This is a genomic window from Nocardia sp. NPDC056100, assembly GCF_042266325.1.
Taxonomy (GTDB): Bacteria; Actinomycetota; Actinomycetes; order Mycobacteriales; family Mycobacteriaceae; genus Nocardia.
Window position 1 is genome coordinate 1,666,136 of record NZ_JBHJVY010000003.1, and the last position, 57,671, is coordinate 1,723,806.

Sequence of the window (57,671 nt, forward strand, 5' to 3'; positions counted from 1 at the left end):
GTCGCACCCGCTTTCGCCGCTGCGCTGACCAGCGTCGGCGCGCTGCACGCGGCCGGGGTTCCGATCCTCGCGGGTACTGACGCCAACCGCACGCCGGGCGTGCCTTTCCATCCGGAACCCGGGCAGAGCCTGCATCACGAGCTGGAATTGCTTGTGCGCGCCGGTCTTTCGACCATCGACGCGCTAAACGCGGCTACTACCCTGCCCGCCCGGCACTTCGGGCTTACCGATCGCGGCATCATCGCCCCGGGTATGCGCGCCGACCTGGTGCTGCTCGACGGCGACCCGATCGCCGACATCCGCGCGACCCGCGCGATCCGCGGAATCTGGTGCGGCGGTGTCGAACACCCGGTTGCCGATGCTCGCTGACCGATCGAGTGCCGTGCGTGCACCGCGCCCGCGCTCACACGGATTGAACGGCCAGGTGCATGGCCGCTCGCCCAGCCGCGACGATGGGGTGATCCGCCGCGCCGCGCCGGTAGGCCAGGCGGGTGCGGCGGTGCGTCGGCAGGGGCGTGAGGACGATGCCGGGCGGGACGAATGACAAGCCCAGATCCGGTACCAGCGCCACGCCCTGACCGGCGGCGACCAGCGCCAGCACCGCGCCGAAATCATCGGCGTGATGACGGATGCGCGGGGTGAATCCGGCCGCGCGGCAGGCCCGAACCGTCATGGCGTGGCAGAGCGTGCCCGGAGTGCTGGCAATCCACGAGGAATCACGCTGCGCGACAAGAGCTTCGGAGTCGACTGGCGATTCGGCCGTGGCAAGGGGCTCGGACGCGACAGGTTTCTCGGACACCGCAACGACTTCGGATGCGGCAAGAGGTTCGGGCGTGGCGGGTTCCGGACTCGTCGGGGGTCTGGGTACGGCCAGGTGGACGGTTTCGGTGAGCAGCGGTTCGGTGTCGAGGCCGGGTTCGGGATCCATCGGGACGTAGTCGTATTCCTGGACCAGGGCGATATCCAGGGTTTCGGCGCGCAGGGCGGCGGGGGCGGCGGCCGGATCCAGTTCTGTGACAAGCAGTTCCAGGTGTGGGTGGGCGCGGCTGAGGGTCACCAGGGCGGGGGACAGGATGGTGCGGACGGCGGTGGGGAAGGCGCCGATGCGCAGGGTTCCGGTGAGTTCGGTTCGGGCCGTAGCCAATTCGGCCGTCGCCTGGGTGACCGTGGCCAGAATGGTTTCGGTGTGCTCGACCAGGCGCAGGGCGGCGGGGGTGAGGGTGACGCTGCGGCCGGTGCGTTCCAGCAGTGGCACCCCGGTTTCCCGCTCCAGCGCCGTGAGCTGTTGCGAGACCGCGGAGGGGGTGTAGGACAGCGCCTCCGCGACGGCCGCGATGGTTTTGCGGTGCGCGAGTTCGCGCAGCAGGCGCAGGCGACGTAGATCCAGCATCAGTACAGCTTATGCTCGGCGGCAGAAACATGAAATGGACGTGACGGTCCAGCGCGACCAGGCTGATGGCATGACACTCACCGGGTTGTTCGTGCCGCTTGTCACCCCGTTCACCGCCACCGGAGCCGTGGCCGCGACCGCGCTGGAGGGGCTCGCGCACGAGGTCCTCGACGCGGGGGCGACCGGAATCGTCGCACTCGGCACCACCGGGGAACCCGATCTGCTCACCGAGGACGAGCGCCGCCGCGTCCTGGACATCTGCGCGAATGTCTGCGCCGAACGCCAGGTTCCGCTCATCGCCGCCGCCGGATCGAATGTCACCGCGACCTCGACGCGCGCGCTCGCCGAACTCGACCTGCGGGTCACCGCCGCCCTCACCGTGGTGCCGTACTACCTGCGCCCCTCCGAAGCCGGTGTGCTGGAACACTTCCGGCAGCTCGCCGCCGCCAGTCCGGTCCCGCTGGTGATCTACCACATCCCGTACCGCACCGGCCGCACCCTGAGCGCCGAAACCCTGTGCCGCCTGGCCGAATTGCCGAATGTCGCGGGCTTCAAATACACCGCGGGCGGTATCGACGACGAGACCATCGCCTTCATGAGCCGGGCCGCCGATGACACCGCGGTGCTGGCCGGTGACGACCTGTACGCCGCGCCCCTGCTCGCCCTCGGCGCCACCGGAGCCATTCTGGCCTGCGCGAATATCGCCCCCGCCGCCTACGCCGAACTGGTCTCGGCCTGGCGCACCGGCCCCCTCGACCGCGCCCGTCGCATCGGCAACACCCTGGCCCCGCTCGCCTCCGCCCTCTTCGCCGAACCCAATCCCACTGTCCTCAAAGGAGTGCTGGCCGCCCAGGGCCGCATCCCCACCCCCGCCGTCCGCCTCCCGCTGCTCCCCGCAGGCGATACCGCCGTCGCCGCCGCCCTCACCGCACTCGAGTCCACCTACGCCCCGCACGCGATCTGAGCGCCGCGCCCCGCTCACGATGCCGGGTGTGACGGGTGTCGCGCCGCCCGGGATGGCAGGATCGGGGGCGTGAACAAGCCCGATCCGCAGGTGGAGACCGTCGTCGACCTAGCCGCCATCGCCCACAACGTGCGCATCGTGGCCGAGCACGCCGGGGACGCGGCGGTCATGGTGGTGGTGAAGGCGGACGGGTACAACCACGGCGCGATCGAGGTCGCCGCGGCCGCGCTCGCCGCGGGTGCGCGCGAAATCGGCGTCACCACCATCGAAGAGGCGCTGAAACTGCGCGCCGCCGGGATCACCGCGCCGATCCTGTGCTGGCTCAACACCTTCGACTCCGATTACGCGAGCGCCATCGCCGCCGATATCGAGATCGCGGTCTCGGATACGGCGCAATTGGAGGCCGTCGCCGCGGCCGCCCGCGCACTGGACCGCACGGCGATCCTCTCGCTCAAGGTCGATACCGGACTGAACCGCAATGGCATCGCCCCGGCCGAATATCCGCGGGTGCTGACCCTGCTCCGCGAACTGGTCGACGATCGGACGGTCCGATTCCGTGCCATCTTCTCCCATCTCGCGCACGCCGACACCCCCGATCACCCGGGCATCGATATGCAGCGCGCCCGCTTCCTCGAAGCCATCGCGACCGCGAAAGAGCACGGGCTGCAACCGGAATTGGTGCATCTGGCCAATTCCGCCGCCGCCCTCACCCGCCCGGACCTGGCCTTCGATATGGTCCGCCCCGGCATCGCCGTCTACGGACTGTCCCCGATCCCGGAGATCTCCGATTTCGGCCTGCGCCCGGCCATGACCCTGCGCGCCCGGGTCGCCCTGGTGAAACAGGTCGCCGCCGGTGAAGGCGTCTCGTACGGCCATCAGTGGATCGCCCCGCACGACACCACCGTCGCCCTCATCCCCGCCGGATACGCCGACGGCGTGCCGCGCCCGCTGAGCGGCCGCTTCGACGTCTGGCTAGGAGGGGAACGCAGACCCAATATCGGCCGCATCTGCATGGATCAGTTCGTCGTCGACCTCGGCGACAACGCGGCCGGAATCAGCGAAGGCGATCCCGCCATCCTCTTCGGCGGCGACGCGGGCGTCCCACACGCCCAGGAATGGGCCGACCTGCTCGGCACCATCAACTACGAAATCGTCTGCGCCCCACGCGGCCGCGTCGTCCGCACCTACATCGGCGGCGTCCGATGACCGCACCCGGTATGCGCACCCTGCCCACCGTCGAGGACACCGAAGCCCTCGGCCGCGAACTCGCCGCGCAATTGCAGCCCGGCGATCTGGTCATCCTCGATGGACCGCTCGGCGCGGGCAAGACCGCACTCACCCGGGGCATCGCCGCCGGGCTCGGCGTCCAGGGCCGGGTCAGCTCACCGACTTTCATCATCGCCCGCCAGCATCGCGCCGGCGACGACCCCACCTCCATCGCCCTGGTGCACGTGGACGCCTACCGCCTCGGCGGTGACCTCGACGAACTCGACGCCCTCGACCTGGACACCGACCTGCACGATGCCGTGGTCGTCGTCGAATGGGGCCTCGGCGTGGTCGAGCACCTGGCCGACCGCCACCTCCGCGTCCTGCTCCGCCGCGAATTCGACTCCGACATCCGCACCGCCGAATGGGAGTGGGTGTCCGCCAACTAGCGCGCGGGCCGCACACCGGGTCGAGTGGCCTCGACCACCCGGTATCGTTAGGCCAATCATGCTTGTACTGGCTGTTGACACCTCGACCCCTGCCGTCACGGCGGGACTGGTGGAACTCGAACCGGCGGACGAGGGCAACAACGCACCTCGCATCACCACGATCACCTCCCAGGTGACCGTGGACGCACGCGCGCACAACGAGGTGCTGACCCCGCAGATCCTGGCCTGCCTCGCCGAATCCGGCCGCACCAGAGCCGAGATCGACGCCGTCGTCGCCGGTATCGGACCCGGACCGTTCACCGGTCTGCGCGTCGGCATGGCCACCGCCGCCGCCTTCGCCGACGCGCTCGGCATACCCGTCTACGGCGTGTGCAGCCTCGACGCCATCGCCGCCGACACCGAGAGCTACCTGCGGGATCCGGCCGAACCGGTGGAACTGCTCGTCGTCACCGACGCCCGCCGCCGCGAGGTGTACTGGGCGCGCTACCGCGCCGAGGGCCGCGTCGAAGGTCCGGAAGTGAGCAAGCCCGCCGATCTCGATCCGGGCACCGCGACCGTCATCGCCGGATCCGCCTCGCACGTCGACTACTTCGATCTGCCCGTGCTGCCGGTGGAAACCCCGTCACCGTCCGGGCTGGTGCGCATCGCCGCCCGCGACATCCTCGCCGGAGTCACCCCCGAACCACTGGTGCCGCTGTACCTGCGCCGCCCCGACGCGGTCGAGAAGAGCTATGCGCAGGTGGGCCGATGACCATCCGCATCGAACCGATGCGGCCGGCCGATGCCGTGCGCTGCGCCGAACTCGAACAGCTGCTCTTCCCGGAAGACGATCCGTGGCATGAGGTCTCGTTCCTGTCGGAACTGGCCGCCTCACACAATCGGTACATCACCGCGCGCGACGCCGACGGCCGCATGATCGGCTACGCCGGAATCGCATTGCTGGGCACCGACGATCAGCCCGAAGCCGAAATCCACACCATCGGCGTCGACCCGGAACTGCATCGCGGCGGCGTCGGCACCCAACTGCTGCACGCCATGCTCGCCGAAGCCGGACGCCGCGGCGGACCGGTTTTCCTCGAGGTGCGCACCGACAACACCGCCGCCATCGCCCTGTACGAGAAGTACGGCTTCCACATCATCGGGCTGCGGAAGAACTACTACCAGCCCAGCGGCGCCGACGCGTACACCATGCGCAAGCCCGCCATGGCCGGGTACACCCAGGACGCCGGGTTCCCGGAGGACACAGAGGTCTTGTCATGATCGTCATGGGTATCGAGAGCTCCTGCGACGAAACGGGAGTCGGCATCGTGCGGCGACTGCCCGACGGCAGCTGCGAACTGCTCGCCGACGAGGTCGCCTCCAGCGTCGATCAGCACGCGCGCTTCGGCGGCGTGGTGCCCGAAATCGCCTCGCGCGCCCACCTCGAGGCCATCGTGCCCGCCATGCGCCGCGCGCTCGCCGCCGCCGATATCGAGAAGCCGGACGCGCTCGCCGTCACCATCGGACCCGGACTCGCCGGTGCGCTGCTGGTCGGCGTCGCGGCCGCGAAAGCCTATGCGGCGGCGTGGGATATCCCGTTCTACGCGCTGAACCATCTGGGCGGGCATGTCGCCGTCGACACCCTGGAGCACGGGCCGATGCCGCCCGCCGTGGCACTGTTGGTCTCCGGCGGGCACACCCATCTGCTGAAGATCGACGATCTGGCCCAGCCCATCGTGGAACTCGGCAGCACCGTCGACGACGCCGCCGGGGAAGCCTTCGACAAGGTGGCGCGGCTGCTCGGCCTCGGCTATCCGGGCGGACCGGTGCTCGATGCCATTGCCGCCGAAGGCGATCCGCACGCCATCGCCTTCCCGCGCGGTATGACCGGACCCCGCGATCCGCGCTACGACTTCTCGTTCTCCGGACTGAAGACCGCGGTGGCGCGCTACGTCGAGGCCGCCCAGCGCGACGGCCGCGAACTCCCCATCCCGGATATCGCCGCCTCCTTCCAGGAAGCCGTCGCCGACGTCCTGACCATGAAAGCCGTTCGCGCCGTACAGGACAACGGCCTCGACACCCTCGTCCTCGGCGGTGGCGCGACGGCCAACTCCCGCATCCGCTCGCTGGCCGAGGAACGCTGCACCGCGGCGGGCATCACCCTGCGCGTCCCCAAACCCCGCCTGTGCACCGATAACGGCGTCATGATCGCCACCCTCGGCGCCCACGTGATCGCGGGCGGCGCAACCCCTTCCGCACTCACCGTCGCCACCGACCCGGGCCTGCCCGTCTCCACCAGCCAACTCTGAGCGGGAAATCCCGCGGGGAGGGCGAACGCTCACCAGGGCCACGGCGCGGTCGACAGCACCGACAGCGCGAGGCTGGCCGCCGCCATCAGCCCGAGCATCACATTCTTGACCCGCGTGTTCCTGACCCGCATCACCACTCCCATCCCCGGGGACCTGTTCCCCGCAGCGACGCTAGTGGCGCGCGAATTCGCCCTCCAGCCAGAGCTTTCCGCGCCCCGAGAAACCGGGGCGAGATTCACCCCGGTGGCAGGGACGGCGATTCGCCACGCCGATAGCCGTCAGGAATTGCAACGGGTCGGGTGATCGGGGCGATGAGAGGGTTATGGGTCGCACCGAATTCGCTCGCATCGCGAATTGCGGGCCGCGTGAATTGCGAGCCACCCAAATTGGGTGGGTGGCGCGGCGGCTAATCGGTGGGGCGAATCAGGGTGGTGGTGCCGGAGGAGCCGGAATTATTGCGGGGCAGACCCGGAGTGGTGGAACCGGGAGTGCTTGTCGGATTGGTCGGCTCGACCAGATCCGAGGGCGGCAGGCTGGTGCCCAGCAGCGGTCCCAGCAGGCGGGGGAGATCCGAGGGGAAGGGAATCTGGGGTAGGCCCGGATCGGGACGCAGCGGCGGCTGGGCGATGCTGGTCGCGGGGGTGGGGACCGTACTCGGGGTGGCACCGGACTGGCCCGGAGTGGGGGTCGTCGCGGGCGTGCTGCGATGCGAGGGGCTCTGATTGGCGGGCGCGGGCGCGCCGGAAGTGGGGCCGCTCGGCGGCGTGGTGGAGAGCACCGGCTGCTGCACGCCGGTGGTGCTGGGCGAGTAATTGGTGCCCTGCGGTTCGGGGACGAGCTCTTTGACGCCGTAGCCGATGATCAGCCCGACCACGACGATCGCGCCGGCGAGGGTGCCCGCCAGCTTGGTGAAGGTGCCCAGCGGCGCGTCCGAACCGCGGCTGATCACCGGGAAGGTGCTCGGCGTCGCCGAATCCGCCACCAGCGCCGCGCCTTTGGCGATCGCGGCCTCGGGTTCGGGCACGGTGAGCACCGGAACGTCCAGCTGATGCTGCAGATTCGCCAGTACCGCGGGGGTATTCGCGCCGCCGCCGATGACGGCCACCACCTCGGGGAATTTCGGGGCCCGCGCGAAGACGGCGCGTGCGAACACGGCCAGCTCGCGCATGAGATCCGAGACCAGCTCGTCGAAATCCACCCTGGTCAGCTTGAGCGGTTGCCCGGCCACATGGTCGATGGTCACCGCGGGCGCGATGGACAGATGCTCCTTGGCCGCGCGCGACCGATTGAGCAGCATGCCCCGATTCGGGCGGGTGCCGCGCCGGGCCAGGTGGCAGTCCAGCAGATGCTGCAGGATCAGCTCGTCCACGGCATTGCCGCTGACCGTTCCGGTGCGCTCGGAGCGCAATACGGTGTCGTCGGCGTGATCGGCAACGGTGACCGTGGTTCCGGTGGCGCCCAGATCGAGGACGGCGACCGTTTGGTAGCGGTCCAGCAGACCGGTATGCCGCAGAAAGGCCAGTGCCGCTGTGCTTTCGGGGATGAGACGCACATCCCGGCGCTGCCGGCCGATGGCCGAACGGATGATCTGAGCCTGTTCCCGGTCCCGGTAGGCGACCGCGATATCACCGGGCGCGCCCGGCGCCGCGTAATTGTGCGCCGCAGCCAGCGCGGCCGGGTGGGTGCCTACGGGATGCACTGTCTCGCGGGGGATCTGGGTGGTCATCAACTCGATGGAGGAGGCCACCAGATCGCCGAGATCGCTGTGGGCCGTATCCGCGGTGACGACTCGATAGTCGAAGTTCTGCAGACCGTTCGGGGTGGTGGCGACCGTCGCCGAGCACACCACCTCGCTCCCGGCGGAGATGCCGAGGGATGTTCGCATTTTCACCTCCCTTCGAGCGGATGGTCCTGGTGTAGACGACCATCTCGAACGGACTCCGACACCGTCACGTTGATGACGGACGATCCGGAGCTACGGATCCGGCGGGGCCCTTGTCCGATGGGGCGTCGGGACCAGCCAGCGATCACTTGCGGTAAGGCTCTCGTCTCAGCTCTGCGCGGTTTCGCGCGCAGTGGGGTGAAGCAAAGCAACTGTGTAACTGTGTTCGACCGGTGTCGTGACGGACTTGATGCGGCCCTGCCACGCGGCCGTCGTCAATGGTGTCACAATCCGTTATCCGAACGTTACAGATTTTCGTATTTCTTTGGAAGCCCTCAGATTCCCCGGCCGTTCCACTCGGCGTGTCGTATTGCCTGCGAGGATGGCGATGCGTCGGCCACGGCCGATAGCAGAGCCTGGCCTTGAGCGCTGGCACTCCCGTGTATAGAGTGCTAGGTGGCACTGGGTCATGGTCCCGGCACCCGCGACGACGGGGCTTATGCGCAGCGTCAGCAAACGTGACCGAAACCGTGAGCCCGGGGAACCGCCCCGGGCGCGAAGACCCTGAAAAGTGGAGGGCTCAACGTGGCGAGCGTGAACATCAAGCCGCTCGAGGACAAGATCCTCGTCCAGGCCAACGAGGCCGAGACGACGACCGCCTCCGGCCTGGTCATCCCCGACACGGCGAAGGAGAAGCCCCAGGAGGGCACCGTCATCGCCGTCGGCCCCGGCCGCTGGGACGAAGATGGCGAGAAGCGGATCCCGCTGGACGTCAAGGAAGGCGACGTCGTCATCTACAGCAAGTACGGCGGCACCGAGATCAAGTACAACGGTGGCGAGTACCTGATCCTGTCGGCGCGCGACCTGCTGGCCGTCGTCACCAAGTAACGCCAAAACCGGGGCCTCACAGGGGCTTCGCCCCCGAAACCCCCGGCTACACCGCCCCGGCGTCGCGCTTAACAGCTACCGACCCGGGGCGGAGTGCGTTCTCCCCCAACCACTTCAGGAGTAGGTACACACATGCCAAAGCAGATCGAGTTCGACGAGAAGGCTCGTCGCGCCATGGAGCGTGGCGTCGACAAGCTCGCCGACGCCGTGAAGGTCACCCTGGGCCCGCGCGGCCGGCACGTGGTGCTGGCCAAGTCCTTCGGCGGACCGACCGTCACCAACGACGGTGTGACCATCGCCCGCGACATCGATCTCGAGGACCCGTTCGAGAACCTGGGCGCGCAGCTGGTCAAGAGCGTCGCCACCAAGACCAACGATGTCGCCGGCGACGGCACTACCACCGCCACCGTGCTGGCGCAGGCGCTCATCAAGGGCGGCCTGAAGAACATCGCCGCGGGCGCCAACCCGATGACCCTGGGCAAGGGCATGAGCAAGGCCGCCGACGCGGTCACCGCCGCCCTGCAGGCCGCCGCCACCCCGGTCGACGGCGAGAAGGCCATCGCCCAGGTCGCCACCGTGTCCTCGCGTGACGAGGAGATCGGCGCGCTGGTCGGCAAGGCGCTCACCACCGTCGGCAAGGACGGCGTGGTCACCATCGAGGAGTCCTCCTCGACCCAGACCGAGCTGGCCATCACCGAGGGCGTGCAGTTCGACAAGGGCTACCAGTCCCCGTACTTCGTCACCGATCCCGAGACCCAGCAGGCCGTCCTGGAGGATGCCTGGATCCTGCTGAACCGCGAGAAGATCAGCTCGCTGCCGGATCTGCTGCCGCTGCTGGAGAAGATCGCCGAATCCGGTAAGCCGGTCGTGCTGATCGCCGAGGACATCGAGGGCGAGGCGCTGTCCACCCTGGTGGTCAACGCGATTCGCAAGACCCTCAAGGCCGTTGCCGTGAAGGCTCCGTTCTTCGGTGACCGCCGCAAGGCGTTCCTGGACGATCTGGCCATCGTCACCGGCGGCACCGTGATCAACCCGGATCTGGGCATCACGCTGCGCGAGGCGGGCCTCGAGGTGCTGGGCAAGGCCCGTCGCGTCGTGGTCACCAAGGACGAGACCACCATCGTCGAGGGCGCCGGCACCGCCGACGCCATCCAGGCCCGGGTCGCGCAGCTGCGCAAGGAGATCGAGAACACCGACTCCGACTGGGATCGCGAGAAGCTGGAAGAGCGCCTGGCCAAGCTGGCCGGCGGCGTCGCCGTCATCAAGGTCGGCGCGGCCACCGAGACCGAGCTCAAGGAGCGCAAGTACCGCGTCGAGGACGCGGTCTCCTCCGCCAAGGCCGCGGTCGCCGAGGGCATCGTCCCCGGCGGTGGCACCGCCCTGGTGCAGGCCGCCGCGCAGCTGGCCGACCTGAAGGCGTCGCTGACCGGTGACGAGGCGGTCGGCGTCGAGGTCGTGCGCGCCGCGCTGCTGGCCCCGCTGTTCTGGATCGCCAGCAACGCGGGCGTCGACGGCGCGGTCGTGGTCTCCAAGGTCACCGATGGCAAGGACGGCTTCAACGCCGCCACCCTGACCTACGGCGACCTGGTCGCCGAGGGTGTCATCGATCCGGTCAAGGTGACCCGCTCCGCGGTCGAGAACGCCATCTCGGTCGCCCGCATGGTCCTGACCACCGAGTCCGCCATCGTGGAGAAGCCGGCCGAGGAGCCGGCCGACGCCCACCACGGCCACTCGCACTGAAAGTGACCGCCGCACTTCGCGGTTGAGCACGGACCGAGGCCCCCGGACACGAAATGTGTCCGGGGGCCTTGTCATTGGCTGATGCCCCGGCTCGCTGCCGGACGCTCGATGCTGTGCTGGGCAACGATGCCCCGCGTAGCGGGGTTCGTCGTCGTATAACGCGACGAGGCCCCCGGACGGGTGTCCGGGGGCCTCGCGGGAGCATGGAGATTTCACGCGGGAAGGGCGGAGCGGTCCGGGGTGGGAACGGACTGGGCGGATGCCCTGGATTGCGGAGCGAACGGGCTAGTCGCGAATCGCGCGGCTGCGGCCGTTGGCGGGGTGGATCGCGGGGCGATTGTGGTGGATTGCGGTCGGTGGCGCCTGGTCTGCTGCTACGGCTGCGAGAAGGCGTTCGCGGAGTGCGGGCGGGGGCGGTGTGGCCGCCGTGTCCGCCAGCTGGGCGAGGGCCTCTCGGGTGTGCTGCACTTCCTGGGTGAAGGCCGCGCGCAGTACCGGATCGTCGGTATCCAGTAATTCCCGCACCGCGCGCTGATCTTCGTCGCCGATCGATCCCAGCGCGACAGTGTGCGCGAGATCGATCTGGCTTTCGTTCATCTCACGTCACTCCCAAACTTTTCTTGAGTCGTGTCAGTCCATCCCGAATACGGGACTTAACGGTAGGTAACCCTACGCCGAGATAGGCTGCCACCTCGGCATATGTGCGTCCGCCGAAGTAGGCGAGCGAAATGGCTTCCCGCTGGGTCTCGGTCAGAGTGGCCAGCCCCTGCAGCACCGCCTGCTGTTCGAGCCGTCGACCCACCTCTTCGGTGACCTCGTCGAATTCGTTACCCAAAGTACTGGTGCCGTAAGCGACTTCGCGTTGCGCGTGCGCCTGTTCGGCCCGCACGCGGTCGACCGCGCGGCGATGCGCCAGCGTCATGAGCCAGGTCACCGCGGAACCCTTGGCCGGATCGAAATTGGCCGCGGTGCGCCAGATCTGGAGGTACACCTCCTGAGTGGTCTCCTCCGCATACCCCGGATCGTGTAGCACCCGTAGGACCAGCCCGAACACCCGAGCGCAGGTGCGGTCGTAGAGCTCGGCGAATGCCGGCTCGTCGGACTGCCCGCAGCGCTGTAGAAGTGCGGCTAGTTCGAGGCTTTCGGCTGCGCGCGCCGTCATCGCAGAGTCGGCTGACGCCGTCCGCCCGTCCCTGGAACTCTGGAACGAGTCGCCCTCTGCGGCCGGCGGCCGCGCTGTCACAACGCTCCGTTCTGTGTCATCGGCCACGAGGGTAGCCTGCCGCTATAACCTCCTTTCGCGTGGGGGTATCGGCTAAAACGGTTGGCGCGCAGCGGTTTTCCGTTTTGTCCCGACTCGCCCAAACCTGCTTGATCGCAGGACACGCGAAGACACGCCGGAGCATTTGAGAATCGCCGAAGCTTTGCCAGTCACAACCGCCTCCGGCTGTACCAGTGGCCGGTTGTTTGCTAGGCATTCGGCACGCCGCGCCGCGCGGATGGGAAAATTTCTGAACTCACACCCGGCGTGTGCAGCGGTAACGAGGTCGCACGCCTCGTGCGCATCGCTGGTGCACAGCCGTCACAGGAGTGCTCGCGGCACTCGGCCGCGGGGTCTAGGCGACCGCCCGGCGGCGATTGCGGCGCGCGTGCATCTCACGCTCGGTCTCGGACATTCCGCCCCAGATTCCGTAGGGCTCACTGACCTTCAGGGCGTGCGAACGGCACTGCAACAGGACGGGGCAGGACCGGCAGACTTCCTTGGCGCGCATTTCGCGCTGGGCGCGCGCCCGGCCACGTTCGCCGTCAGGATGGAAGAACACCGACGAATCCTGTCCGCGGCAGGACCCGCGCATCTGCCAGTCCCAGACATCGGCGTTCGGACCAGGGAGGTGGGTTGGCATGGGCATGGTGAACTCCTCTTGGTGCGAGCTCGTCGGCATTGTCGAGCGGTGCTGGTGGCAAACAGTGGGCCGCATCACCGGGTCCCGGCGATCGCACTCCGCAGGGGCCGTAATTTCACACGGCGCCAACGGCGGCGATGTCGTACGTTAGGTCGGAGAATGAATTCGCGTCAATAGTCCGATCCATCCGGATTCAAATACCAGTGCATTAGAGAATTAACATCGTAGCTATTTACAAAGTAGGGCCACTGTGGTGATACTGATCGGTTGCCCAGTAGCCCGGCCATGCTCCGATAGCCGATGTGACTCGTCAAAATGCCTGATAGGGCGTGCTTTTCCTACGGTAATCCACTCGGCCCCGGCTATGCCCGCATCGGGATCAGCGTGATCTCAGCCATTGCGTCACGCGCATCGACTGCGACCGAGATGGCCACTTCGCGGCGCTCAGGTTAATAACGCGAAACGCCATACGAATTCCTTACGGGCGTGCTAGGCGATAGCGAGCACAGATTTACGGAGTGGAAACACAAAGGCATTGATGAATGCTGAGAGGTAGCTGCACTTCTGTGCTATGTCAGCCCAACGCAACTCCGGCGGCACTGGTTACAGTGCGGCAGTGCCTGTGCTCGAAGTGAACTCACTACTGGCCGATACCGCGTTCGGCGGTACGCCCGCCCGCGCTGCTATCGGATTGCCCGCTCCCGCCGACGCCACCGAGAGTTGGCTGCGCGCGGTCGCGCTCGGCGGTGCGGGGCATTACGCCGCCGCGCGCGCCGAACTCCGCCGCGCCCGCGTGTCGGCCACCGATCCGGTGTTGCGCTCACTCACGCACAGCCTCGAGGGTTCACTGCTGCGCCAGCTCGGCTGGCATGCCCGCGCCGCCGTCGCCGACGGCCGCGCCGCCGCCCTGGTGCTGTCCGCGCCCCCCGCCGCCGGGCGCGCCGAAAACCGCGACACGCCCGCGCGGATCATCCTCGAGTCGGATATCGCCCGCGCCGAAGCGGTTTGCGATGCGTTGACCGGTCTGGCCGCGGACGCCCTCGGCACCGCGCGTCCCGAGCTCGCCGCCCGGCTGCTGCGGCGTTGCCGAGACCGCCTCGAAAGCCTTTCGGGTGAACTCGAAACGCTGTCGCGGAATCCGGAAACCCTGTGGCGACAGCGCATTCGCCTGCACTGGGTGTCCGCCGAGACCGCGCTGTCTGCTCCCGGCGCCGGTTTGATCTCCGCACCCGAAAGCATCGAAGACGGTCCCGGCATCGCGAACCCTCGATCCGATGCCTCGGATCCGGCTCTCGCACATGCCGAGACCGCGCTCGCCCTGGCTGAACAGGCACCCTCGCAACGGCATCGGGTGAAATCCCGGTTATTGCTGGCCGCCGCCAGTGCCGCCGCCGGCGACCTCGATCGATCCCGCGCCCTCGCGGCCCAGGTCGATACGCAGACGCGGGAATTCGAACTGCTGCCGCTGCGCTGGGCCTGCGCCATGCTGCGCGCGGGTATCGATCCCGAATCCGGCGGCGCCGCAGCGGCTTCCGAGTGCGAGCGATTGCTGATATTTCGCGGAGGTCGATTCCGTTCGGCGAGCGACACTCTCGCCCGTCCCTGAGCGGTCCCCGAGAGCTCCCTGAGTCGTCCCCGAGACTGACCCCGTAACGGCTGGCTCGAATACGTCAGCCGCTATTGTTGGACCGTTCCGCCCCTCCGCGGAAGCACCGGTCTTCCAGCCACGGTGCCACTCGTAACGCCAGGAACAGCTCTGACGATGAACAACGCGGGTGAGGAGTTGGACCCAGCTGTCGTCGCTGCCGCAGCGCAGGGCGACCGGTCCGCTCTAGCCCAGGTACTGGAGAGCATCCGCCCCTTGGTGGTGCGGTATTGCCGTGCGCGCATCGGGTCGGCCGAACGAGGTCAGCTCTCCGCCGACGATGTGGCGCAGGAGGTTTGTCTGGCCGTCATGACAGCCCTGCCGCGTTATCAGGACCAGGGCAGACCGTTCATGGCTTTCGTGTATGGAATCGCCTCCCACAAAGTCGCCGACGCTCATCGCAATGCCGCCCGTAACAAAGCGGATGCCATGGCCGAAGTACCGGATGTCATATCCACCGACCAGGGGCCGGAACAGCGGGCTCTCGAATCGGAGACGAGCCGGCAGATGAACTCTCTGCTGGCGACGCTTCCGGAGAAGCATCGAGAGATCCTCATCCTGCGCTTGGTCATGGGTTTGTCAGCCGAAGAAACCGCAGTTGCCGTGGGCAGTACGGCAGGTGCTATACGAGTGGCCCAGCATCGGGCGCTCGCGAAACTCAAGTCTCAAGTGGCGAGGGCAGGTGAAATGTATGGCTAGGGATGGCGAGCGCGGTCGGGGCGACTGGAAGCGGCTTGGATCGCAAGACAGCGGTCCCTACGCCGAGGCGTCCGGTGACACCGGGCCGGTGGATATCGCGGCTGTACGCCGTGACGACGCGCTGATCGATGCCATCTCCGGCGACGGTCCCGTGCAGACGGGCACCACGGAGGAGTATCAACTCGCGGCGTTGCTCGCGAATTGGCGCGCGGAGATTCTGGACGAGCCGATGCCGGCCGGACCGGATCTGGACACCATCGTTGCCGCGGTCAATCAGGAGATCGGCGCCCGGGACGCGCGCATCGGCGCACAGTCGGGCGGGCGACTACGGCTACTGCGACCCATTCTGGGGTCGGCCGCCGCTCTCGCGCTGATCATCGGCGGGCTGTCGGCCTTCTCGTACAACGCGAATCCGGGTGATCCGCTGTGGCGGGTCAAGGAGGTTGTGTTCAGCGAGCAGGCGCAGAGCACGGTGGTCTCGCGTGCCGACAGCGATTTGGCGCAGGCTCAGGATCTGATCAATCAGAACAAGCCGGAGCAGGCCAAGGCGTTGCTGGAGCGGGCGTCGGCGAATGTCAGCCAGGTCAACGACAACGGCAAGAAGGACGATCTGCAGGATCGCTGGCAGCAGGTGGTTGCCTCGCTGTCCAAGATCAACCCGGATCTCGCCACCTCGTTGATGCCGACGCCGACGGGTAAACCGCCGGTCACCAGTCAACCCGCGGTGACGCTTCCGGGCGCGACCGTGGCGCCGACGACGGTGCCGGGCAGCACCGGCGGTGGCAGCACCGAGCCGACGATCGATCCGCGCATCAGCGGCACCGAGCCGGGCACCGGGGGACCGTCCACGGGCGGTCCGACCACCCTGCCGGCCACGCCGCCGGTGACGCTGCCGTCCCAACCGGCGACCGAGCCCACCGATCCGGCCACCCCGCCGGGCGGCGGCGCGCCGACCACCACCGCGGGATTGCCGACGGGGGCCCCTCCGGCCACCACGGCGCCCGCGGGCGGTCAGCAGCCGGTCACCCAGCCTCCGGTGGAGAAGCCCGTGTCACAGGTGCCCGTGCCGCCGACGCAGGTGCCCACGCAGGCTCCGGTCATTCCGCCGCTGTCGGGCGGTCCGCGGTGAGTACGGTGTGCTGCCGAGTGAGCCGGGAAGAGCTACAGGCATAAATGAATGGCCGACCCAGATGGAGTCGGCTTTCTCGTACCGGAAAGGGCCTGCGTTCCATTGGAACGCAGGCCCTTTCGCCGTACTAGATGTCGAAGCCGTCGAAGCCGTCGCCGTGCAGCGCCTCGTTCATCGAGGCATCGGCGTAGCCGCGGCAGTAATCCCAGGTGACGTACGCCTCGGGAGTGGGGTCGTAGGCGGGTTCATGGGGGCGCACCGTGCCGTCCACCAGTAGCTGGAGGAGGTTGGCGCGCAACATATCCCAATCGTGGTAATGGTCCTGCCGGCAGTCCTCGCAGCTGACCACGAGTCCGCGGATTCCGCGGTGGGCCAGCAATGCCTCATATACCGCGAGGTCGGCGAGATCCTCTTCGACCGCTAGGCGCTCGTGAGGATCCAGCGGCTCCCCCGGCTCGATGGCATCGAGCGCGGCCGACGGGTCGGAGGGATCTCCGGCGAATGGATCCGGCGGCAAGCCAGGTGGTAGATGGTCACGCACAGTCCCACGGTACGCAGAAAGAGGGGGTCTGCGCCAGCGCTGTTAAGTATTTGCCCTCAGTTGTCTGGTGTCGAAACACACACCGGGCATTCTGGGACATCACTCTGCCCGGTTCCGGGACATCGCAGCGGCCGGGCGTGGCTGCCGATTGGAATTGTGCGCCGGATACCATGGTTGACCAAAGGCCGGGTGGCAAACACCGGCATTGTCATTCATCCAGTCGTCCGCCGGGATCCGGCGGGGGGACTGTGCCGAGCTCCAGGAGGGGTCGATCCGATGAGCAGTCCCGTTACGGGCGAACGAAACGCCGGCCGCCCTCATACGGGCGGAGACGATCCGAACAAGGTCGCGATGCTCGGCCTCACCTTCGATGATGTGCTGCTGCTGCCCGCCGCCTCGGATCTGATTCCGAGCGCGGTGGACACCTCGAGCCGTCTCACGCGGGAAATCTCACTGCGCACGCCGCTGGTGAGCTCCGCCATGGATACCGTCACCGAGGCGCGGATGGCCATCGCCATGGCGCGTGCGGGCGGAATGGGTGTGCTGCACCGCAATCTGTCGGTGCAGGCGCAGGCGGCGCAGGCCGAGACCGTGAAGCGGTCCGAGGCGGGCATGGTGACCGATCCGGTCACCTGTCGTCCCACCGATACGCTCGGCGAGGTCGACGCCATGTGCGCGCGCTACCGCATCTCCGGTCTGCCGGTGGTGGATGACGCGGGCCAGCTGGTCGGCATCATCACCAATCGCGATATGCGCTTCGAGGTGGATCAGAACCGGCCGGTCGCCGAGATCATGACCAAGGCCCCTTTGATCACCGCCCAGGAGGGTGTCACCGCCGAGGCCGCGCTGGGCCTGCTGCGCCGCCACAAGGTGGAGAAGCTGCCCATCGTGGACGGCAATGGCAAGCTGCGCGGGCTGATCACCGTCAAGGACTTCGTCAAGACCGAGCAGTACCCGAACGCCACCAAGGACCGCGACGGCCGCCTGCTGGTCGGTGCCGCGGTCGGTGTCGGCGAGGACGCCTGGACGCGCGCCATGACCCTGGCCGATGTCGGTGTCGACGTGCTGGTGGTCGATACCGCGCACGGGCATCAGGCGGGCGTGCTGCAGATGGTCGCCAAGGTCAAGGCCGAGGTCGGTGACCGGGTGCAGATCATCGGCGGCAATGTCGCCACGCGCGCAGGCGCTTTGGCGCTGGTCGAGGCCGGGGTGGACGCGGTGAAGGTGGGTGTGGGCCCCGGCTCCATCTGCACCACGCGTGTCGTCGCCGGTGTCGGCGCGCCGCAGATCACCGCGATTCTCGAGGCCACCGCCGCGTGCGCGCCGCACGGCGTGCCGGTCATCGCCGACGGCGGTGTGCAGTACTCCGGTGATATCGCCAAGGCGATCGCCGCGGGCGCGGGCACGGTCATGCTGGGTTCGCTGCTGGCGGGTACCGCCGAATCCCCGGGTGAGCTGATCCTGGTGGGCGGCAAGCAGTTCAAGAGCTACCGCGGTATGGGTTCGCTCGGCGCCATGCAGGGTCGCGGCGAGGCCAAGTCGTACTCCAAGGACCGCTACTTCCAGGACGATGTGCTGTCCGAGAAGAAGCTGGTGCCCGAGGGCATCGAGGGCCGGGTGCCGTTCCGCGGACCGCTGGACCAGGTGATCCACCAGCTGGTGGGTGGCCTGCGCGCCGCCATGGGTTATACGGGCGCGCAGACGATTCCGGATCTGCAGGCGGCGCAGTTCGTTCAGATCACGGCGGCGGGCCTGAAGGAATCGCACCCGCACGACATCACCATGACCGTCGAGGCCCCCAACTACACCACCCGAGCGTGATTGCCGCGCTCTCTTCGCACGTCGCCCCGGTTTCCCGCCGGGGCTTTCGTGCGGAGAGGGCGGTGTGCGGCGCCGTTCGGCGTGACCTTCGCCGAAGTGCTTCGGCGGCAATCGGATACAGAGAGGACTGACTCGCTATGCGCGATATGGTCGAGATCGGCATGGGCCGGACCGCCCGGCGCACCTACGAACTGGACGATATCGACATCGTGCCGTCCCGGCGGACTCGTTCGTCGAAGCAGGTGTCCGTCGCGTGGCAGCTCGATGCCTACCGCTTCGAGATTCCGTTCCTGGCGCATCCGACCGATGCGCTGGTGTCCCCGCGCTTCGCCATCGAGCTGGGCAAGGCCGGCGGCCTGGGCGTCATCAACGGTGAGGGCCTGTGGGCCCGGCACGCCGATGTCGAGGCCAAGATCCAGCAGCTCGCCGAGGTAGCCGAGAAGGAGGGCACCGAGGCCGCGGTGCAGCTGCTGCAGCAGTTGCACGCCGCGCCGATGCAGCCCGAACTGCTCGCCGCCGCGGTCGCCGAGGTGCGCGGCGCCGGTGTCACCACCGCGGTGCGGGTCAGCCCGCAGAACGCGCGCGCGCTCACCCCGAGCCTGGTGCAGGCCGGAATCGATCTGCTGGTCGTGCACGGCACCATCATCTCCGCCGAGCATGTCGGCGATGGTGAGCCGCTGAACCTCAAGACGTTCATCGCCGAGCTGGATGTGCCGGTGGTCGCGGGCGGCGTGAGTGATCACCGCACCGCGCTGCACCTGATGCGCACCGGTGCGGCCGGTGTCATCGTGGGCTACGGCTCCCTGCAGGGCGCGACCACCACCAATGAGGTGCTCGGCATTCGGGTTCCGATGGCCACCGCCATCGCCGACGCCGCCGCCGCGCGCCGGGATTACCTGGACGAGACCGGTGGCCGCTACGTGCATGTCATCGCCGACGGTGAGACGCTGACCTCCGGCCATATCGCCAAGGCCATCGCCTGCGGTGCGGACGCGGTCATGCTCGGCGTGCCGCTGTCGCTGGCCCAGGAGGCCCCCGGTGCGGGCTGGTACTGGCCGTCCGCCGCCGCGCACCCCTCCGTGCCGCGTGGCGCGCTGCTGCCCTACGCCATCGACGAGGAGCGCGTCCCGCTGTCCCAGGTCCTGGACGGCCCGTCCAACGACCCCTTCGGTTCGCTGAATCTCGTTGGTGGCCTGCGCCGCGCGATGGCCAAGACCGGCTATTCGGACCTCAAGGAATTCCAGAAGGTCGGTCTGAACATCCGTGCCTGAGTAGAGCTTTGAAGCTTCGCCCCCGGTCCGCGTATTCGCGGGTCGGGGGCGAAGTCGTTTCCGGGAGTCGAAATCCCTTGTCAGCGGGGCGTTTTGCGGGGGATGGGTACTTCGCCGGTGCGGACTCGGGGGGAGGAGAGGGGGCGGGGGGTGATGTGTTCGCGCAGGAAATCCTGGATGGCGGAGTTGACGGCCGCCGGATGGGTCATGTTGACGGTGCGGTGGCCGCCGTCGAGTTCGAGGTAGTGGGCCGTCGGGAGGCGGTCGGCCAGGGTGCGGGCGTGCGAGCGCGGGATACCGCTGCGGGTGGGGTGGATAACCAGTGTGGGGCAGGTGATTTCGGTTAGTCGGTCCAGGACCGAGTCGCGGCTCAGTAGGGCTCCCGCGGCGATCTCGGTGGCGTGCGGGTCGCGGGCGAGCCAGTGCCGCACCCAGACCGAGCGATACCACCTGTCATCGCCGATGAGTGAGCGCGCCAGATGATCGGCCAGGGCCGCGCGGGAGGCGTCGTCCTGCCATTTGTCCAGGAACTTGCGGGCATTGTCGAGTTCGGTGGCGGTGGGCTCATGCGCCTCGGCGCTGACGAGCACCAGGGCGGAGACGCGTTCGGGGGCCAGCAGGGCGGTGCGCAGCGCGATGAAGCCGCCCTGCGAAATCCCGCCCAGCACGGCCCTTTCCACGCCTAGCTGATCCAGTACGGAGAGCGCGTCGCGGGCGCAGGTCCAATACGTGAACGGCAGACCCTCGTCGCGAGTGTCGCCGTGGCCGCGGGCATCCCATGTGACCAATCGGAATTCCGGTGTCAACGCCGCCTTTTGCGACGCGAACATCGTTCTGTCCATGAGGAATTCGTGCCCGAGAAGCAGTACCGGACCCTCGCCCCCGCTGTCCTCGTAGTGGATCTCTGCATCGATCGCACGGGCGAATGGCACGAGATAGAGGATAGCCAGACGCTCTGACAAAAACGGTCGCTTTGTACGTGGCCGGTGCCGCACGGCCCGCGACCCGGGACAGGAGTGCCCGGAAGTTCGAGGCCGGAAGGCCCTTGCGCCGTCGAAAACGACCCCTCGTCTCGTTCCGATCGAGGCGACTTCTTGCTGGGAGAGGCGGGTCCGCTGTGTCCTATGTCGCTCTTTAGACTATGACGGTGGCAGATACCCAGCGACCAGTCCTAGTTGTCGACTTCGGTGCGCAGTACGCGCAATTGATCGCGCGCCGGGTGCGCGAGGCGAGCGTGTATTCCGAGGTGGTGCCGCATACCGCCACCGTCGAGGAGATCGCGGAGAAGCAGCCCCTCGCCGTGATTCTCTCCGGTGGTCCGTCCAGTGTGTACGCGGAGGGCGCGCCGCAGCTGGATCCGCGCCTGTTCGATCTGGATGTGCCGGTTTTCGGCATCTGCTACGGATTCCAGGCCATGGCGCAGGCGCTCGGCGGCACCGTCGCGCACACCGGGACGCGCGAGTACGGCCGCACCGAGTTGAGCGTCGACGGCGGCATTCTGCACGGCGGCCTGCCGACTCGGCAGCCGGTGTGGATGAGCCACGGTGACGCGGTCACCGATGCCCCCGCCGGTTTCGAGGTCACCGGCACCTCCGCGGGCGCGCCGGTCGCGGCGTTCGAGAACCTGGAGCGTCGCCTGGCGGGTGTGCAGTACCACCCCGAGGTGCTGCATTCGCCGCACGGTCAGCAGATTCTGAGCCGCTTCCTGCATGAGATCGCGGGCATTCCGGCGGCGTGGACGGCGTCGAATATCGCTGAGGCGCTGATCAATCAGGTGCGCGAGCAGGTCGGTGACGGGCATGCCATCTGTGGTCTGTCCGGTGGTGTGGATTCCGCGGTGGCGGCGGCGCTGGTGCAGCGTGCCATCGGCGACAAGCTGACCTGTGTGTTCGTCGATCACGGTCTGCTGCGCGCGGGTGAGCGGGAGCAGGTGCAGCGGGATTTCGTGGCCGCGACCGGCGCGAAGCTCGTCACCGTTGACGCTGTGGACAAGTTCCTGGGTGAGCTCAAGGGCGTCACCGATCCGGAGGAGAAGCGCAAGATCATCGGCCGGGAGTTCATCCGGTCGTTCGAGGACGCGGTCTCCGAGGTGGTCGGCGAGCAGGGCGAGACCAAGGTCGAATACCTGGTGCAGGGCACCCTGTACCCGGACGTGGTCGAGTCCGGCGGCGGCACCGGCACCGCGAATATCAAGAGCCATCACAACGTCGGCGGCCTGCCCGACGATCTGGAGTTCTCGCTGGTCGAGCCGCTGCGCCTGCTGTTCAAGGATGAGGTGCGCGCGGTCGGCCGTGAACTCGGCCTGCCGGAGGAAATCGTTGCGCGCCAGCCGTTCCCGGGTCCGGGTCTGGCCATCCGCATTATCGGCGAGGTGAATCAGGACCGTCTGGATCTGCTGCGTCAGGCCGATGCCATTGCGCGCGAGGAACTTACCGCCGCCGGTCTGGACAAGTCGATCTGGCAGTGCCCGGTGGTGCTGCTCGCGGATGTGCGCAGTGTCGGCGTGCAGGGCGACGGCCGCACCTACGGTCATCCGATCGTGCTGCGCCCGGTCTCCAGTGAGGACGCGATGACCGCGGACTGGACGCGGCTGCCGTACGAGGTGCTGGAGCGCATCTCCACCCGCATCACCAATGAGGTCGCGGATGTGAACCGCGTAGTGCTCGATGTGACCAGCAAGCCGCCGGGCACCATCGAATGGGAGTGAGCCGGGCTCTGTCCGGCGCATAACGAAGGCCCCTCGCCGTACTGGCGAGGGGCCTTCTGCCTTCTCGGAGGGCAGTCCGGTTAGGCGGTGCGCTGCCCCGGCGAGGGTGGGGCAGCGCGTGATTCAGTCTCTGTTCTTCCGGGGGGAAAGCACAAGCACGATTCCGACAACAATGGCCGCGATGACCAGAATCCAGCCGAGTGAGATGCCTTCGGACACCGGCCAGGAGCTGGGTCCGATGAAGGCCCAGACGCTCACTCCGAGGCCGAGCAGGCCCGCCAGCAGCAGTGAGAAGGACGGTTTGCGATTCTTCTGCTCAGCCACGACGCACCTCCGCATTACCCATTTGCACATCCACGGTCAGATTGAGGACCGGACCCGTTGCGGGGCCGGACATTCCACTCACACAGTTCGAATCACCGAGCCGCACCGTGCAGGTGGTGTTCACCCGCAGGTTCTCCGGCAGCACCACGCGGGCATCGCCCATGCGTACCGAGACCTTGGTGGTCTTGTCCTCGGTCAGCGCCAGTTTGCTCAGGTCGAGGGTGGCCGAGCCCATGGAGACGTGATACTCCGGCAGCAGTTCGGTTCCGGCGGCCGCGGACCAGGTGCGATCACCCATCGCGCCCTGATCGAATTGGATCGGGCCGATCAGTGAGGACAGGATGACGAATCCGGCCAGCGGGGCGAGCAGCACCATGAGGCCGTAGCCGCGGCGCAGGAACGCGCCGATGACGAGTCCGAAGGCCAGCACCGCCAGTGCGGCCGCGCCGATTCGGCCGGGCGTCATCCATTCCACGCCCGCCGCGGCCGCCGAACCCGCTGCCGCCGCGGCCAGGATGGAGAGGCCGATGACGACGGGGGTCAGCCGGGAGCGCGGCTTGCGCGGAGCCACCTGGACCGGTTGCGTTTGTGACTGTGCCGGAACGGGTTCGGGCAGATCCCAGGCCAGCGGAGCCACCGCGAGCGGATCCCAGTCGGGCGGGGTGGGGCCGAAGTCGGGGGAGATCGGAGCCGGACCGTAGGCGTAGGAGGGTCGTTCGCCGGTCGGCGGAATGCGGTGCAGGACAGGCGCTTCGGGCGGGTTCGGCGGTACCGCCGGACTGTCGCCGGGCGGGATGTCGAGGGCGGTGCCGGTGGACTCCGATGGCGTCTCCGTGTCGGAGTTCGGATCGTCCTGGGTCGTCGCGCTCTTGGTCAGCACCACCGTGTCGTTGGTGGTGACCGGTGGAATATCCTGTGCCGCAGCGTCTACCGGCGTTTTGGCAGGTACGTCGGTCGCTTCGTCGGCCGGAGCGTCCTTGCGGAGCAGTACGGTCGTGGCCTGCTCGGGCATCGGAACACCCTGGGCGGCAAAGGCTTCGGTGGGGGCTTCCGCGGCCTGCTGGGTCGCCGGGTCCGGGACATAGCTGTCCGGGAGTTTGGTGTACGGCCCGTACGTCTCGAAAGGCGCTGTGGTGCCGGGATATCCGGTCCAGAACGGCGAGTTGGCGACCGGGAATCCGCCGAGCGCGCCCTCACCCGCCTGTTCCAGATATCCGATCGGCGGTTCGGGCTGGCGCTGATGCAGCAGCCACCACCCGGCCAGCATGAGCCCGAAGCTCACCACACCGGATCCGCCGAGTCCGATGCCGACGGGGCCCATCGTGCTCACGGCGATCCCCAACGCCACCAGGAGCACGATGGTCTTGGACGAGGTCTGCGAGCTCTGGCCCTTGCCGAACAGCGATTCCGCCGCCGAGGACTGGTCGCCGGCCTGGTTGAGCAGCAGCCAGCCGAGCAGGTAGAGCACGATGCCCGCGCCGCCGAACAGTGCCGACACCACGAACGCGACCCGGATCAGTACCGGGTCGACGTTGTAGCGGCGGCCGAATCCGGCGGCGACGCCCGCGATCGGTCCCTGCTGGGGCAGGCGCAGCGGCCGGCTCTGCCACATCTCTTGAATCTGTTCCGCGAAGCCGGCACGCCCGGTGCCCCTGGACCAGTCGCTCGTTCTCGTCATGGCTTCCATGGTGGTTGTGCGCCGGGTCCGGGCGCATCGGGGAAGACCCTGAAACCGCACCTGAATTGCCTGTCGGGGCGGGGAATCGCTCAGAGCGTGATCAGGTCTCCGTAGACCGCGCCGCTGCCGCCGTCACCGTCGGAGTTGGCGGTGATGATGGTGTACGGCCGCAGTGTGAGCTGTCCGCCGCAGCCGGTGACATTGAGGTGGAAGTCCTTGTTCATCAGGTATGCGAGGCTGCCGTCGCCGGGCAGATCCTTCTCCCCGGCGAGCACATCGGCGATCTTGCCCGGGGCCAGGTAGATGTCGAGTCCGATACCGCCGTACACGGTCGGCCCCATCGACATGTCGACCCCGGCCTGCGGCCCGTCCAGCCCGACGCCCGCGTGCGCGGTGACGCCCGGGTTGGGATCGAACTCGGGATCGATATGCAGTTTGGCGTCCACGTCGACCTGGCACGCCACGTAATACCCGGCCTTGAGATGCCCCTTGCCGCCCGCCGCGATCTTCCCGTAGGAAGTGTTGTCCAGGAACACTTCCCGATTGGTCGGCATCCCGTTCATGGGCGGCACCGGCCGCACATCCTGATCCTGATTCCCCACCGTGAACTCGAACCCGTTCGGCGTGGAGTAACTCTTCTCATGCGGCGCGGACGTCACCGCGCCCGCCCCGGGCGCGCCCAGCACGCACCCGCCCACAGCGATCAGGGCAGCCACTACCCATGTGCGTTGCATTCTTCTCCCCATCCACCAGGCGACCCGCCCTGCGAGCCAGCACTGATGATCTAGCCGCAACCTCCATGGCTGCTGCGGGATGACTGTGAATCGCCTGTGCGCGCGGTCAGTCGCAGGGTGGGTTGTAGGGGAGTTGTGGCAGGTAGCGCTGCCAGAGTTCCGGGGTCCAGTATTTGCCGGTGATCGTGCACACACGGTCGACGGCGGTCTGTTCGTTCAAGTCCCACAGGCGGATTGCGCCGTCGTCGGTGACGCCGACGAGGTGGTGGCCGTTCGGAGGGAACGTGAGGATCCACGGGGCGGTTCCGGGTTCGATGAGTGGCGCGCCGCTGTGGCGCGGGTGGGCGCGGTCGGTGAAGTCCCAGAGTTGTACCGATCCATCGGTGCTGGAGGTGGCCATGGTTCGTCCGTCGGTGGTGAACACCAGCGATGACACCATTTGTGAGTGCGCGGCGATGGGGTCGCCCAGTTGGGTGAATCGAGTTGGGTCGCTGATGTCCCACAGCCGGATGGTCTGCTGGGTGATGGTGATCATGGTGCGCTGATCGGGGGAGAACTGCACACCGCGTAGAAATTGGTCACCGGCTATGCGAAGCGGGTCGCCTTGGCTGCGCGGGTGGTCCGGATCGGTGATGTCCCAGCGGGTGACGACCATATCCAACTTCGTGGGTCCGCCCGTCTGCTGCTCTGTGATCAGGGTTTTGCCGTCGATACCGAAGTAGACGTCGGTGGCCGCGGCCGATTCCAGAGTCAGCGGTGCGCCCGATGCCCGGGGGTGGGCGCGGTCGGTCAGTTCCCAGAGTTGGACCCGGTCCTTACTGTCCACGGTGGCCAGGGTCCGCCAGTCCGGGCTGAACCGGAAGGTTTGGGTCTGATCGCCCGGTACCTGCCACTGGGCCTGCACCGTGATGTGTGCGGGGTCGGACAGATCCAGGAACTGCAGTGGCGCGGCACGATTCGGGTCGACCAGCAGCAGGGTGCGACCGTCCGGGGACAATTCGGTGCTGTAGAGGCCGGGCGGCACCCGGTATTCGCCGATTCGACCGGGGGCGTTGCGGTTCCGCAGGTCCCAGACGGTGATGCGACCGTCACTGGACTGGGTGGTCATGCGGTCGCCGCTGATGTCGAAATGCGGCGTCGACATACTTCCGGCGTGCCCGGTGAGCATCGACGGCGGCAGTGACCAGGTCAGGATTTCTCCACCTACACCGGCCGCCAGTAGATTTCGCCCGTCGGCGGTGAAGGTGAAATCCAATGGTTGTCCGGTACAGGGAAATTCGGAGCTTCGTACACGGCAGGTGGTGCTCGTGACCGAGAGCTCATCTGTAATCAGCGCCGGGACTTCGGGTTCGGTGACGTTCCACAGCGCTATGCCCTTGGCGCCGGAGAACGCCAGGGTGCGGCCATCCGGGCTGTAGGCCAGGGCCGTGACACCGGTGGTGCCGGTGGCGAGCGGCATCCCGACCTGCTGTGGTTTGGCGGGATCGGTGATATTCCAGAACTGGATGAAGCCCTTGCTGTTGAGCGAGGTCGAGGTCCCGCCGTAGGTGGCGACGGCCAGGGTGCGGCCGTCGGGGCTGAAAACCGGATCACCGATCGAGATTTCGCCGGGAGCGAGCCGATCGACGATGACCCGTGTTGTCATATCGTCGCCGAGGCTCAGCAGTTCGATGGCCGCGGTGAACGCATTTCCGTCGGTGTCGCGCCCGACAGCCAGCATGCGACCATCCGGGCTGACCGCGATGTGGGGGGTCGACAGGACTGTGGTGGGGCTGTGTAATTCATGGGCAGGTCCCGAGATCGGGGCGACGGGATTGCGCAGGTTCCAGAACGTCAGACGGTCGTTGGCGACCAGGACGAGGGTGCGGCCGTCACTGCCCGCGAATCGCATATCCATGACGTTCTTACCGGGTGGCGGTAGCACCGAGAGTTGTCGCGGAGTGGCGGGATCGCGCATATCCCAGATCAGGATCCGCCGGTCCTGATCGCTGGTGGCCAGCAGCGCGCCGTCCGGGCTGGTGGCGATGAAGTCGACGTCGGCGAGTGGCTGGCCCAGAGCCACCGGGTGGCGCGGGTCGGTCACATCCCATCTGCGCACTGTGTTGTCCCAGCTGAGCGTGGTGAGCACATTGCCCGGGCGGTAGTGCAGCTGCCAGATGCCGTCCGGATGCCCCGGACTCGTGGTGACCAGTGGCATGTCCTGGGTGCGCAGCAGCCGCGTGCGCACCTCCTCGTCATGCGGGCGCAGTTGGCGTGCAACCAGATACAGCTGTGCGGCCAGCGACGGATCCGAGCCGCGCATGCGGTCGGCCTCGGCCAGTACCGCGGTGAACGTCTTGTTCTCGCGTTGCTGATCGACCAGCCGGGTCTGAGCGTAGGCGGCGAAGCCGAGCACCAGCAGGGCGGCACCGAGCACCGCGAGGATGGCCTTGGTGCGCGAGGACCGGCGGCGGGTGCGGATGCGAGCCGTGCTCGCGGCGGTAAGGAACTCCTCGGCCAGTGGACCGACGGGCGGTGGATTCACGTGGTCGAGAGCGTTCCGGAGCCGGGTGCCGCGATACAGCAGGGAGGAATCACGCTCCTGCGCAGCCCATTCCGCGGCATCGAGCTCGACGCGCTGACGCACCAGGTAGCCGACTCGGTCCTCGTCGATCCAGGCGCGCAGGCGGGGCCAGGCGGTGAGCACGATCTCGTGGGTGAGGGTCACGGCGTCCGCGTCGAGACTGATCAAGCGGGTTCGGGACAGCAGCTCCAGCACGGCGGTGGCGTCCTCGGGATCGCCTGCTCGGCGGAGCAGTTCCGGGCGCTGTGCGGTACGGCGGGTGTCGCGCGAATCCTGGCTTACCACAACGAGTCCGAGCAGAATATTCTTCGCCGCGGTTTGTTGCTGTTGGGTCAGCTCGTTCCAGGCGTGTTCGGCTGTCTCGGTGACCGAGCCGACCACCCCGCCCGCGCGGCGGTAGCCGTTCGTGGTGAGGCGGCGGCCTTCGCGCTGCTGCCAGGTCGCGGCCATGACGTGGGATAGCAGGGGGAGGGCGCCGGGGTCGTAGGTGGGGCGGCCGTGGTGGTCGCCCGCGCCGCAGAGTTCAGTGATGACGAGTTCTTCGAGGCCGGGTTCGAGTTCCAGGCCGACGGCGCGGGCGGGGGCCGAGATCGCCTGTGCCAGTTCGTCCGGGCGCATGGGGCCCAGGAGGTAGCTGCGCTCCTCCAGGGACTGCTGGAGGAGCTGATAGTTGAGGCAGTGGGCGTAGAAGTCGGCGCGCAGGGCGAGTACGACGGCGATGGGGTCGTCGGTGCGGGTGGCGGCGGTGTGCAGGGTGGTGAGGAAGTCCTCGCGTTCGCGTTCGGTGGCGCAGGTGGTGAAGAGTTCCTCGAATTGGTCGATGATCAGCAGTCGGCGCGGGCCGTCCGTGCGCGGGGCGAGAGCCGAATCGAGCTGTGCGGGTGCTGAATCGGCTTGTGTGGATTCCGTGAGTGCCTCGGCGAGTGCGGTGAGTGGGTGTGTGCCGGGGGTGAGTGCGGTTGTCTCCCAGTCGGTTAGGGCGGGGATTATGCCCGCTGCCAAGAGGGAGGATTTGCCTGCGCCGGAGGCGCCGATGAGGGTGATCGGGCCGGTGGTGGTGCGGATCAGGTCGGTGAGTTCGGTGGTGGCGCGGGTGCGGCCGAAGAAGAGGTTGTGGTCGGCGCTGGCGTAGGAGATCAGACCCGGGTAGGGGCAGGCGGATTCGGTGTCGGCTTCCGGGTTCCAGGTGGTGGCGGAGTGCCAGAGGCGTTGCCATTCCTTGGGTTCGGCGAGTTCCCGGGTCAGTGGTTGTCCGGTTTTGCGGGCCAGGTCGATGAGGGTGAGCACCACCGGGAGCAGGGATTCGAAGCGGGCGGGGACATTTCGGCCCGCTTTCCAATCGCTGATGCGCTGTGCGGACGCGCCGCCCGGGCGGGTGCCCTGCGCGGCGCGCATGCGTTGTTCGGCTGCGGCGGCGACGCGGCGGAGGGTCGGATTGCCCGCCGCCTCATATAGTTCGGCGAAGCGCTGGGCGAAATGCGTTCGGGGTGAACGGACCTGGGGATCGGAGTCGGTGTCCCCGGTCACCATGGTCCGTCCGGCATTCGATCGCTCCCCGCCCGCATACCGCCAATTTAGCCGCCGTCGTGCGCGGATCACAGCGACATCGGGTCGCCGAGAACGTATTCCGTCACGCTGGCCTCGGGTGAGGTCGCCTGGACGACGGTGTACGCCTGCACGGTCAGTGGTCCGCCGCAGTTCTGCACGGTGAGGCGGTAGTCGCGGTTGATGATGTAGCCGGTGCCGCTCGCGGGCAGATCCTTATCGGTGAGCGCGGGCGGCAGGGTCAGATCGATGATCTTGCCGGGCGTGATCGACAGGTTGGCTCCGATGCTCGCCCCGAGCTCGGGTGAGATCGATACGCTGGCGGTCGGTGTCACCTCGGTCAGGCTCGCGCTCGCCCCCACCGAGGCGTTCACATCGATGCCCGCGCTGGCCTTGATATCGAATTTGACGTCCAGGTCGACGGCGCAGGCGATGAACCAGCCCGTGTGCAGGTTGCCGGTGCCGCCGGTGACGGTGCCGTAGGACGTGTTGTCCAGGTACGCCTCTCGACTGGTCGGCATACCGTTCAACGGTGGCACCGGGCGGATGGCGTTATCGGTGTGCCCGACGGTGACGCTCATGCCGTTGGGCGCGGTCACCGTCTTCTCGTGCGGTGCCAGTGCTCCGGCCTGTGCCTCGCCCTGCGCAGCGATGAAGCTGAGTGCGGTGAGCGCTCCGGCGATCGCGGTCTTGATGATCATGTCTGGTTCCTCCCCGAACCTTGTTGCGGGACTCGATGACCCGCTGATCAAAAGGTAGGGAGGAGCACGGCTCCGGACGCCGGAGTTTCGGACCGGACTAGGGAGAAACACCTGGTAGCGGCTGGTGTGACCGGTTATCCGGTCCGGCCGCGCGCGAGCCGGTCCGCTGTCCGGACCGGACAGGAACCGGCTCGTATCGCGTTCAGGCCGAGCGGTATTCGCCCGCCGCATCGAGGATGCCGTCGACGAAGGAACCGATCTCGGCGACGGCGGCCGTGGCCTCCGGCGCGAACCCGGCGGCCGCCTGGAACACATGCACCTGATCGCCCCAGATCTGCAGCCGGCACGGGACGCCGTGCGCCAGTAGCCGTTCCGCCATCAGCACGGCGTCGGGGTAGAGCATCTCCGAGGAGCTCGCCTGGATCAGGGTCGGCGGCAGACCGGTGAGATCGCAGTGCGCGGGCGATTCCGGCACGATTCCGCCGCCCGCCGCGCGCGCCATCACCTCGAACGCGGGTATCGCGCCGGGGGCGAAGATATCGCAGGTGTGCGCGGTGGCCGCGGCGAGCTTGGCGCTGAAATCCCAATCGGCGAGCGGGGCCATGGACACGATGGCGGCGGGCATGGGCAATCCGCGCCTGCGGATCTCCACCGCGGTCATGAAGACCAGATAGCCGCCCGCCGAATCGCCCATGAGGGTGATCTTCTCGGGTGGATAACCCCACTCCAATGCCCGCCGGTAACCGTCGACGCAGTCCGAAATCGCCAGTGGGATGCCGTGTTCGGGCAGCTTGCGATAGTTCACGGCGAGCACCCGGGTGCGCAAGCGCACCGCGAAACGCGCGGTCAGTTGCCGGTGCAGATGCCGTCCGCCGACGACGAAGCCGCCGCCGTGCAGATACAGCACGAAGCGCTCCGGATCCACGACGTCCGGGACGGTAAGTGTCGCACCGCATTCGGGCAGCGCCACCGCGGTGCGGGTGAGCCCGCGCGGACCGGGCAGTGGACGCCCCAGCCAGTCGGCGGCGCGGTAGGGCCAGCGCAGCCGAGGATGGCGCGCCCAGATCGAGATGAGCGGCCGCACCGTACCGCGGATCAGGGCCGATACCAGCCGGGATTGCGGGCTGCCGCCGGGAAAATCGGTGCGGTGCAGGGGATCCGACGCGGTCATGAGGGTGCCTTCCCGCCGGTGCGGTCGTGCCCGGCGGACCGGGGTCCGCGCGCACCGGGGTACAGCTGTTTCCGGCCCCGTCGCCGCCCGGCATCATCGTGTGCCGATGTGCTCGGAGACAAGTATCGAAGGCCGGAACACGCGGTGTCACTGCATGTTCGGGAGAACCCGGCGGTCCGGATTTGTGACCGGAGACTAATTCGGGACGAAGGCGGGTTCGGGTTCGCTGAGCCGGTACACCGTCAGCGCCGCCGCCAGCATCCGCGAATCGTAGGGGTCGGCGGGATCGAATCCGGTGAGTTCGGCGATGCGCCGCAATCGATAACTGAAACTGTTGGGGTGCAGGTGCATCGCCGCGGCCGCGCTCTTGCGATCCCAGCCGTATCGGATGTGGATCTCGAGCGTCTCCAGCAGATGCGGATGCTCGATCAGCGGGGTGATGCGCGACGCCAGCCGATCCCGGGCAGGTCCGGGACGGGTGAGCTGATACTCCAGCATCAGATCGTCGAGGCGATAGGCCCCGGTGGGACGGCCCAGTTTTCGAGCCAGTACGCCGAATTCGGTGATCTGCGTACTGGATTCGGGGAGGTCGGCGCGGACCACCGCGCCGAAGTCGATGATCACGACGGGAACGTTGAAGATCTGCTCGAGATCGGCCGCGAGGGCCGCGTACTGGGCCGCACCCCGGATGGGTCCGGGCGGCAGCAGCGCGATTCCGGCCGCGCCGTCGAAGGTGTGCAGCGCCGTGGTGCCACCGGCCAGTTCCTCCAGCGCATGCTGGGCCCGCTGCATGCGCCGCCGGGCGATGGCATTGTCCACCAGGGGAATCGAATGGTCGGGCGGCACCACCTGGAGCGCGATCATGTCGTAGCTCTCGGCGATGGTGATATCGGCGCGGGCCGCGAGATCGGCGGTGGGCGATCCGCGTAGCAGGGCGGCGCACAGTTCCCGGCGGGCTTCGCGTTCACTGCCGTACAGCGAACGTTCCACATCGGCATGGGTTTCGGCCATCGCGATGGTCGAGCGCTGGAGCACCTCGAGCAGGATCTCCGACAGCGCGATCAGATCGGGCAGATCCTCGGGCGCGGCCGCGGCGGCCGCCTTGCGCCACAGCAGGCGCACGCTGCCGAAGAACGCGGTGATGAGCACGCGCAGCGGGATGCGTTCCTCGGCACGCTGTTCGACGATCGGGGTGATCAGTTCGATCAGCTCGTGCTCGTCCACGTCCCGCCGTTCGTCGACCGCGCGCAGGACGGCCATGGTTCCGCTGATGATGCGCGCCGCGACGTCATCGGCGAAGAGCTCGTCGGGTACCTGTTCCGCACCGGGCACGGTGGCCAGGCCGGCGGCGAAGAGTTCGTCCGCCAGTTCGGAGAGTTTGGGCAGCAATCGCAGCAGGACCGGAGCGTCGAGGGTGAGGTGATGCTGCGTGATGGACATCGCCGAATTGTCACGTGGAACAGGATTCGACGCAATCTTTGTGCAATCCGGTCGTCGATTTCGACAATATGTTTGTCTCCGGAGACAAATTTAGACGCCGATGTTCTACATTTCGTGCACCGAGGGCGCTACCGCGCGGCGGCGGTTCTCAGGGCCGAATCGGGGTGTTTCCCGATGCCGCGTGTCACGGCCGCATGCCAGTATCGAAGGCATGTATCCGTCCGCACCCCTGTTCGACCCTGCCCGTGGGGCGTTCGATCCCGCGCGCGGGTCCGTCGACGCGGCCGGTCCGGCGGGTCAGCCGCCGAAACTGGTGCGGCGGGCGGGCGGCCGGGTGGTCGGCGGTGTGGCGGGCGGAATCTCCGATCACCTCGGCATCGACGTATTCAAGGTGCGCATCGCGTTCGTACTGCTTTCCGGTCTGCTCGGGGCCGGGGTGGTGGCCTACGGCATGCTCTGGATCTTCACCCCCGGCGGTGATGATCAGGCGCGGCCGTCCGCCTCGGAGCGGCGGCAGGCGGGCGGCCTGGTGCTGCTGGGTTTGGCGCTGTCCGTTGGCATGTCGTGGTTGTTCAGCGGTACCGCCGCGCATGTGATCGGCCCGGTCATCGTGGTGGCGATCGGCGCGGCGCTGGTGTGGCGCGAATTCGACGCGGACGGACCGCGATCGGTCATCGGCCTGCCCGCGCGGCCGTCGGTGGTCACCTGGGCGCGCATTGTCGGCGGCGCCACGCTGATCGTGGTCGGGCTGGGCGTGGTGGTGCTGGCGCGCATCAACTGGAGTTCGATGGGGTCGGCGCTACTGGCGGTGGCGGTGACCCTGGTCGGGGCCGGACTGCTCACGGTGCCGCTGTGGCTGCGCATGGTGCGGGCGCTCAATGATGAACGCGCGGCGCGCATTCGCAATGACGAGCGCGAGGAGATCGCCTCGCATCTGCACGATTCGGTATTGCAGACCCTGGCCCTGATTCAGCGGCAGGCCGAGGATCCGCACGAGGTGGTGCGGCTGGCGCGCAGTCAGGAACGTGAACTGCGCCGCTGGCTGTTCGACGATTCCGGTCCGGCCGAATCGAGTCTGGCCGCCGCACTGCGCACCATCTCCGGTGAGGTGGAGGATCAGCACGGGGTGAAGGTGACGCCGGTGACGGTCGGCGATGTCTCCATGGATGTGGACGACAGCGGAATCGGCCTCCCCAAGGAGCATTTCACCGCGGTGCTTGGCGCGTCCCGGGAGGCGCTGGTGAACGCCGCCAAACATGCCGAGGTGCCGTCGATCGATCTGTTCGCCGAGGTGGAACCGCATCAGGTGAGCGTGTTCGTGCGCGATCGCGGTAAGGGTTTCGATGTGAACGCCGTCGAATCCGACCGGCAGGGGCTGAGCAGATCCATCCGCGCGCGGATCGAGCGCCGGGGTGGCAAGGTGGAGATCCTGTCCACGCCGGGGCGGGGCACCGAGGTGCGAATCATCATGCCGCGCAAGGATGGTGCGGACGAGCGCATTGTGGTGCAGCAAGAGAATTCCGCCGCCGAATGAGGAGATGTTGTTGAGCGTCCGGGTGTTTCTGGTCGATGATCACGCCGTGTTCCGGTCCGGGGTGCGGGCCGAGCTGAGTCGCGAATCCGATATGGAGGTGGTCGGCGAGGCGGGCGGGGTGGCCGAGGCCATCGCCGGTATCAAGGCGACCACGCCGGATGTGGTGCTGCTGGATGTGCATATGCCGGACGGTGGCGGCGTGGCGGTATTGCAGGGTATCGAGGCGGGGCCGGTGTGCTTGGCGCTCAGCGTGTCCGATGCCGCGGAGGATGTGATCGCGGTGATTCGCGCGGGGGCGCGCGGCTATGTCACCAAGACGATTTCCGGGCCGGAGTTGGCCGACGGTATTCGCCGGGTATCGGGTGGCGATGCCGTATTCAGCCCGCGCCTGGCGGGTTTCGTGCTCGACTCGTTCACCGGCAAGTCGCAGGTGCCCGAACCGCCGCTGGATCCGGAGCTCGATTCACTGACTCCGCGTGAGCTGGAGGTGCTGCGGCTGCTGGCGCGCGGCTACACCTATCGTGAGATCGCCGAGAACCTTTTCATCTCGGTGAAGACGGTCGAGACCCATGCCTCGAACGTGCTGCGTAAAACCCAGCAGTCCAATCGAAACGCGTTGACGCGCTGGGCGCATCGCCGCCGTATCGACTGAATTACAGCGCCACCAGAATGACGATGATGATCAGCAGGCCGATGAGCAGGCCGATCGCCACCGCGAGCGGTCCGGCGTTGGGGCCGAGCTTGGCGAAGTCGAAACCCTTCGACTTCTGTTGCGGCGCAGCCGGAGCCGAGGCATTGGCGCGCTGCGGCCGAGGCAGCGGGCTGGAGTGCGGGCTGCGCAGTCCGGCGGCGGAATTGCGGGCCGCCCAGGCCGGAATGGTGCCGTCATCGGTGCGCACCGGTGCGCCCAGGATGTAGGGCGCGGTGCCGGGACCGAATGCGGCGGTGAGGATCTCATTGCGCGCCTCGGTCATGGTGGGGCGGCGCTGCGGCGCCGGTTCCATCATGTGCAGCAGCACCTCGGTGAGCTGTCCGCTGCGCTGCGGCGGAATGATCTGCGCCATGGCGGCGCGTTCCACGATCACATCGCTGTCCTCGTGGAAGCCGTACGGCGGCTGGCCCTCGATGGCGGTGTACAGCGTTGCGCCGAGCGAGAATACGTCGCTGGCGGCGCTGGGCTGGGTGCCGCGCGCGACCTCCGGCGGCAGATAGGCGGGGGTGCCGGTGATGACGTCGCCGGGATCGTCGGAGGCGTCGCCCGCACCGCTGGAGATGCCGAAGTCGCTGAGCTTGACCATGCCGACCTCGTCACCGCGATCGGCGACCAGAATGTTGCCGGGCTTGATATCGCGGTGCACGATGCCCGCCGCGTGCGCGGTGGCAAGGGCGTCGGCGACCTGTGCGCCGATCTGCGCCACCTCGATGGGGGAGAGCGCGTTGGCCAGCGAAAGTGCCTTGGCCACACTGCGAGAGGGCAGGTACTCCATCACCAGCCAGGGTTCACCGGCTTCCAGCACCACGTCGTAGACGGCGATGGCGTGTTCATGGGAGAGCTTGGCGGCGACCCGGCCCTCGTGCATGATCCGCTTGCGCACCTCCTGCGCCTCGTCCTCGCTGAGTCCGGCGGTGGTGAGCACCTGTTTGATGGCGACATCGCGGTGGAGTAGGCGGTCGGTCGCCAGCCATACCGCACCCATGCCACCGCCACCGAGCTTCGACTGGAGGCGATAGCGGCCGGCAACCAGGTAATCGGGGCCGACGATGGGACGGGCGCGTTCGGTCACGGGTGCAGGGTAGCGGAAAACCATCCTGAACGGCCTCCTTCGAAGCCGAACGTTTGCGCCACACCCTCTTGACGCGCGGCGACACTCGAGTTCTACTTTGCTTCGATCGAACATATATTCGATTATGTTAGGTAGCTGGATCGGTGCTGTCTCCTCGGGCTCGGACATCGGTTGGGAGAGGTGGGTCGATAGATGAGTGCGGCGGCGGAAGCGAAGCAGGCGCAGCTCGCTGAACTGCGGCGACGCATGGCGGCCATTCCGGCGCGCGGGGTGCAGGCGGCGGTCGCGCCCGGGCCGGGCCCGGTGGCAGCCCCGCGCGCCGGGGCCGCCGCATCGCGACCGACCGCAGCGGGGTTGCGGCCCGTCGGTGCTGATAGCGGGGTTGTGACCGGCGTATCGCCGATCACGCCGGAGCTCCCGGGGACGAGTGCTCCGCCCGCGCGGGTGAGCCCGCAGGTGGCCGAGGAGAGGGGTGCGCGGGCCCTGGCCGAATCGCTGCGGCGGGATGCGCTGCCGGTGCCCGCGGCGCTCGAAAGCCTTTTGCCCGAGGGCGGTTTGGCCAAGGGATCGGTGGTGCGATACAGCGGCGGCAATGCGCTGCTGTCCGGTTTGCTGGCCGCGGTGACCGGTTCCGGCGGGCATGCCGCGGTGATCGGGCTGCCGCGTTTCGGCTTGCTGGCGGCGGCCGAAATGGGTGCGCGGCTGGATCGTTTGGCCGTTGTCGCGGATCCGGGCTCGGATCCGCTGGAGGTCGCCTCGGTGTTGCTGGATGGCCTGGATTTGGTGGTTCTGGGCTTGAACGGCGCTCGGGTGCCCATATCCCGCACCCGGGTGCTCACCGCGCGGGCGCGCAATCGGGGGTCGACGCTGGTGGTGACCGGCGGTTCCTGGGCGGGTTCGGTGCTGTGCATCGACACCCGGGTCGCCGCGTACTCCGGTCTCGGGCGCGGGCGCGGCCGGTTGCGCACCCTGCGGCTGGACGTCTCGGTGCAGGGGCGATCCGCCCAGCCCCGGACCGGGAATCTCGCGCTCTGCCCGAATAACGGCCGGGTCGAATGGGTGGATACGAATCATGTTGTGGCCGAACCGCTCACCGCCGTGCACCATGCCGTCTCCTGACCGCGATCGGCCCGGGCGTCATGCCGCGCAGTAGCGCTCTCGGCGCGTTCTCGCCGAGGCCGATGTGAAGGCGCGGCGGGTGGTGGCGCTGTGGTGCCTGGACTGGCCCGCCGTCGCGGCCGCCGCCGAGGCGGGCGCCGCGGTGACGCGGCCGGTGGCGGTGCTGTCGGCGAATCGGGTGATCGCGTGTTCGGCGACGGCGCGGGCGGCGGGGGTGCGGCGCGGGCTGCGTAAACGTGACGCGCAGGGCCGCTGTCCGGAATTGCTGGTGGCGCAGGATGATCCGGATCGGGACGCGCGACTGTTCGAGCCGGTGGTGGCGGCGGTCGATGCGACGGTGCCCGGGGTGGAGGTGCTGCGGCCCGGACTGCTGGTGCTGTCGGCGCGCGGTGCGGCGCGGTTCTTCGGATCGGAGGAGATCGCGGCGGAACGACTGGTGGACGCGGTGGCGGCGGTCGGGGTGGAATGCCAGATCGGTATCGCCGACGAGATGTCCACGGCCGTGCTGGCGGCGCGCCGCGCCACCATCGTCGAGACCGGTAGGGGCGCGGAATTCCTTGCGCCGCTGCCGGTCTCCGAACTGTCGGCCGAACCGGCGCTGGCCGCCCCGGAGCGCGCCGACCTGGTGGATCTGCTGCACCGCCTGGGTTTGCGCCGCATCGGTGATTTCGCGGCCCTGACCCCGGCCGAGGTGTCCTCCCGTTTCGGCTCCGATGCCATTGCCGCGCACCGGTGTTCCCGTGCCGAACCCGAACGCCCGCCGTCGGCGCAGACCCCGGCCCCCGACCTCACCGTCGAATACCGTTGCGACCCACCGATAGACCGGGTGGACGCCGCCGCCTTCGCCGGTCGCCTGCTCGCCACCCGCCTGCACGAATCGCTCGCCGCCGCCGCGGTGGCCTGCACCCGCCTGGCCATTCACGCGGAAACCGAATCCGGCGAACAGTTCTCCCGCATCTGGCGCTGCGCCGAACCCCTCACCCCCGACAGCACCGCCGACCGCGTCCGCTGGCAACTCGACGGCTGGCTCACCCGCCGCTCCCTCGACCGCGCCCGCCGCGCGCGCAGACCCGCTGGGACACAAGAGGATTCGATACCGGAGTGGGATGACGCTCCGGCTGATCCGATCACTCTGCTGCGTTTGGAGCCTATCGAGGTGGTCTCGGCGGGGGCGCTGCAATTGGGGCTGTGGGGTGGGGTCGGTGAGGACGAGGAGCGGGCGCGGCGGGCGTTGATCCGGGTGCAGGGGCTGCTCGGGGGTGATGCCGTGCGGTTGGGGGTGCTCAGTGGCGGGCGCGGTCCGGCTGAGCGGGTCACCCTGGTTCCGCTCGGTGAGGAGCCGGTCCCGGCGGCCGATCCGGCACAGCCCTGGCCAGGCCGCCTGCCCGAACCCGCTCCCACCGTGGTGTGGGCGACCCGGCCCGAGGTGCGGCTGGAAGCCGCCGACGGCAGCCCGATCTGGGTCACCGACCGCGGCCTTTTCACCGCTGATCCGGCACAACTGCACTGGGGTAGTCGTTCCTGGAAGCTGACCGGCTGGGCTGGTCCCTGGCCGCTGGACGACCGCTGGTGGGTCCATGGGATCCAGCACGGGGTGGCGGCTCGCGCCCAGGTCCAGCTGGATTCCGACAATCGCGTCCTACTGCTGCTCGGCTACGACCGCACCTGGCACGTCGAGGGCCTCTACGAGTGAACACCGACCGGGCGATCTGCACGATCTTCCAACCGGCGGCCGTGTTGACAGTTATGGCGGCCGTGACGATTCATCGGCTATGGCGATGCGCACAACCGGCGGCGAGCTTCAGAGCGGATCCGTAGGCTTGATGATCGTGGAGTTGACGGTTGCGCGCGAGGCGTTCGGGGACGTGCTGATCGCCTATCGGGATTCCGGTCCGGGGGATGCGGCCGAGCCGCCGATCATGCTGGTGCACGGTATGGGCGGGGACGGGCATACCTGGGATCGGTTCGCGGCGCGGCTGGTGCGGCAGGGCCGCCGGGTGATCATTCCGGATCTGCGCGGGCACGGCCGCAGTGCGCATACCGATTCCTATCTCTTCCCGGAGTTCGGGGCGGATGTGCTGGCGTTGTGCGAGCGACTCGGCCTGGATCGGGTCGATCTGGTCGGGCATTCGCTGGGCGGGTACGCGGTGTCGTGGGTGGCCATGCGGCGACCGGAGTTGGTGCGCCGCCTGGTGATCGAGGAGCAGCCGCTGCCATTGCGCTCGGGCGATGAGCAGGTGACGTTCACGCGCCGACTGCCGTCGGTGCCGGAGCTGTGGCATGCCACCACCAGTGTGCTGCGGCATCCGCGCGCGGTGCTGGCGTTCGACCGGTCCATGACCGGGACCGCGCTGGAGCAGTTCCGCAAACCGTATCCGGAGTGGTGGGAGGGGCTGGGCGAGATCACCGCGCCGACCCTGTTCCTGCGCGGCGGGCCGGGCGGCATGGTGGATCCGGCGAAGCTGGAGTCGATGCGCGCCGCGGTGCCCGATTTCGCGGTGCGGGTGTTCGGTTCCGGGCACAGTATTCACCGCGATCGGTATCAGGAATTCGAGGCCGCGGTGCTGCCGTTCCTGCACCCCTGATCGGCAATCGGGCATATTGCGTTTTCCGGGCACCGAACACCGGCGGTTCGGGCGGAATCTACAGTTAGCGGGTGTCCGCACTCGAGCGTCCCACCCTGTTCTTCGCCGATGAGCAGTCGTTTCGGGAATGGCTGTCGGCCAATCACGCCGCAGTGGACGGCATTTGGATGAAACTCGCCAAAAAAGGCTCCGGCCACATCTCGCTCGAGCATGCCGCCGCCCTGCGCCAGGCGCTGTGCTTCGGCTGGATCGACGGTCAGGCCAAACCGGTGGACGAGGAGTTCTATCTTGTCGGCTTCACCCCGCGCCGCCGCCGCAGTCCCTGGTCGCAGCGCAATACCGAACTGGTGGCGGAACTGATCGAACAGGGGCTCATGCATCCCGCCGGACAGGCCGAGATCGATCGCGCCAAGGAAGACGGCCGCTGGGACAACGCCTCGGCCGATGATCTGCCGGAGGATTTCCTGGCGGCGCTGGCCCGGCACCCCGAGGCCGCGGCCTTCTTCGAAACCCTGCCCGTGCAATCCCGCATCGCAGTCGACTATCACCTGGGCAGCGCGGTCCGCCCGGAGGCGCGGGCACGCCGCCTCGAACAGCTCATTCGCAAACTGTCCGACGGGCAACCGCTATGACATTCGACGGTATGCCCTGCTCCGCCGCCGCACTGGAGATTCCGCTCCCCGGCAGCGCGACCCGCATCACCGGCTGGCTGTGTATCGAACAACCCGGGGCCTGGGGCCGCGATGTGATCGGCGATGAGGTGCTCGGGCCGGAGATCACCGCGGATCTGGCCGCCCGCACCAAGGCCGCCCGGGTGCGCCCGACCCTCATCCGCCGTCCCGGGCGCAATGAATTCACCGGTGTGCGAACGGTTCTCATCGCCAGTTCGCGCCCGAGCGGGTCATGGTGTGAGCGGTTCGAGATCGCCGATCTGAAGGAACTGCTGGATCTGGACCTGCACCTGCTGAACGGTCCCGCCCCGGGTATCGGGGCGGCCGTGCCGGAACCGCCGATCCTGGTCTGCGCGCACGGTAAACGCGATCAGTGTTGCGCACGGCTCGGCCGTCCCATCGCCGCGAGTCTGATCGAGGAGTATCCCGATCGGGTGTGGGAGTGCTCGCATACCGGTGGTCACCGCTTCGCCCCCGCGGTGATCCAGCTCCCCTCGGGCCTGACCTACGGTCGCCTGGACGCGGATTCGGCGCGCGCCATGGTCGCCGCCGCCGATCGCGGTGAGGTCAGCCTGACCGGTTTCCGCGGCCGCAGCTGCTACACCCCGGTCGAGCAGGTCGCGGAAGTCGCTGTGCGCCAACTGATCAGCGATGAGAGCTATACCTCCGGCGCGGGACAGCCCGCCGCCGGGGATGCCGATGCCGGGGCGCTGATCGACGATCTCATCGTGACGGCCACCGATATCGACAGCGCCACCGCGCGCGATCCGGCCACCTGCGCGGGCGCGGCCACCGTGACGCATCGGGACGGCCGTCGCTGGCTGGTCACCGCCCGCACCGTCGCCTACGCCCCGCGCCAGGCCAGTTGCGGGGCCGAGCCCAAACCCGCGACCGCGGTGGTGGCGGATCGGATTCGATTGCTGCCCTGAGGTATTCGCCTAGTGTGTGACGGCGGAGAGCGCCTCGCGCAGATCCGTGTCACCGCGCGGGCCCGCATCCCAGCGGGCGGCGATATGGCCGTCGGGGCGGACGAGCAGGGCTCCGTCCGCGCCGAGTCCGCAGCAGTAGGCGTGCTCGCGCAGGATGGGTTCCAGGCGCAGCGGCCAGCGGCCGGTGCGCTGTCCCCAGCGGGCCGGGTTCGGGGTGAACAGGGTGAACCATTCGCCGAGCGCGTCGAGGGTGGAGCGTTCGGGGGTGAGCCACAGATGCGGCATGCGATGTCCGGGCAGCGGTGTCGGCACGTAATCGGTTCCGGTGCTTATCGATGCACTGCCGCCCAGCACGGCGTTCGAGTGGTAGGCGGCGCCGAGCACCAGCCCCAGTTGCGCGAAATACTGTTCCGACCAGGGTAGTTCGATTTCGGCCGAGCCGATGCCGCCGTGTGAGACCTGCTCCTGCCGTCGGCGCTGCACCTGGAGGGTGAGCTGGGTATTGGCCACCGCCTGCCCCAGGGTGCGCTGGGCGACCGGTTGTCGTTCCGCCGCATAGCTTTCCAGCAGTCCCGGTCCGGCCCAGCCGTGCAGCAGTCCGGCCAGTTTCCAGCAGAGGTTGTGCACATCGGCGATACCGGTGTTCATACCGAGCCCCCCGACGATGGGCAGGGCGTGTGCGGCGTCACCGGCCAGCAGTGCGCGACCCCTTTGAAAGTGTTCGGCCACAATGGCATTCATCGACCAGCGCTGGACCCGCACCACCTCGATGGGAACATCGCGGTCCGGTCCGAGCGCCAGCGCGACGAGTTCATGCCAATCGGAACGGTATTCGGGGGTGCGCGCGAACCAGGCCCAGCCGCCCTCGGGATAGAGCGGCGCGAACAATCCGTCCATGGTGAAGTACACCCCGGCGGGCCGGTCCGCACACCAGCGCCGCAGGTCGGCGTCGAAGACCACCGTGGTGAAATCCGCCATCACCCCCGGGCCGGTGACGCCGATGCCGAGCCCCTGTCGCACGGTGGAATTCGCGCCGTCGGCGGCGATCACATAGTGCGCGCGCACCCGCTGCGCCGCACCGTGATCATCGAGCACCGCTTCGACGCCGTCGCCGTGCTCGCGCAGTTCGACGAGTTCGGCCCCGAACCACAGCGGTGTGCGCGCCGCCGCGAGCAGGGTGGGTTCGAGCCGGTCCTGGGAGGTGACGATGCCGATCTCCGGACTCTGCGCGATCGGCGCGTCGACCCCGACCATGGCGGCGCTGGCGAAATCCGGGTGTTGCAGATTGTCTCGGAATCGAATGCGCCCGTATTTCGCCGCGAAGGCGCGGGCGGTCATGGCCGCGCTCAGTCCGAGTCCGCGGAAGATCTCCATGGATCGCACATTCACCAGCCGGGAGCGCGGGAACGGCGAAAGTTCCCGGCGCTTCTCGATGAGCAGCGCCCGAACGCCCCAGCGTTGCAGCAGTGCTCGCGCGGTGAGCCCGACCGGCCCACCTCCCACGATCAGTACATCCACCTCGGTATCCGCCCCCGGCATTTCCCCAGTGTGGCACCGGCGGGGCGGGGTCGATACGGCATCGGGAAATGTGGCGAGCGGCATCATTGCGCCCGAGCGTGTCGCTGGTTACAGTCACCACCCGTTGGGTACGTAAATGTTTCTCAGAGTTCGCGGGGATGAATGAAACTCAGAAAGCTCGGGGGACGTGCCATCGGTGTCCTCGCGCTACTCACCGCGGCGGTCACCGTCGGCGCGCTCGCCACACCGGTCGCCGCCACCGCGCCCGATGGCGGGGAGCTCGGCGTCGCGTGGACCGCCGCGCAGGACGCGCCGCTGTATCCGAATGTGCACATCGACTGGGATGTGCCGATCACCATGAGTGACGGAACAGTGTTGAAGGCCAATGTCTATCGGCCGATGGACGCGCAGGGCCGAATCGTGGACACCCCGCTGCCCACCATCGTGAACCTCACCCCGTACACGAAACTCGTGTCCAACATTGTGGATTCGGCGCTGTCGATTCCGGTGCTGCCGGATATCCTCACCAATTTCCTTGCCGGGTTCGATCTTTCGAGTGCGGGCCTGGGCGGGCTCACCGAACTCACCAAGGTCCTCCCCGGTGGCGGGGCGCGGCTGTTCGCCGCCGATCGCAAACTGGTGCAGAGCGGATACACCCAGGTCGTCGCCGATGTGCGCGGCACCGGTTTCTCCGAGGGCGTCTGGCAGGTCTTCCAGGAGCGCGAACAGCTCGACAGCGTCGAGGTGATCGATTGGGCGAGTAGGCAATCCTGGTCGGACGGCAAGGTCGGGATGAGCGGTATCTCGTACTCCGCCATCAATCAGGTGCATGCCGCCGAACATCATCCCGATGCGCTGAAGGCCATCTTCCCGGTCGAACCGGGCAGTGATCTGGTGCGCGATGTGCTGGCCACCGGTGGTGCGCTCGGCTTCGGTTTCATTCCGCCGTGGTTGCTCGGCGTCAACTTCCTCAAACTCATGCCGGATCTGACCGCGCTGTTCAGCGGTAACTTCGATTGGAAGTGGCTGGCGGATCGTTCGCAGAGCCCGATGACGTTCTTCGACTACATCATTCAGGCCTTGACGGTGCAGAGCGTCCCGGAGATCCCGGACAATCTCAAGAGCTTGCTGGAGACGAACAGCTCACTGCGCCAGGGCTGGCTGGGGCATCCGGATCAGGTGCGGGTGCCGACCATGATCTACGGCGGCTGGCACGACATCTTCACCTATTCCGAACCGCGCATCTACAACGCGATTCCCTTGCCGCCCGGGCAGAAACAGCTCGTCATGGGCGATACCTACCATGCGAATCCGGGCAGCGGTTTCGGTGCGCCGGGCGCACCGCCGCGCCTGGACGTGCTGCAGCGCACCTGGTTCGACAAGTGGCTCAAGGGCATTGACAACGGCATCGACGGCTACGGCCCGGTGACGCTGTTCCAGCAGGGCGGCTCGTGGACCACCGCGGGCGAATTCCCGCGCCCCGAAGCCGATTACCGCCGCCTGTACCTGTCGGGCGCGCCCAGCGGCACCACCAACGCCAGCCTGCACGACGGCAGCCTCACCACCGAACCCGGTGCGGCCCAGCGGCTTACCGTCGGCCCGGGCCTGATGAGCCTGTGCTCCCGCGATTCCGCGCAGAGCACCGCCGGTATCACCGCCATTCTCGATATCTGCGCCAAGGACGCGCGCCCGATGGAGCTCAACGGGCTGACCTTCACCAGTCCGCCGGTGGCGGAGCCGACCATCGTCTCCGGTCCGGTGAGTGTGCACCTGAACACGGTGCTGGACGCCACCGACGGCTACTGGTCCGCGACGCTGAATGATGTCGGCCCGGACGGCAGCTCGAAGGTGCTGACCTCCGGCCAGCTCACCGCCTCGCTGCGAAAAGTGGATGACACCAGGTCGTCCCGCTCGGCCAACGGTGACTACACCGACCCGTATCCCTATCTGACCCTGGACACGCGCGAACCGCTCGTCCCGGGCCAGCCCACCCAGCTCGATCTGGGACTGACCGCGACCGATGCCGTTCTGCAACCGGGCCACCGCCTGCGCGTGGACGTCTTCGCCTTCAATTTCCCGCGTGGTCTCCCGCTGCGTCCGCTGCTCAACGAGAGTCAATTGCTGCCGCAGCACATCGATATCGATCCGTCCGCGCCCAGCTGGGTCAATGTTCCGCTCGGCGGCCGTCCGGGGTGGTGACGCCTGCCCCGGCGCCGCGACAATCCGCAGGTGGAAGCGGTGCCGGTAACGTAGGGCGGTATGACCGTCTCGAACAGTGAGCCGGACCTCGACAGCGCCGGGAAACGCCGGCGCTCGACCGCGGTGCGCCCGACCGATGACACCCTGCTGGACGGGGTCATCGCGGTCTTCGGCAGGTCCGGGTTCGACAGGGCCACAATGGAAGAGCTGTCGGCGGCCGCGGAAACCTCCAAGCCGACGCTGTATTCGCATTTCGGCGGTAAGGAACAGCTGTTCGAGGCGTGCGTGCGCCGCGAGGCCGAGCGGCTGCGCGACTGGATGCTCGAAAGCTACCGGCGCGCAGCAGGTTTGGGCATTCAGCGGCACACCGATGTCACCACCCACGCGCTGTTCGAGTACGCGGCGCGGCACGATCAGGGCTTCCGGCTGCTGTTCGGATCGCTGAACCGGCCGCATGCCCGGCAGATCTCCGATGAGGTGCTGCGCCCGATCGCGGTGCGGATCGCCGACCTGATCCGGGTCGAACACGAGCGGGACGACCGCGCCTGGACGGCCAGCGCGGAATTCTGCGCCGCGATCGTCACCGATATCGCCGTGCGCGGGGTGACCCAGGCCGTCGAGCGGCAGCTCGATTTCACCGCCGCCGCCGAATTGACGGTCTCGATGATCGTCGCCGCCCTGCGCGGACTCGATCCCGAGGCCGCGCGCGCCCTCGACCGCACCGCTCCGCCCGCGAACGGTCCGTCGTCGCGCGATGCCGAGGAATCCGCGGAATCCTATCCGGCACTGGAGATCCGGCGTCTCGCGCCCGCCGGGCGACCGTCCGGCCGCCAGCCCGGAGCCAGCGCCGAGGATGTGCTGGACGCGACCGTGCGCATCTTCCGGACCGCGGAGCGCTTCGAAGCGGGCGCTGTCGCAACGGAACTCGGTATCGGCCGGACCACCCTGTACCGCTGGTTCGGCTCCCGGGAGGGTCTGCTGGGAGCCGCCTTCGCCCGGCAATTCGAACAGCTCGTCATCGGGATCGACGGTCACCGCGACAGCCGCGGCGCACTGCGCATCTCGGAGGTGCTGGACCGGGCCACCCGGGCGGTGGCCGCCGATCCGGCGCTACGCCGCTTCCTCACCAATGAGGCCGATGCCCTGCGGCTGATCACCCGTGCCGACGGGCCGGTCCACACCGGCAGCGTCGCGGTGATCAGCGCCCTCATCGATCGCGCCCGCGAACACGACGGTTACCGCCCTCCCGTGGATTCCGCGGCCCTGGCCTACGCCCTGGCCCGGGTCGGCGAGGCTTTCCTCTACGACGATACGGCCGGTGATATCCGCGGAGACGTCGAACATCTCCAGCAGGTGCAGCGCACCCTGCTCGGCATAGAGGACTCGGGGCCTTCCCAAGAGAAAGGCCCCGGCCCCACGGTGTGACACCACGCGCGGGGCGGTCGTGCTCGGGCCGTTCCCGATGCGGCGGCCGCACCGGCGCGGTTCGACTGTGGCCTAAGCGGTTTCGGCCGCCAGCAGTTCGGCCCGGACGGCCGCGCGGTGCCGTTCGGCATCCGCGCGTCCCGCGGCCGGGCTCCAATGGCCGGTCAGCAACCAGATGGACGGCAGGAACAGCAGTTGGGCCGCGAAGCACAGCCACCACAGTCGTGCCCACTGATCGGGTGAATCATGTGCCGCGTCGCGCACTTCGGCGGCGTGCACGGTGAGATAGGCCAGATCGTCCTTGGGTACCGCGCTCGCCGCCCGTAGTGCGGTGGCGGCCGTCGCCACCCGGTCGCCGGTCGCGGCCAGGAATTCCCGGTCCGGTCCGGACAGTGCCGCCGGATTCTGTTGCCGCTGTAGCGAGAACACTCTGCCGACATCGGCCGCGGGCAAGTTCGCCAGTTGTCCGAGCGCTTCCGCCTGCACCGCGGGATCGTCCGGCCGCGTGGACAATTCGGCTTTGACCGCCGGGCTGAGTCGTTGCAGGGTGGTCAGCTCCGCCGCGTATCGGGTGGCGAGTTCGTGCACCCGCGGTCCCGCTTCGACCAGGGTGTTCGCCGCCGGGATCAGGAAGATCAGCGCGGTGAATCCCGCCGCGACCGCGACCCGCACGCTCGCGCCCCAGATGGCCAAGCCGGTCGCCGTCGCGGCGGGATTGCGCGCCTCGACCGTTTCGGTGAAGGCCGCCATCCAGGCCGCGAAGGTCATGCCCGAACCGATCGCGATGACGAGAATGATCATCGCGAAGGCGTAGTAGCCGGTATCGCCCGCCCGGGTCGCGATGGCGAACCAGGCGACACCGATCGCGCTGATCAGACCCCCGGCCAGCATGAACGGCTTGCGCACCCGGAACAGATCGGACAGCAGCCCGAAGATCACCAGGGTCAGCGCGTTCGCGATCCAATACCAGTTGGCCAGCGCGTTGGCCCGCGCCTCGGTGTAGCCGTAGGTGGTCACATAGAACAGCACGAAGAAGCCGACGGACAGGTAGTAGAACAGCAGATAGCTGCTGATCGCCAAGGCGGGCAACATGATTCGAACATGCAGCAGTTGCCGCCAGTGTCCGCGCAATGCCTGTTCCGGATCGATGCCGCGGGCGCGGGCCTCCAGCAGGGCGCGATCGTGGATGCTGACCATCAGCTGATCGCGCAGCGCCGGTGCGAGTTCGCGCAGCCCGATGAACGCGACGGCGAAGACGATCCAGCCGACGATGCCCGCGACCTGGAATTGGAACTGCCAGCGCGGATGGTCGTCCAGGGTATTGCTCGAGATGGCGGTGGCCAGCAGACTGCCGAGCACCGGGCCGAGGGTCCAGAACCCCATCGCCGAGGCGCGCCCCATTTGCGGGGAGAAATCCCTGATCAGCGCCGGTGTGGCAACGAGTATCACCCCTTCCACGCCGCTGATCAGCACGAACACGATCATGTAAGAGGTTTCGCCGTGCACGTTAGGTGCGGCGAACAGCATCAGCAGCGATACCAGCGCCAATCCGTAGACCACGAGATTGGCCCGGCCCCACCGATCCGCGAGTCCGGCCGCCAGTGAGCCGATCGCGCCGATCGCACCGCCCGCGATCTGGATGACGATGAAGTAGGTCAGCGACATATGCAGGTCGGCAATGATTTTCGTGGCGACGGTGCCCTGGGCGTAGAGCTGGTAGTAGAGCACCACGGTGGCGGCGATGGTGATGGCGAGATAGCGGGTGCGGGCGAAAGTGCCGGGGAATCGGTCCAATTGGCGGCCCCAGATGCCCGTCGCGGCGGGGATGGGAGCCGGGTCGGCCGCGATATGCGTACGAGTCATGCTGTACTTCCGTGATCCATTGGTGGAGAAGAGTTTCCGGAGAACGGGAATTCACCCGTTGCGGGGCCGGCCGAAGCAGTTGACCGGCTGGGCGTGCTCGGGATCCAGCGCGTTCAGAACGTGTTGCAGGGCAACGGGATCGGAGGACGCGCCATTGTGTTCGAAGATCGAGAGCGGGCATTGGTCCTGCACCACGATGTTGGTGACATTGGCCGCGATGGGGCCCAGTCCGCTGGTGTAGGGCACGACCAGCTCGTCGTAGCGGGTCATGATGAACGTGTATCGGATATCGGGTTGGTAGGCCACGCCGGAATTCAGCGCCGCCAGGAAGTTCGATCCGGCGGTCAGCTGCACCGCGGCCCCGGAGCCGTTGTCGATCGCGAATTGCTGTGCGCGGTCCCATAATCCGACGCGGGACAGCAGTGCGCCCAGCAGTGCGCCACCGTTGGCGTGGGTGCCGTTGTTGATGGGGGTCAGGTTCACCGATTTGGCCACCTTGTCGGCGCCGCCGAGGAATTTGATGTACCAGCGCGGCATCACGGTGCCCTCGGAATGCCCGACGAAATCGACGCGTTCGGCGCCGGTCGCGGCGAGCACTCGATCGACGAACGGCGCGAGTTGGTTGGTGGCCGAATCGATCATGTCTCCGAGGCCCGGCACCGTGTTCAGCGGTGCGGGCAGCCGGGATTCCATGCCGTAGTTGAGCGCGAACACGCAGTAGCCGTTATTGGCCAGCAGCGGGGCGAGCGATGCCCAGTCCGCGGCCTGCGTCGCGGTGAGGCCGTGCAGCAGGATGACGGGTTCGGGGTGTTCCGGGGTGGGGCGGCAGGACCAGTCATTGGCGCCGGGCGGGGACGCCGGGTCGAAATAGTGGGTCAGACCTTCGCCGAGGCCGTAGGGCACCGGATAGGCCGGTGCGGCCACGGCCGTGTTCGCGGTGGAAAGCGCTGCGGCACAGGCGAATGCGAAGGCGGTCAGTAGGCGGCGGGTGCGGTTGCGGCGGATCGATGTGGCGGTCGGCATGGGATCTCCTGGAACGTCGTTGAGCCTGTTCCATTCGTAGCAGGCTTTACCTGTTGGTAATGCCTGTTTGGAGAAATAGCAGATAACTTTGACCTTAGATGGAACTCAGTTGTAACTATGTTCCAGTCGAGTCGATGGTGAGCGCATCCCAATCGACCGCGCGCTTGAGCACCTTGCCGGTCGGCCCGATCGGCAGCGCGGCCACGAACGCGAAGCGGTGCGGCACCTTGTACGCGGACAGCCGTTCCTTCGCCCACGCGCGGATCTGCTCCGCGTTCAGATCGTGGCCGGGCATCGGCACCACGGCCGCGGCGACCTCCTCCCCGTGATGCGCGTCCGGTATGCCGATGACCGCCACCGCGGCGATGCCGGGATGCCGGTACAGCACCTCCTCGACTTCGCGCGGATAGACGTTGTAGCCGCCGCGAATGATCAACTCCTTGAGGCGATCGATGATGAACAGGTAGCCGTCGAAATCGAGATAGCCCAGATCGCCGGTGCGCAGCCAGCCACCGGACAGTTCGGCGGCGGTCGCGTCCGCCCGCCGCCAGTACCCCTTCATGACGCTCGGACCGCGCAGGTGGATTTCGCCGACCGTCCCGATGCGCACCGGCACGCCGTGCGTATCGCGAATCTCGATATCGGTGCCGGGCAGCGCCTGCCCCGCCGAACCCGGGGGATGTGTGCGCCCCGGGGCCTGATACGTTGCCGCGCCGGTGGATTCGGTCAATCCGTAGCCCTCCAGGATGGTGCAGCCGAACCGGGCCGCGAACGCCTCGACCACCTCCCGCGGCAGCGCCGCGCCACCGGACGCCGCCAGTCGCAGACCGCGCAGATCAGCCGCGCCGAAATCGCCCTCGGCGTGCAGCATGGCGTTCCACATGGTCGGCACCCCGGCCACCACGGTCAGCCGATGATCGCGAATGAGTTCGAGCATGGCGTCCGGGGTGAACTTCTCCAGCAGTGAGAACGGGCAGCCGATATTCAGCGCGGTCAGCAGCGCTACCGCCTGCCCGAACACGTGGAACAGCGGCAGGCCGGTGCCGAGCCGGTCGTCGGGCCGCAATCCGAGCTGTTCGGTGTAGACCCGGGCGGTATGGCTGAGATTGGCGATGGTCAACTCGACGCCCTTGGGTTTACCCGTGGTTCCCGAGGTGTAGAGCAGGACCGCCGTATCGTCCGGCTCGCGCGAGATCGGTTCCGGTAGTGCGTATTCCGAAATCATGCCGATATCGGCGGTGAGTGCCATATACCGGACCCGGCGAGCGGTGGACGCGGCCGCCGCGGCGGAGGCCGCCGTGCCGGTATGCCAGGCCGCGATCAGCGTCGCCTCCGAATCGGCCAGCACCCAGTCGATTTCGGGTGCGGTGGCCATGGTGTTCATGGTGACGACGATGACCCCGGCGAGCTGCGCGCCGAGATAGGCGATCACGAATTCGGGTCGGGTCGGTGCGATCAGGACCATTCGATCACCGGCGCGGAGACCGGAACCGCGCAGTATGCCGCCGAAACGCGCTGCCCGGCTTATCAGTTCGCCGTAGCTGAGGTCATCGGATGGTGTCCGCAGTGCGATGCGCTCCGGCTCGTCGGTGGCGTACTGCCAGATCCGGTCGACGATATTGGCCATGACGGGGTACTCCTCGGGATGTGGACGGCCGTGCCGGGTGGTGGCGGGCGGGGCTCACGGCTGGACGATGACCCGGCCGACGGTCGTACCGCCGCCGAGCCGGGTGAGTCCGGCGGGCAGGTCGGCCAGTGCGATCAGACTGTCGATCACCGGGGCGATCAGGCCCTTGTTCGCCAATTCGGTGAGCGCGTCATGCGCCTCGACCACCGCGCGGTGACGCTGCTCGCGGTACAGCCCCCAGTGCAGTCCGAGAATCGAATAGTTCTTCACCAGTGCGTGATTGAGCGCGGGCGCCTGCACCTTGCCGCCCGCGAACCCGACCACCACGATGCGGCCGTCGAAGGCGACGCATTTGGTGGAGCGCGCATAGGTGTCACCGCCGACCGGGTCGTAGATGACATCCGCGCCCTGTCCGTCGGTGGCCGCGCGCACGACGGCGACGAAATCCTCGGTCGTGCGATCCACCACGATGTCGGCCCCTTGGGAGCGCGCGATCTCGGCCTTGTCCGCGCCGCCGACCACCGCGATGACCTGAGCGCCCGCGGCCTTGCCCAATTGCACTGCCGCACTGCCGACTCCGCCCGCCGCCGCGTGCACCAGCAGCGTCTCACCGCGCTGTAGCGCCGCGCGGTGGTGCAGGCCGAACCAGCCCGTCTGATAGGCGATATGGAACGCGGCGGCCTGCGCGTCCTCGAGGACAGCGGGGGCCAGGAACGCCTCGGTCGCGTTGACGACGGCGAGTTCGGCGAACGCGCCGTGCGGCATGGCTGTCACCCCGATGATCCGATCGCCGATCCGGAACTCGCCGGTGCTGGAACCGGCGGCGATCACCTCACCGCAGAGTTCGACGCCGGGTGTGAACGGCAACTCCGGGCGGACCTGATACTCACCGCGGCACATCAGCACATCCGGGAAGTTGGCCGCCGCCGCGCGCACCCGGACCAGCAGTTGACCGGGCCCGGGGGTCGGATCGTCGAGTTCGGTCCAGCTCAGCGCCGTCGCGGGCTCGCCCAATTGTGTTATCTGCCAGGCCTTCATAGCTGTCTCCGTCGAGTGTGAGCATGTTTGGAACATATCGACTGTAACGTTCCATACGCCTGGAAGCACTGTCAACGGGTATCTGCTGATGGGGATGGCATTTATGTGCGATATCTGGCGCATCGCCGTGATCTATGTTTACTATCAGGTAAAGCTCAGGAGATTCGGAGAACCCATGCGCAGAACCGTGTACGACGCCGACCACGAGACCTTCCGCAAGACCGTCCGCGCCTTCATCGAGTCCGAAGTGGTTCCGGTGCACGAACAGTGGTTCGAGGCGGGTATCGCACCGCGCGAGTTCTATTACAAGCTCGGCGAATTCGGCGTCTGGGGCATCGAGGTGCCCGAGGAATACGGTGGCGCGGGCGTGGAGTCGTTCAAATTCCAGGCCATCCTGATGGAGGAGGCGCACCGGGCCGGGGTCTCCTTCGGCGGCTCCGGCGTGCACACCGGACTGTGCCTGCCCTATCTGAAGAAACTGGCCACCCCGGAGCAGAAGGCGCGCTGGTTCCCGGGTTTCGTCACCGGTGAACTCATGTTCGCCATCGCCATGACCGAACCCGATATCGGTTCCGACCTCGCCGGAATGCGCACCACCGCAAAGCTTTCCGAGGACGGCACGCACTATGTGCTGAACGGGTCCAAGACCTTCATCACCGGCGGCGTGCACGCCGACCGGGTGATCGTATGCGCCCGCACCGCCGCGGCCCGGCCCGATGACCGGCGCTTCGGGATCTCCCTGCTCGCCGTGGACGCCGCGTCCGACGGCTATCGCGTGAATCGCAAGCTGGACAAGCTGGGGCTCAAGACCTCCGACACCGCCGAGTTGAGCTTCACCGAGGTGCGGGTGCCCGTCGGCGATCTACTCGGCGAGCAGGATATGGGCTTCTCCTATCTGGGCCAGAACCTGCCGCAGGAGCGCCTCTCGATCGCGGTGGGCGCATACGCCCAGGCCAAGGCCGCGATCCGCTTCACCACCGAATACGTCAGGGAGCGAACCGTTTTCGGTACTCCGGTGGCCGGATTCCAGAACACCAAATTCGAGCTCGCGGCCTGCAGTGCCGAGGTCGACGCCGCCGAAGCGGTGGTGGATCGCGCCCTGGACGCCCATGACGCCGGTGAGCTGACCGCCGCCGACGCCGCATCGGCGAAGCTGTTCTGCTCCGAGGTCGCGTCCCGGGTGATCGACCGCTGCCTGCAATTGCACGGCGGCTACGGCTTCATCAACGAATATCCGATCACCCGCCTCTACGCCGATAATCGGGTCAACCGAATCTACGGCGGCACAAGCGAAGTCATGAAAATGATCATCGCCAAGGAGATGGGGCTCTGATCAGAGGGCGAAAAGCAGTGCGGCGCTGATGAGTACGACGACCGCGGTGGCGAAATGGATGCCGAAGGCGGCGGCCTTGGTGCCGCCGTTGCGCAGCACGATGGCGCAGTCGCCGAACGGGGTCAGCGCGACGGCCAGCATGAACCAGGCCTCGGCCGAGGCGCCCGCGAAGGCGAGGATCGCCAAACCGATGACGCCCGAGGTGATATCGCGCAGACCCTTGACGGTCAGATAGGGGCCCGCGTCACCGTCGGCGCGCGCCGGAACGCCGAAGGCCGTCGCCGCCGTCTCGGGGATGAGCAGGAACCGCACCCCGATGAAGATGATCGTCAGATCGAGCACGATGGCCAACCCGTAGGCGAGGACTGTCACTGTTTTCTCCCGGTTCCGCGGTCGTGCGACCGCGCCTCCAAGGATTCGGAAAGCGGGTTCCCGGAACAATGGCGGGTTGATCAATCATCCATTAGCCACGCTGAACGATCGGCCGGAACAAAACCCGTGCCCACGGCGTAGTCACTGCGATGGAACGGTACGAGATAGAAGCCTTTCTGGCGTTGGCCGATGAGCTGCACTTCGGCAGAACCGCACAGCGGCTGCGGGTTTCGACCGGCCGGATCAGTCAGACGATTCAGGCGCTGGAACGACGGTTCGGCGCACCGCTTTTCGAGCGCACCAGCCGCCGGGTGGCGCTGACCCCGGTCGGGAAACAGCTACTGGACGATCTGCGCCCGGGGCACGATCTGGTCCAGCGCGCCATCGAACGCGCGACCACGGCGGGCCGGGGTATGCCCGGTGTGGTCGAGGTCGGCTTCGGCAGCGCGGGCGCGGGCGTCTTCCTGATGGAGGCCGCGGACCGGCTCACCGCCGCGAATCCGGGTGTGGAGGTTCGGATTCGGGAATTGCCGCTCTACGGGGGAGCGGCGGCACTGCACGACGATCTGGTCGAGATGGTGCTGGCCTGCCATCCCATGGTGGAGCCGGGGCTCGTCGCCGGGCCGGTATTGCGGACCCTGCCCCGGCTGCTCGCGCTGCCGCGCACGCATCCGCTGGCCGCGCGTGATTCGGTTTCGCTGAACGATCTGGCCGATATCCCGTTGATCGGCGTACCCGATTCGACGCCGTCCGAGGTCGCCGCCGATCGGACGCCGACCCGCACCCCCGATGGCAGGCCGATCCGGCATGTCATGTCCGCCAGCACATTTCAGGAGGCGATCAGCCTGGTCGGCGGTGGCGCGGGGGCGTTCGTGCTTGGCGACGAGGGCTCCTGCTACCGTGCCTACCCCCGCGTCACCTACCTGCCCATCGATGACGCGCCACCCCTGCAGGGCCGTCTGGTCTGGCGTGAATCGCGAGAGAACGCCCGCATCCGGGCGTTCAACGAGGCGGCGCTGGCCACCAGCCGGGGCGATTGCCGCCGACCGCGGGGGACGGAAATGGTTACCGCCTGCTGATGTTCCCGCGGATATCGAGGCCGTCGGCGCTGCGAAGGGCCACCGCTCACCAGTGCGTGCCGGGCACCAATCGCGCGGCTCGGCGCAGGGCCGTTCCGGTGACTCGGATGGCGGGCGGCACCGTGCGACGGCGACGCTGCGGCACCACGATCTCCACCTCGGTGGTCTCCGGTTCGACGACCGTTTCGCCTTTGGCCGCAGGGGAATCCGGGATGGCGCGGTAGTAGCGGTGCAGAGCCCGCTCCTTGATCGCCGGCGCGACCAGATTGCCGTATTCGGCGAGTGTTCCCAGCGGGACGTCGATGCGCCGCGGCCGTTCGCTGAGCGCGCGCACGATGGTCGCCGCGGCCCACTCGGGTGACTGGGTGGGGGTGCCCTGATCGCCGCTCGGGGTGATCATCGGAGTGCGCACCAGTGGCATGTGGATGGTGGTGAAAGTGATGTTGTCGGCGAGCATTTCGGCCGCGGTCACCTCCGCGAACTTGTCCAGCGCCGCCTTGCTGGCGAGGTAGGCGGCGAAGCGCGGTGTCGCCACCTGCACGCCCGCGCTGGAGATATTCACGATGTGCCCGAACTTGCGCTCGCGCATCTGCGGCAGCAGCGCCAGGGTCATGCGCACCGCGCCGAAGTAGTTGACCGCCATGGTCCGTTCGAAATCGTGCATGCGATCGGTGGACCGGTGCACGGCGCGGCGGATGGACCGGCCCGCATTGTTGACCAGCATGTCGACGTGACCGTGCTGGGCCAGGATGAGCGTGATCGCGGCATCCACGGAATCGGCGTCGGTGACATCGCACTGATAGCCGTGTGCCTCACCGCCGTTCGCCTTGATCTCGTCGACCAGGGTGGCGAGTTCATCGCCGCGCCGGGCCAAGAGCAGGACGACCGCGCCCTTCTCGGCGACGGCCAGGGCCGCCGAGCGGCCGATTCCGGAGGACGCGCCGGTAATGACAATGTGCTTGCCGGTCAGGTCGCGGCGGGCGCGCCGACGGGCCAGGTAACCCGAGGTATCGGTCATCACTGCTCCCTTGCAGATCGAATTGCCTAGAACTTACTCCTAAGTAAGTTCCGGTGCCAGAAGAAGGTGGCGGGTGTCTCGGACACGCCGGAGCGGGCGCTATATAGACCGTTCGGTCGGGTCTCCTATACTGCCTGAATGGATCGAATGTATGTTCGATCAACGCTGGTGATCAAGGTGGTGAGGAGGGGCCGTGGGCTGGCATAACGGTCCGCCTACCTGGGCGGAACTGGAGCGCGTGCTCTCCGGCCGCCCCGATCCGGCCCGGCGCGTCGAAGGCGACGGCGGCGACAGCCCGGCCTGGTCCCGCAAACGCGAGAAATACGAAGCCGGAACCCTGGCCCGCACCGCCGGACCCACCGTCCCGTACGCCGAACTGCACACCCACTCCGCCTACAGCTTCCTCGATGGCGCCTGCCCGCCCGAGGAACTCGTGGAGGAGGCGGTACGGCTCGGCTTGGAAGCGCTCGCCCTCACCGATCACGATGGTTTCTACGGCGTGGTGCGCTTCGCCGAAGCGGCTCGCGAATGGGGTATGCCCACCGTCTTCGGCGCGGAACTCTCGCTCGGCACCGCCGCTCGCGCCGGGGCGCATCTCGCCCCACGTGGACGGCGTGCGCGGGGCGCTGCCGTCAATCCCGAAGCTGTGAGCGGCGATGGCGCATCGGTCAAGCGTGGTCCGGGGCGTGCGGGCCGCAGCCGCGAAAGTGGCGGAGGCGCAGGGGAATCCGTATGGGCCGATTCCGCGCCGCGCACCGGTGCGCCCGATCCGGTCGGACCGCATCTGCTGATCCTGGCGCGCGGGCAGGAGGGGTATCGGCGCTTGTCGCGGGAGATGGCAGCGGCGCATATGGCGGCGGGGGAGAAGGGCATTCTGCGGTACGACCTGGACCGGCTCACCGAAGCGGCGGGCGGGCACTGGCATGTGCTCACCGGCTGCCGCAAAGGGACTGTGCGACAGGCGCTCACGCAGAGCGATGCCGCCGCCGAGGGCGCGCTGCGCGAGCTGATCGAGCGATTCGGGACCGAACATGTGAGCGTGGAGCTCACCCACCACGGGATTCCGGAGGACGATGAGCGCAATGCCCGGCTCATCGCGCTCGCGGATCGGCTCGGACTGCCCGTATTGGCAACCACCGGAGCGCATTTCGCCGCACCGCCGCAGCGCCGCCGGGCCATGGCGCTGGCCGCCATTCGCGCCCGCTCCTCGCTGGACGAGATGGCGGGCTGGCTGCCGCCCACCGGCGGCGCGCACCTGCGCTCCGGGGCGGAAATGGCGCGTTTGTTCGCCGACCATCCGCACGCGGTCGCCAATGCCGTTGCGCTGGCCCGGGAATGCGCCTTCGATCTGCGTTTGATCGCACCGCAGCTGCCGCCGTTCGACGTACCCGAGGGGCACGATGAGGACTCCTGGCTGCGCGAGCTCACCATGCGGGGCGCGGGCCGCCGCTACGGGCCGCGCGCGAGCAACCCGAAGGCGTATCAGCAGCTCGACCATGAGCTGGAAGTGATTGCGCGGCTGAAGTTTCCGGGCTACTTCCTGGTGGTGCACGATATCGTCGACTTCTGCCACACCAATGACATCCTCTGTCAGGGGCGGGGATCGGCCGCGAATTCCGCCGTCTGCTACGCCATCGGCATCACCAATGTGGATCCGGTCGCCAATAAGCTGCTGTTCGAACGCTTCCTGGCACCGGAGCGGGACGGGCCGCCCGATATCGACGTCGATATCGAATCGGATCGGCGCGAGGAGGCGATCCAGCACGTCTACGCCAAATACGGGCGTGAGTACGCGGCGCAGGTCGCCAATGTGATCACCTATCGCGGCCGCTCCGCCGTGCGCGATGCCGCGCGCGCACTGGGTTTCGCGCCCG

Annotated in this window: 49 protein-coding genes (2 of these 49 running past the window's edge); 27 read left to right on the forward strand and 22 right to left on the reverse strand. The window is 67.9% G+C overall.

Features of this window, described 5'->3' with window-relative positions; translation table 11 throughout:
- Positions 1–369, forward strand: partial view of an amidohydrolase family protein gene (locus ACFC0O_RS29365; protein WP_375963272.1) — the 3' portion only. Its footprint begins 711 nt before the window's first position; the window shows 369 of its 1,080 coding nt (coding positions 712–1,080); its start codon lies beyond the left edge, outside the window; it ends in the stop codon at positions 367–369.
- A gap of 34 nt (positions 370–403) precedes the next feature.
- Here the strand turns inward: ACFC0O_RS29365 and ACFC0O_RS29370 are convergent, their stop codons facing one another.
- Positions 404–1,390 (reverse strand): LysR family transcriptional regulator, encoded by a 987-nt coding sequence (locus ACFC0O_RS29370; protein ID WP_375963275.1) that lies wholly within the window; start codon positions 1,388–1,390, stop codon positions 404–406.
- 70 nt (positions 1,391–1,460) lie between these two features.
- Here ACFC0O_RS29370 and dapA point away from each other — a divergent pair, with 70 nt between their 5' ends.
- The 6 genes from dapA to tsaD are packed head-to-tail and all read left to right on the forward strand — an operon-like array spanning position 1,461 to position 6,297.
- Positions 1,461–2,354: a 4-hydroxy-tetrahydrodipicolinate synthase gene (dapA, locus tag ACFC0O_RS29375; RefSeq protein WP_375963278.1), complete on the forward strand. Its 894-nt coding sequence runs from the start codon at positions 1,461–1,463 to the stop codon at positions 2,352–2,354.
- 60 nt (positions 2,355–2,414) lie between these two features.
- Positions 2,415–3,560 (forward strand): alanine racemase, encoded by a 1,146-nt coding sequence (gene alr / locus ACFC0O_RS29380; RefSeq protein WP_375963932.1) that lies wholly within the window; start codon positions 2,415–2,417, stop codon positions 3,558–3,560.
- A complete protein-coding gene (gene tsaE / locus ACFC0O_RS29385; RefSeq protein WP_364640656.1) occupies positions 3,557–4,009 on the forward strand; it encodes a tRNA (adenosine(37)-N6)-threonylcarbamoyltransferase complex ATPase subunit type 1 TsaE in 453 nt (150 codons plus the stop codon). The genes alr and tsaE overlap by 4 nt, the downstream gene beginning before the upstream one ends.
- Positions 4,010–4,067: 58 nt before the next feature.
- Complete coding sequence (gene tsaB, locus ACFC0O_RS29390) at positions 4,068–4,760, forward strand: tRNA (adenosine(37)-N6)-threonylcarbamoyltransferase complex dimerization subunit type 1 TsaB (protein ID WP_375963281.1); 693 nt, start codon at positions 4,068–4,070, stop codon at positions 4,758–4,760.
- Positions 4,757–5,269 (forward strand): ribosomal protein S18-alanine N-acetyltransferase, encoded by a 513-nt coding sequence (gene rimI / locus ACFC0O_RS29395; RefSeq protein WP_364640650.1) that lies wholly within the window; start codon positions 4,757–4,759, stop codon positions 5,267–5,269. The genes tsaB and rimI overlap by 4 nt, the downstream gene beginning before the upstream one ends.
- Entirely contained in the window at positions 5,266–6,297 is a 1,032-nt protein-coding gene (gene tsaD, locus ACFC0O_RS29400; RefSeq protein WP_375963285.1) for a tRNA (adenosine(37)-N6)-threonylcarbamoyltransferase complex transferase subunit TsaD, read from the forward strand. The genes rimI and tsaD overlap by 4 nt, the downstream gene beginning before the upstream one ends.
- Before the next feature lie 406 nt (positions 6,298–6,703).
- Here the strand turns inward: tsaD and ACFC0O_RS29405 are convergent, their stop codons facing one another.
- Entirely contained in the window at positions 6,704–8,182 is a 1,479-nt protein-coding gene (locus tag ACFC0O_RS29405; RefSeq protein ID WP_375963288.1) for an Hsp70 family protein, read from the reverse strand.
- 582 nt (positions 8,183–8,764) lie between these two features.
- Here ACFC0O_RS29405 and groES point away from each other — a divergent pair.
- Both groES and groL read left to right on the forward strand, forming a co-directional pair.
- The gene (gene groES, locus ACFC0O_RS29410; RefSeq protein ID WP_067818842.1) at positions 8,765–9,067 is read left to right on the forward strand and encodes a co-chaperone GroES; all 303 of its coding nucleotides are present in this window, start codon (positions 8,765–8,767) and stop codon (positions 9,065–9,067) included.
- Positions 9,068–9,199: 132 nt separating this feature from the next.
- Complete coding sequence (gene groL / locus ACFC0O_RS29415; protein ID WP_364640641.1) at positions 9,200–10,807, forward strand: chaperonin GroEL; 1,608 nt, start codon at positions 9,200–9,202, stop codon at positions 10,805–10,807.
- Positions 10,808–11,092: 285 nt separating this feature from the next.
- Here the strand turns inward: groL and ACFC0O_RS29420 are convergent, their stop codons facing one another.
- The 3 genes from ACFC0O_RS29420 to ACFC0O_RS29430 form a co-directional block, all read right to left on the reverse strand.
- Positions 11,093–11,404, reverse strand: coding sequence for a hypothetical protein (locus ACFC0O_RS29420; protein ID WP_375963293.1), 312 nt, complete (start codon positions 11,402–11,404; stop codon positions 11,093–11,095).
- 1 nt (position 11,405) lies between these two features.
- Complete coding sequence (locus ACFC0O_RS29425; RefSeq protein ID WP_364640635.1) at positions 11,406–11,969, reverse strand: sigma-70 family RNA polymerase sigma factor; 564 nt, start codon at positions 11,967–11,969, stop codon at positions 11,406–11,408.
- Positions 11,970–12,423: 454 nt separating this feature from the next.
- Positions 12,424–12,717 (reverse strand): WhiB family transcriptional regulator, encoded by a 294-nt coding sequence (locus ACFC0O_RS29430; protein ID WP_067561966.1) that lies wholly within the window; start codon positions 12,715–12,717, stop codon positions 12,424–12,426.
- Between the two features lie 610 nt (positions 12,718–13,327).
- Between ACFC0O_RS29430 and ACFC0O_RS29435 the strand changes: the two genes are divergently transcribed.
- From ACFC0O_RS29435 to ACFC0O_RS29445, 3 genes are all read left to right on the forward strand, one after another.
- The gene (locus tag ACFC0O_RS29435) at positions 13,328–14,317 is read left to right on the forward strand and encodes a hypothetical protein (protein WP_375963295.1); all 990 of its coding nucleotides are present in this window, start codon (positions 13,328–13,330) and stop codon (positions 14,315–14,317) included.
- Positions 14,318–14,473: 156 nt separating this feature from the next.
- Positions 14,474–15,055, forward strand: a complete 582-nt coding sequence (locus ACFC0O_RS29440; RefSeq protein WP_364640628.1) for a sigma-70 family RNA polymerase sigma factor — start codon at positions 14,474–14,476, stop codon at positions 15,053–15,055.
- Positions 15,048–16,184: an anti-sigma-D factor RsdA gene (locus ACFC0O_RS29445; RefSeq protein ID WP_375963298.1), complete on the forward strand. Its 1,137-nt coding sequence runs from the start codon at positions 15,048–15,050 to the stop codon at positions 16,182–16,184. Before ACFC0O_RS29440 ends, ACFC0O_RS29445 begins: the two co-directional genes overlap by 8 nt.
- Positions 16,185–16,311: 127 nt before the next feature.
- Here ACFC0O_RS29445 and ACFC0O_RS29450 read toward each other — a convergent pair whose 3' ends face one another.
- On the reverse strand, positions 16,312–16,725 hold the full coding sequence (locus ACFC0O_RS29450; protein ID WP_067561879.1) for a DUF5319 domain-containing protein: 414 nt from the start codon (positions 16,723–16,725) through the stop codon (positions 16,312–16,314).
- A 276-nt stretch (positions 16,726–17,001) separates the two neighbouring features.
- Between ACFC0O_RS29450 and guaB the strand changes: the two genes are divergently transcribed.
- Both guaB and ACFC0O_RS29460 read left to right on the forward strand, forming a co-directional pair.
- Positions 17,002–18,546 carry an IMP dehydrogenase gene (gene guaB / locus ACFC0O_RS29455; RefSeq protein ID WP_364640620.1) on the forward strand — a complete coding sequence of 515 codons (1,545 nt, stop codon included), beginning with the start codon at positions 17,002–17,004 and terminating at the stop codon, positions 18,544–18,546.
- 137 nt (positions 18,547–18,683) lie between these two features.
- On the forward strand, positions 18,684–19,817 hold the full coding sequence (locus tag ACFC0O_RS29460; RefSeq protein ID WP_375963302.1) for a GuaB3 family IMP dehydrogenase-related protein: 1,134 nt from the start codon (positions 18,684–18,686) through the stop codon (positions 19,815–19,817).
- Positions 19,818–19,897: 80 nt separating this feature from the next.
- On the opposite strand, the gene ACFC0O_RS29465 is transcribed toward ACFC0O_RS29460, so the two are convergent.
- On the reverse strand, positions 19,898–20,749 hold the full coding sequence (locus ACFC0O_RS29465; RefSeq protein WP_375963304.1) for an alpha/beta fold hydrolase: 852 nt from the start codon (positions 20,747–20,749) through the stop codon (positions 19,898–19,900).
- Positions 20,750–20,958: 209 nt separating this feature from the next.
- On the opposite strand from ACFC0O_RS29465, the gene guaA reads away from it, so the two are divergent.
- A complete protein-coding gene (gene guaA / locus ACFC0O_RS29470; RefSeq protein ID WP_375963306.1) occupies positions 20,959–22,524 on the forward strand; it encodes a glutamine-hydrolyzing GMP synthase in 1,566 nt (521 codons plus the stop codon).
- Positions 22,525–22,647: 123 nt separating this feature from the next.
- On the opposite strand, the gene ACFC0O_RS29475 is transcribed toward guaA, so the two are convergent.
- From ACFC0O_RS29475 to ACFC0O_RS29505, 7 genes are all read right to left on the reverse strand, one after another.
- The gene (locus ACFC0O_RS29475) at positions 22,648–22,848 is read right to left on the reverse strand and encodes a hypothetical protein (protein WP_364640608.1); all 201 of its coding nucleotides are present in this window, start codon (positions 22,846–22,848) and stop codon (positions 22,648–22,650) included.
- Positions 22,841–24,526: a PspC domain-containing protein gene (locus ACFC0O_RS29480; protein WP_375963309.1), complete on the reverse strand. Its 1,686-nt coding sequence runs from the start codon at positions 24,524–24,526 to the stop codon at positions 22,841–22,843. The genes ACFC0O_RS29475 and ACFC0O_RS29480 overlap by 8 nt, the downstream gene beginning before the upstream one ends.
- Positions 24,527–24,615: 89 nt before the next feature.
- On the reverse strand, positions 24,616–25,260 hold the full coding sequence (locus ACFC0O_RS29485) for an MspA family porin (protein ID WP_375963311.1): 645 nt from the start codon (positions 25,258–25,260) through the stop codon (positions 24,616–24,618).
- Positions 25,261–25,366: 106 nt separating this feature from the next.
- The gene (locus tag ACFC0O_RS29490; RefSeq protein WP_375963313.1) at positions 25,367–29,353 is read right to left on the reverse strand and encodes a WD40 repeat domain-containing protein; all 3,987 of its coding nucleotides are present in this window, start codon (positions 29,351–29,353) and stop codon (positions 25,367–25,369) included.
- 65 nt (positions 29,354–29,418) lie between these two features.
- Positions 29,419–30,069: an MspA family porin gene (locus tag ACFC0O_RS29495; RefSeq protein WP_375963316.1), complete on the reverse strand. Its 651-nt coding sequence runs from the start codon at positions 30,067–30,069 to the stop codon at positions 29,419–29,421.
- Positions 30,070–30,271: 202 nt separating this feature from the next.
- On the reverse strand, positions 30,272–31,240 hold the full coding sequence (locus ACFC0O_RS29500) for an alpha/beta hydrolase (protein ID WP_375963318.1): 969 nt from the start codon (positions 31,238–31,240) through the stop codon (positions 30,272–30,274).
- A gap of 195 nt (positions 31,241–31,435) precedes the next feature.
- Entirely contained in the window at positions 31,436–32,680 is a 1,245-nt protein-coding gene (locus ACFC0O_RS29505; RefSeq protein ID WP_375963320.1) for a PucR family transcriptional regulator, read from the reverse strand.
- A 211-nt stretch (positions 32,681–32,891) separates the two neighbouring features.
- On the opposite strand from ACFC0O_RS29505, the gene ACFC0O_RS29510 reads away from it, so the two are divergent.
- A complete protein-coding gene (locus ACFC0O_RS29510; RefSeq protein ID WP_364640584.1) occupies positions 32,892–34,214 on the forward strand; it encodes a PspC domain-containing protein in 1,323 nt (440 codons plus the stop codon).
- A 4-nt stretch (positions 34,215–34,218) separates the two neighbouring features.
- Complete coding sequence (locus tag ACFC0O_RS29515; protein ID WP_375963324.1) at positions 34,219–34,866, forward strand: response regulator; 648 nt, start codon at positions 34,219–34,221, stop codon at positions 34,864–34,866.
- A gap of 1 nt (position 34,867) precedes the next feature.
- Here ACFC0O_RS29515 and ACFC0O_RS29520 read toward each other — a convergent pair whose 3' ends face one another.
- Complete coding sequence (locus tag ACFC0O_RS29520) at positions 34,868–36,022, reverse strand: serine/threonine-protein kinase (protein ID WP_364640578.1); 1,155 nt, start codon at positions 36,020–36,022, stop codon at positions 34,868–34,870.
- Between the two features lie 168 nt (positions 36,023–36,190).
- On the opposite strand from ACFC0O_RS29520, the gene ACFC0O_RS29525 reads away from it, so the two are divergent.
- The 5 genes from ACFC0O_RS29525 (at position 36,191) to ACFC0O_RS29545 (ending at position 41,302) form a co-directional block, all read left to right on the forward strand.
- Positions 36,191–37,117 carry a hypothetical protein gene (locus ACFC0O_RS29525; protein ID WP_375963327.1) on the forward strand — a complete coding sequence of 309 codons (927 nt, stop codon included), beginning with the start codon at positions 36,191–36,193 and terminating at the stop codon, positions 37,115–37,117.
- Positions 37,118–37,181: 64 nt separating this feature from the next.
- The gene (locus tag ACFC0O_RS29530; RefSeq protein WP_375963329.1) at positions 37,182–38,810 is read left to right on the forward strand and encodes a DNA polymerase Y family protein; all 1,629 of its coding nucleotides are present in this window, start codon (positions 37,182–37,184) and stop codon (positions 38,808–38,810) included.
- Positions 38,811–38,940: 130 nt separating this feature from the next.
- On the forward strand, positions 38,941–39,702 hold the full coding sequence (locus ACFC0O_RS29535) for an alpha/beta fold hydrolase (protein WP_375963934.1): 762 nt from the start codon (positions 38,941–38,943) through the stop codon (positions 39,700–39,702).
- A 71-nt stretch (positions 39,703–39,773) separates the two neighbouring features.
- Entirely contained in the window at positions 39,774–40,334 is a 561-nt protein-coding gene (locus ACFC0O_RS29540; protein ID WP_364646001.1) for a YdeI/OmpD-associated family protein, read from the forward strand.
- Positions 40,331–41,302: a sucrase ferredoxin gene (locus ACFC0O_RS29545; RefSeq protein WP_375963333.1), complete on the forward strand. Its 972-nt coding sequence runs from the start codon at positions 40,331–40,333 to the stop codon at positions 41,300–41,302. Before ACFC0O_RS29540 ends, ACFC0O_RS29545 begins: the two co-directional genes overlap by 4 nt.
- Positions 41,303–41,311: 9 nt before the next feature.
- Here the strand turns inward: ACFC0O_RS29545 and ACFC0O_RS29550 are convergent, their stop codons facing one another.
- Positions 41,312–42,841, reverse strand: a complete 1,530-nt coding sequence (locus ACFC0O_RS29550; RefSeq protein ID WP_375963335.1) for an FAD-dependent monooxygenase — start codon at positions 42,839–42,841, stop codon at positions 41,312–41,314.
- 141 nt (positions 42,842–42,982) lie between these two features.
- Here ACFC0O_RS29550 and ACFC0O_RS29555 point away from each other — a divergent pair, with 141 nt between their 5' ends.
- On the forward strand, positions 42,983–45,019 hold the full coding sequence (locus ACFC0O_RS29555) for a CocE/NonD family hydrolase (protein ID WP_375963338.1): 2,037 nt from the start codon (positions 42,983–42,985) through the stop codon (positions 45,017–45,019).
- A gap of 60 nt (positions 45,020–45,079) precedes the next feature.
- Positions 45,080–46,444 (forward strand): QsdR family transcriptional regulator, encoded by a 1,365-nt coding sequence (locus tag ACFC0O_RS29560; protein ID WP_375963341.1) that lies wholly within the window; start codon positions 45,080–45,082, stop codon positions 46,442–46,444.
- Between the two features lie 72 nt (positions 46,445–46,516).
- On the opposite strand, the gene ACFC0O_RS29565 is transcribed toward ACFC0O_RS29560, so the two are convergent.
- The 4 genes from ACFC0O_RS29565 to ACFC0O_RS29580 form a co-directional block, all read right to left on the reverse strand.
- Positions 46,517–48,307 (reverse strand): MFS transporter, encoded by a 1,791-nt coding sequence (locus ACFC0O_RS29565; protein ID WP_375963343.1) that lies wholly within the window; start codon positions 48,305–48,307, stop codon positions 46,517–46,519.
- A 51-nt stretch (positions 48,308–48,358) separates the two neighbouring features.
- Positions 48,359–49,330, reverse strand: coding sequence for a lipase family alpha/beta hydrolase (locus ACFC0O_RS29570; protein ID WP_375963346.1), 972 nt, complete (start codon positions 49,328–49,330; stop codon positions 48,359–48,361).
- 115 nt (positions 49,331–49,445) lie between these two features.
- Positions 49,446–50,957: an AMP-binding protein gene (locus ACFC0O_RS29575; RefSeq protein WP_375963348.1), complete on the reverse strand. Its 1,512-nt coding sequence runs from the start codon at positions 50,955–50,957 to the stop codon at positions 49,446–49,448.
- Positions 50,958–51,011: 54 nt separating this feature from the next.
- A complete protein-coding gene (locus ACFC0O_RS29580) occupies positions 51,012–51,995 on the reverse strand; it encodes an NADPH:quinone oxidoreductase family protein (RefSeq protein WP_375963350.1) in 984 nt (327 codons plus the stop codon).
- Positions 51,996–52,170: 175 nt separating this feature from the next.
- On the opposite strand from ACFC0O_RS29580, the gene ACFC0O_RS29585 reads away from it, so the two are divergent.
- On the forward strand, positions 52,171–53,328 hold the full coding sequence (locus ACFC0O_RS29585) for an acyl-CoA dehydrogenase family protein (RefSeq protein WP_375963352.1): 1,158 nt from the start codon (positions 52,171–52,173) through the stop codon (positions 53,326–53,328).
- Here ACFC0O_RS29585 and ACFC0O_RS29590 read toward each other — a convergent pair whose 3' ends face one another.
- On the reverse strand, positions 53,329–53,700 hold the full coding sequence (locus ACFC0O_RS29590; RefSeq protein WP_375963354.1) for a DUF4267 domain-containing protein: 372 nt from the start codon (positions 53,698–53,700) through the stop codon (positions 53,329–53,331).
- Between the two features lie 149 nt (positions 53,701–53,849).
- On the opposite strand from ACFC0O_RS29590, the gene ACFC0O_RS29595 reads away from it, so the two are divergent.
- Positions 53,850–54,779 carry a LysR family transcriptional regulator gene (locus tag ACFC0O_RS29595; protein ID WP_375963357.1) on the forward strand — a complete coding sequence of 310 codons (930 nt, stop codon included), beginning with the start codon at positions 53,850–53,852 and terminating at the stop codon, positions 54,777–54,779.
- A 46-nt stretch (positions 54,780–54,825) separates the two neighbouring features.
- Here ACFC0O_RS29595 and ACFC0O_RS29600 read toward each other — a convergent pair whose 3' ends face one another.
- Complete coding sequence (locus ACFC0O_RS29600) at positions 54,826–55,797, reverse strand: SDR family NAD(P)-dependent oxidoreductase (RefSeq protein WP_375963360.1); 972 nt, start codon at positions 55,795–55,797, stop codon at positions 54,826–54,828.
- Positions 55,798–55,990: 193 nt separating this feature from the next.
- Here ACFC0O_RS29600 and ACFC0O_RS29605 point away from each other — a divergent pair, with 193 nt between their 5' ends.
- Positions 55,991–57,671, forward strand: partial view of an error-prone DNA polymerase gene (locus ACFC0O_RS29605; RefSeq protein ID WP_375963362.1) — the start only. The gene runs 1,766 nt beyond the window's last position; only the first 1,681 of its 3,447 coding nucleotides appear in the window; its start codon is at positions 55,991–55,993; its stop codon lies off the right edge, out of view.

Coding starts and splice junctions, on each gene's coding strand:
- ACFC0O_RS29370 (WP_375963275.1), bottom strand. CDS start 1,390: ATGCTGGATCTACGTCGCCTGCGCCTGCTGCGCGAACTCGCGCACCGC.
- dapA (WP_375963278.1), top strand. CDS start 1,461: ATGACACTCACCGGGTTGTTCGTGCCGCTTGTCACCCCGTTCACCGCC.
- tsaE (WP_364640656.1), top strand. CDS start 3,557: ATGACCGCACCCGGTATGCGCACCCTGCCCACCGTCGAGGACACCGAA.
- tsaB (WP_375963281.1), top strand. CDS start 4,068: ATGCTTGTACTGGCTGTTGACACCTCGACCCCTGCCGTCACGGCGGGA.
- rimI (WP_364640650.1), top strand. CDS start 4,757: ATGACCATCCGCATCGAACCGATGCGGCCGGCCGATGCCGTGCGCTGC.
- tsaD (WP_375963285.1), top strand. CDS start 5,266: ATGATCGTCATGGGTATCGAGAGCTCCTGCGACGAAACGGGAGTCGGC.
- ACFC0O_RS29405 (WP_375963288.1), bottom strand. CDS start 8,182: ATGCGAACATCCCTCGGCATCTCCGCCGGGAGCGAGGTGGTGTGCTCG.
- groL (WP_364640641.1), top strand. CDS start 9,200: ATGCCAAAGCAGATCGAGTTCGACGAGAAGGCTCGTCGCGCCATGGAG.
- ACFC0O_RS29420 (WP_375963293.1), bottom strand. CDS start 11,404: ATGAACGAAAGCCAGATCGATCTCGCGCACACTGTCGCGCTGGGATCG.
- ACFC0O_RS29425 (WP_364640635.1), bottom strand. CDS start 11,969: ATGACGGCGCGCGCAGCCGAAAGCCTCGAACTAGCCGCACTTCTACAG.
- ACFC0O_RS29430 (WP_067561966.1), bottom strand. CDS start 12,717: ATGCCCATGCCAACCCACCTCCCTGGTCCGAACGCCGATGTCTGGGAC.
- ACFC0O_RS29440 (WP_364640628.1), top strand. CDS start 14,474: ATGAACAACGCGGGTGAGGAGTTGGACCCAGCTGTCGTCGCTGCCGCA.
- ACFC0O_RS29445 (WP_375963298.1), top strand. CDS start 15,048: ATGGCTAGGGATGGCGAGCGCGGTCGGGGCGACTGGAAGCGGCTTGGA.
- guaB (WP_364640620.1), top strand. CDS start 17,002: ATGAGCAGTCCCGTTACGGGCGAACGAAACGCCGGCCGCCCTCATACG.
- ACFC0O_RS29460 (WP_375963302.1), top strand. CDS start 18,684: ATGCGCGATATGGTCGAGATCGGCATGGGCCGGACCGCCCGGCGCACC.
- guaA (WP_375963306.1), top strand. CDS start 20,959: ATGACGGTGGCAGATACCCAGCGACCAGTCCTAGTTGTCGACTTCGGT.
- ACFC0O_RS29480 (WP_375963309.1), bottom strand. CDS start 24,526: ATGACGAGAACGAGCGACTGGTCCAGGGGCACCGGGCGTGCCGGCTTC.
- ACFC0O_RS29485 (WP_375963311.1), bottom strand. CDS start 25,260: ATGCAACGCACATGGGTAGTGGCTGCCCTGATCGCTGTGGGCGGGTGC.
- ACFC0O_RS29490 (WP_375963313.1), bottom strand. CDS start 29,353: ATGGTGACCGGGGACACCGACTCCGATCCCCAGGTCCGTTCACCCCGA.
- ACFC0O_RS29495 (WP_375963316.1), bottom strand. CDS start 30,069: ATGATCATCAAGACCGCGATCGCCGGAGCGCTCACCGCACTCAGCTTC.
- ACFC0O_RS29500 (WP_375963318.1), bottom strand. CDS start 31,240: ATGACCGCGTCGGATCCCCTGCACCGCACCGATTTTCCCGGCGGCAGC.
- ACFC0O_RS29505 (WP_375963320.1), bottom strand. CDS start 32,680: ATGTCCATCACGCAGCATCACCTCACCCTCGACGCTCCGGTCCTGCTG.
- ACFC0O_RS29510 (WP_364640584.1), top strand. CDS start 32,892: ATGTATCCGTCCGCACCCCTGTTCGACCCTGCCCGTGGGGCGTTCGAT.
- ACFC0O_RS29515 (WP_375963324.1), top strand. CDS start 34,219: ATGTTGTTGAGCGTCCGGGTGTTTCTGGTCGATGATCACGCCGTGTTC.
- ACFC0O_RS29520 (WP_364640578.1), bottom strand. CDS start 36,022: ATGGTTTTCCGCTACCCTGCACCCGTGACCGAACGCGCCCGTCCCATC.
- ACFC0O_RS29525 (WP_375963327.1), top strand. CDS start 36,191: ATGAGTGCGGCGGCGGAAGCGAAGCAGGCGCAGCTCGCTGAACTGCGG.
- ACFC0O_RS29535 (WP_375963934.1), top strand. CDS start 38,941: ATGATCGTGGAGTTGACGGTTGCGCGCGAGGCGTTCGGGGACGTGCTG.
- ACFC0O_RS29545 (WP_375963333.1), top strand. CDS start 40,331: ATGACATTCGACGGTATGCCCTGCTCCGCCGCCGCACTGGAGATTCCG.
- ACFC0O_RS29550 (WP_375963335.1), bottom strand. CDS start 42,841: ATGCCGGGGGCGGATACCGAGGTGGATGTACTGATCGTGGGAGGTGGG.
- ACFC0O_RS29555 (WP_375963338.1), top strand. CDS start 42,983: ATGAAACTCAGAAAGCTCGGGGGACGTGCCATCGGTGTCCTCGCGCTA.
- ACFC0O_RS29560 (WP_375963341.1), top strand. CDS start 45,080: ATGACCGTCTCGAACAGTGAGCCGGACCTCGACAGCGCCGGGAAACGC.
- ACFC0O_RS29565 (WP_375963343.1), bottom strand. CDS start 48,307: ATGACTCGTACGCATATCGCGGCCGACCCGGCTCCCATCCCCGCCGCG.
- ACFC0O_RS29570 (WP_375963346.1), bottom strand. CDS start 49,330: ATGCCGACCGCCACATCGATCCGCCGCAACCGCACCCGCCGCCTACTG.
- ACFC0O_RS29575 (WP_375963348.1), bottom strand. CDS start 50,957: ATGGCCAATATCGTCGACCGGATCTGGCAGTACGCCACCGACGAGCCG.
- ACFC0O_RS29580 (WP_375963350.1), bottom strand. CDS start 51,995: ATGAAGGCCTGGCAGATAACACAATTGGGCGAGCCCGCGACGGCGCTG.
- ACFC0O_RS29585 (WP_375963352.1), top strand. CDS start 52,171: ATGCGCAGAACCGTGTACGACGCCGACCACGAGACCTTCCGCAAGACC.
- ACFC0O_RS29595 (WP_375963357.1), top strand. CDS start 53,850: ATGGAACGGTACGAGATAGAAGCCTTTCTGGCGTTGGCCGATGAGCTG.
- ACFC0O_RS29600 (WP_375963360.1), bottom strand. CDS start 55,797: ATGACCGATACCTCGGGTTACCTGGCCCGTCGGCGCGCCCGCCGCGAC.